Source organism: Pseudomonas sp. B21-023 (assembly GCF_024749165.1).
GTDB lineage: Bacteria > Pseudomonadota > Gammaproteobacteria > Pseudomonadales > Pseudomonadaceae > Aquipseudomonas.
In genome coordinates, this window is sequence record NZ_CP087190.1 from 389,753 (window position 1) to 447,423 (window position 57,671).

Consider the following 57,671-nt stretch of genomic DNA (forward strand, 5'->3'; position numbering starts at 1 on the left):
TTTTTGTTGGGCCTGGGTTATTGCGGGGCAGGCCTGCTCACGCGGAGTTCAATGTCATCCCTTTCAAGGCGATCGCGTCAGGGCTTGCTGGTGCTCGCCGACAGTCTTGCAGCGCCTACCAGATCGAGCGCCGCGCGGGCGGCGCTCGATCTTGAGAGCGCTGCAAGGTTTTCGGCGAGCACCTGGCGGCCCTCACCAAAAACCTTCAAAGGTTGCCCTTTAGAACAGATCCATCGGCGCTGCTTCATCTGCCGGCAGCGGGCTGCCCGGTGCTGCGCCGTTGCCCAGTTCGTCCGCCGACGGTGGCGAGTCCTCGGCCTTGAACAGTTCGAAGTAGGCGTTCGGCGTGCTCGGTGTAGCGGCGCGGCCGCTGATTGGGTCGACGCGCAGGCTGAGGATGCCTTCGGGTTCGGCAGGTGGGTGCTCGGGCATGCCCTTGAGCGCGGCGCCCATGAAGCTCATCCAGATCGGCAGGGCCACGGTGCCGCCGTATTCGCGGCGCCCCAGGGTTTCCGGCTGGTCGAAGCCGACCCACACGGTAGTGACATAGTCAGCGTTGTAGCCGGAGAACCAGGCGTCCTTGGACTCGTTGGTGGTGCCGGTCTTGCCCGCCAGGTCCGAGCGGCCAAGGGCCAGGGCTCGGCGGCCGGTACCGCGCTTGATCACGTCCTGCAGCATGGTGGTGAGAATGTACGAGGTGCGGCCATCGATGATCTGCTCGGCAACGGCGGGCGCCTGGGGCACTTGGGGGGACGGGGTGAGCTGCCCTGCGGCCGGCAGCGCCTCGCCTGGCATCGGGGCGGTGCTGATGGGTGCCTCAGGTGCGGCGAGGCCGACCTGGTCCTGGGTGCCCTGCGGCACGCGTGGCGGGTTGGCGGTGAACAGGGTTTCGCCGTTGCGGCTCTCGACACGCTCGATCAGGTACGGGCTGATCTTGTAGCCGCCGTTGGCGAAGGTGCTCCAGCCGGTGGCGATCTCCATCGGCGTGAGTGTCGCGGTGCCCAGTGCCAGCGACAGGTTGCGCGGCAGGTCCTGTTTGTTGAAGCCGAACTTGGCGATGTAGTCGATGGTGCGATCCACGCCCATCGCCTGCAACAGGCGGATCGATACGAGGTTGCGCGACTTGTACAGCGCTTCGCGCATGCGGATCGGGCCGAGGAAGGTATTGGTGTCGTTCTTCGGGCGCCAGACCTTGTCCAGGTACTCGTCGACGAACACGATCGGAGCATCGTTGACCAGGCTGGCGGCGGTGTAGCCGTTGTCCAGGGCGGCGCTATAGACGAAAGGCTTGAAGCTCGAGCCTGGCTGGCGCTTGGCCTGCATGGCGCGGTTGTAGTTGCTCTGCTCGAAGGAGAAACCGCCGACCAGCGCACGGATGGCGCCGTTGTAAGGGTCGAGGGTGACCAGCGCGCTCTGGGCGGCAGGAACCTGGCTGAACTTGAGCTTGCCATCCTCCTGGCGTTGCAGGCGCACCAGGTCGCCGACCTGGGCCACGTCGGCTGCTGATTGCGGCGAGCGCCCCTGCGAGTTGCTGTTGAGGTAAGGGCGGGCCCATTTCATGGTGTCCCAGGCGACGTTTTCCTCCAGGCCGCCACGGGTCATCACCTTCAACCCGGTCTTCTCGACCTGGGTGACGATGGCGGGCTCCAGGCCACCCAGGGTGCGTTGCTTGCTCAGCTCCTGCAGCCAGGCCGCACGCGTCTTGCCAGGGAAGCGCGCCTCGGGGCCGCGGTAGCCGTGGCGTTCGTCGTACTCGCTGAGGCCGTTGAGGACCGCGCTGTTGGCCATCTGCTGCATGTCGCTCGGCACCGTGGTGGTGACCCGGAAGCCTTCGGTATAGGCGTCGCTGCCGTAGCGACCGACCATCTCGGCCCGGGCCATCTCGGCGACGTACGGCGCATTCACTTCCGGGGTCGGTACGTGGTAGCTGGCATTCAGCGGTTCAGCCAGGGCGGCCTGGTAGCTGGCTTCATCGATCTTGCCGAGTTTGTACATGCGCCCGAGGATCCAGTCGCGGCGCTCCTTGGCGCGTACCGGGTTGGCCAGCGGGTTGAAGCGCGAGGGTGCCTTGGGCAGGCCGGCGATCATGGCCATCTGCGCCAGGCTGACGTCGCGAATCGACTTGCCGTAGTACACCTGTGCCGCGGCGTCGATGCCGTAGGCACGGTTGCCCAGGTAGATCTTGTTGACGTACAGCTCGAGAATTTCGTCCTTGGTCAATTCCCGCTCGATCTGCAGGGCCAGGAGAATCTCGTTGGTCTTGCGCGAGAAGCTGCGTTCGCTGGTGAGGAAGAAGTTCTTCGCCACCTGCATGGTGATGGTGCTGCCGCCGCTCTGGATGTGCCCGGACTTGACCAACTGCGAGGCCGCGCGCATCAGGCTGCTAGGGTCGACGCCATAGTGGTTGAGGAAATTGTCGTCCTCAGCGGACAGAAGCGCCTGGATGAACTGTGGGGGAATTTCCTGGAACTTGATCGGCGAGCGCCGCATCTCGCCGAACTCGGCGATCAGCTTGCCGTCGCTGCTGTAGACCCTCAGGGGGATTTGCAACTGGACGCTTCTGAGCGCGTCGACCGAGGGCAGGTTGGGACTAAGATACAGAAACGCACCGCTCACACCGAGAACGAGCGCGCAGATGACGGCGACGAGAGACCACCAGAAGAACTTCAGCAGGCGTATCAAGGCTTTTGGGTGTCCAGATTGAGAGTGGATTGCGCGCAGGGCCGGCGGGCAGGAAAACGCTGGCCATTATAAGCATTTTTCGCCCCGTCGGGTGACCGCCCGGGGAGAGGGACGACCGCCTGCGCCGCAAGGGGGCAGGCAGCCAATGACCAGGAAGGAACAGCCATGCTTGGACGCTTTGGCAGGGACGCCGGTTCACTGCTGGGGGTGGAAATCGCCTCCGACGCCGTACGGATGCTGCACCTGCGCCGCCAGCGTGGCGGTTGTCGGGTGATGGGTTGGGCGCAAGAGCGCCTTGGTGACGCGCCAGGTAGTTCATTGGGGCGTGACGAGGTGGAGTGCCTGGTCGCGGGGCTGCGACAGGCACATGCCAGGTGTCGGACTTCGCAGTCCCGGGTCGCCCTGGCGTTGCCTGCATCGCAGGTCATCTGCAAGGTTTGCCGCCTGCCTGCAGGGTTGCCCGGCCATGGCGTCGAAGCCGCCTTGCTTGCACAGGCCGAGCAGCTGTTTCCCTTTCCTGTGGAAGACCTTGCCCTGGATTTCCAGGTGTATGGCCCATGCGCGGAGGATGCCGGGCAGGTCGAGGTGTTGGTGGTGGCCTGTAGGCAAAGTCAGCTCGACCCACTGGAGCGCGTGTTCGCGCAAGCCAGCCTGCAGTTGGTAGCTGTGGAGGTGGACAGCTTTGCGTTGCGCCGGGCATTGGTGGCCGAGGCGCAGGCAAGCGTCACGGCGCTGCTGCAGTTGGAGCGGGACGAGGTAGTCCTGCATCGTTGGCAGGGAGGCCACATACCGCATCGGCAGCGCTGTGTCGTGCCCTCTGTGGCGCGTTGGGCCGAGGCTGTCGAGGGGCTCTGGCAGTCGGGTGCCCAGGGCGCGTTGGAGCAAGTTGTGTTGTTCGGGGCCACCGCCGATGAGGTTCGGGCAGCAGAGCTGTCCGAGCGTCTGGGCGTGAAATGCCATGTCGGCCGCCCGGGGCCTCTGGCCGGCGAATTCGATGAAGCCAGCGTGCCCGCTGCCGCCATGGCCTTGGTCTGTGGCTTGGCAATGGGAGGCCTGGCATGAAAGGACGACTGAATCTGATGCCCTGGCGCGAACAGCGCCGGGCAAGCGTTGTGCGGCGATTCCAGATCACCCTGGTCGCCACGCTGGTGGTGGCGCTGTGCGGGGTCATGTTGCTCGATCGAACGGCGCGGTCGCGTCTGGCCAGACAGGCGCAGGTTGTCGCCACGCAGCAGGTGGCCGTTGAGCGGTTGGACGCTTCGCTGCGGCAGATCGATCAGTTGCGTGAAACACGGGATGCGTTGTCGGCCGAGCAAGCGGCGGTGTCTGCGCTGGACGCAGCGCGAGCGCAGTTGCCTGGGCTGTTTCTCGCATTGGAGCAGGCAATGCCCGAAGGCGCGCGCTTGACCGAGGTGGGTGTGGAGGACGGACATTTGCGCCTTGCCGGATTGGCAGCCTCTGCTTCAGTGGTGGCCCGGCTTATGCGCGGCTTGGAGCAGGTAGCGATGGTACGGGACCTGCAGCTTGTTCACTTGCGGCGTCATGGCCAGGGCGATGAATTCCTGCTGGCGGCGCGCTTGTTGGCGGGTGAGTCATGAACCGCCTGTGGGCCCAGGATTGGCAGGGCCTGGCGGCCCGGTCCCGGTTGTTCCGGTGGATGGTGGCAGCAGGGTTGCTGTTTCTGGTGACTTTTGTGGGTTATTTCGCCCGCCTGCGTGAGCCGCTCAATAGGCATGCCGAGGCAGTCCAGAGACAGTTGCAGCTACAGGGCGTCTTGGAGGATGGGGCGGGAAAACTTGTCGAGCTGGAGCGAGCGCAGGAGGCTCTGGAACAAGCCAGGATGGGGCTGCAAGCGTTGCGATGGCGACTGGCTGCGGGCGAGGGCATGAGTGAACTGCTTGACCAGTTGGCCTTGTCGGGCCATGAGCATGGCCTGTCGTTCGAACGCATCGAGGTAAACGAAGCGCTGCAGGCAGCAGGGTACCGTCTGCAGCCTCTGGATATAAGCGTGCACGGGCGCTACCCGGCGTTGCGCTTATGGCTTGAGCAGTGGCTACAGCAGTTGCGTTTGCTGAACGTGCCCCATCTCAGGTTGGCCTTGCAGGAAGAGGGCACAGGGGTGGTTGGCGCAAGGTTGCTGATACATGCCTATCACCCAGGGGAAGAGCTTCCCGTGCCGGCTGCCTTGGCGGATGAGCCTGCCCAGGCTGCTCAGTCGAAGACCACGTTCGATCCATTTCAGGCCTGGTTGCCCGCCACGCACGGTAAAGAGCTGCGGCATATTCCCTTGGCGCGATTGGAAATGGTCGGAAGCCTGTCCCAGTCAGGGCGTCGCCAGGCGTTGTTGCGTTCGGCGGGGCACGTGTATCGGGTCGGTCAAGGCGACCGGCTCGGGTTGGATGAGGGGGTCGTGGTGGCAATCGATGCCGATCGGCTGGAGGTCCGCGAGCAGATCTACCTTGGCGGGCGTTGGCAGGCGCGTTCCAGGTATCTGGTGCTTGTAGAACGTGAGCAAGGAGAGGTCAGGGATGAGGCCGAGACGATGGTTGAGCGGCGTGGGGTTGATGTTGAGCATCCTGGCGGTGCAGGCAGCGGAGCTTCAGGGTGAGCCGATGTCGCTCAACTTCCAGGATGTCGAGCTGCGCTCGGTGCTTAAGGTCATGGCCGAGCACGCCGGCGTCAACCTGGTTGCCAGTGATTCGGTGCAGGGGCGGATAACCCTGCGCCTGGAGGACGTGCCCTGGGGGCAGGCGCTCGACCTGGTGCTGCGCAGCAAGGGGCTGGGTAGGCGCCAGGAGGGTAATGTGCTGCTGATCGCCCCCGTTGCGGAACTGGCCGGGCAGGCCCGGGGTATGGGCGAGGAGGTGTTGCTGGAGCCCTTGCGGCGTGAACTGATCCCGGTCTTTCATGCCAAGGCCGCCGAGCTGGCGGAGCTGTTGCTGGCGAGCCTGGCCGATGACGGCATTCTGACGGGGCGCGGCAGCCTCAGTGTGGATGCGCGGACCAACACGCTGGTGGTCACTCAGCCTGGCGAACGGCTTGCCGAGCTGCGCAGGCTGGTGACGCAACTGGATGTGCCGGTGCGCCAGGTCATGATCGAGGCGCGTATCGTCGAGGCCAGCGTCGATTACGAGAAGGTGCTGGGCGTGCGATGGGGTGGCCCGTTGTATGGGGGGGACAGTCGCCTGGGTAGCGACCTGTTCGTCGATCTCGGGGTCGAGCGGGCCAATGCCGGGCTCGGCGTGGGGTTGCTGCGCAGCGACATTCTGCTGGACCTGGAGCTCAGCGCCATGGAGAAGAGCGGCAATGGCGAGGTCATCTCCCAGCCCAAGGTGGTCACGGCCGACAAGGAGACTGCGCGCATACTCAAGGGCACCGAAGTGCCGTATCAGGAGACCACCCGCAGTGGCGCCACCTCGATTTCCTTTCGCGAGGCCTCCCTGTCGCTGGAGGTGACGCCGCAGATCACCCCGGATGGCAAGGTAGTGATGGATGTGCGTGTGACCAAGGACGAGCCCGACTTCATCAATGCGCTGAACGATGTGCCGCCGATCCGCAAGAATGAGGTCACGGCGAAGGTCCGGGTGGCCGATGGGCAGACCATTGTGATTGGTGGCGTGTACTCGACGTCGCAGAACAAAGTGGTCGACAAGGTGCCATTTTTCGGTGATCTGCCGTATGTTGGGCGGCTGTTTCGACGCGATGCATTACAAGAGAAAAAATCCGAGCTGCTGGTCTTCCTGACTCCGCGTATCATGAGTGACCAGGCGATTGCTGTGAGTCGTTGATTCTGTGCGAAATTTGATACTTGTAGGGCCCATGGGCGCTGGAAAAAGCACCATCGGGCGCCTGTTGGCCAAAGAGCTGCGCCTGCTGTTCAAGGATTCCGACAAGGAAATCGAGCTGCGAACCGGCGCCAACATACCGTGGATCTTCGACAAGGAAGGCGAGCCGGGCTTTCGCGACCGCGAGCAGGCGATGATCGCCGAACTCTGCGCGCTTGATGGTGTGGTTCTGGCGACCGGTGGCGGCGCAGTGATGCGCGACGCCAACCGTGCCGCGCTGCATGCCGGTGGCCGGGTGATCTACCTGCATGCCTCGGTGGAGCAGCAAGTGGGGCGCACCTCCCGTGACCGCAACCGACCGCTGTTGCGCACCGCCAACCCGGAAGCCACCTTGCGTGCCCTGCTTGAAACACGCGACCCGCTTTATCGCGAGATTGCCGACCTGGTGGTGGAAACCGACGAACGGCCACCGCGCATGGTCGTGCTCGACATTCTCGAGCGTCTGCAGAAGTTGCCGCCCCGCTGAGCGGGGTCTATCCTCGGCGACCAACGCCGAGACGGGGTTGAACGTCACCGCGTGGGGCCACAGCGCCACCGCGCCCAAGTACATTGTGGGGATACATGCAGACACTTAAGGTCGACCTGGGCGAGCGTAGCTACCCGATCTACATTGGCGAAGGCCTGCTTGACCAGCCCGAGCTGCTGGCGCCGCATATTGCCGGCCGGCAGGTCGCCATCGTCTCCAACGAGACCGTCGCACCCCTGTACCTCGAACGCCTGAGCAAGACCCTGGGTGCCTACTCGGTGCTGCCGGTGGTGTTGCCCGACGGCGAGGCCCACAAGAATTGGGAAACCCTGCAACTGATCTTCGATGCCCTGCTGACCGCGCGTCATGACCGGCGCACCACCGTGGTCGCCCTCGGTGGCGGGGTGATCGGTGACATGGCCGGCTTTGCCGCGGCCTGCTACCAGCGTGGGGTCGACTTCATCCAGGTGCCCACCACGCTGCTGTCCCAGGTGGACTCCTCGGTGGGCGGCAAGACCGGCATCAACCACCCGCTGGGCAAGAACATGGTCGGTGCCTTCTACCAGCCCAACGCAGTGCTGATCGACACTACCAGCCTGAAAACCTTGCCTGCGCGTGAGTTGTCCGCCGGTCTCGCCGAAGTCATCAAGTACGGCCTGATCTGCGACAAGCCATTCCTCGCCTGGCTCGAGGACAATATGCAGGCGCTACGTGCCCTGGACTCCGTCGCCCTGACCGAGGCCATCCGTCGCTCCTGCGCGGCCAAGGCCGCCGTGGTTGGTGCTGATGAGCGCGAATCGGGCGTGCGTGCCACGCTCAACCTTGGCCACACCTTCGGCCATGCCATCGAAACACACATGGGTTATGGCGTCTGGCTGCACGGCGAAGCCGTGGCGGCCGGCACGGTCATGGCCCTGGAAATGTCCATGCGCCTGGGCTGGATCGACCAGCCGGCGCGTGATCGCGGAATTCGCCTGCTGCAGGACGCAGGATTGCCGGTGGTGCCACCACAGGAAATGACCCCGGCGCATTTCATGGAGCACATGGCGGTCGACAAGAAAGTGCTCGACGGGCGCCTGCGCCTGGTGCTGCTGCGCCAGCTGGGCGAGGCCGTCGTCACCGACGACTATTCGACAGAGATTCTTCAGGCCACGCTGGCGGCGGATTACCGCGCGATCGTGGCCCAGCTTTGAGGTTGTGACAACGCAATGACCAGTCTGCATGCCGATGAGGCGTTTCTCGATCATTACCAGCTGAGCCACGATCCGTTCGCACCCCGGGTGCCCGGTTTCAAGTTCTTTCCCGCCCAGCGCAAGCCAGTGCTTGGCCAGCTGCACCACCTGGCGCGTTACAGCCAGTTGATGCTGGCGGTCACCGGCCCTGTGGGCAGCGGCAAGACTTTGCTGCGCCAGGCGCTGGTGGCCAGCACCAACAAGCAGTCGGTGCAAAGCGTGGTGGTATCCGCCCGTGGCGCCAGCGACGCGGCCAGCGTGCTCGGCCAGGTGGCACAGTCGCTGGGCGTGGCGCAGCCGGAAGTGCAGGCGATCCTGTCGCAGGTGGTGCAACTGGCGCTGACCGGCCAGGAAGTCTATCTGCTGGTGGACGATGCGGAACAACTTGACGAGTCGGCACTCCAAGCGTTGCTGGAGTTGGCGGCAGGCGTAGCTGAAGGGCGTCCGCACGTGTTCCTGTTCGGCGAGCCTTCGCTGATCGCCGGGTTGGACGAGCTCAATGCCGATGGCGAGCGATTCCACGTCATTGAACTGGCCCCGTACAGCGAGGAAGAAACCCGCGAGTACCTGGAGCAGCGCCTGGAGGGTGCTGGCCGGGGCATCGAGGTGTTCACCGCCGAGCAGATCGTCGACATCCACGAAAACGCCGACGGCTGGCCTGGGAACATCAACCAGGTCGCCCGCGATACCTTGATCGAAGCCATGATCGCCAGCCGTACCACGGTCAAGCGACCAACCATGGGGTTCAAAATGCCTAAGAAACACGTGCTCGCGTTGTCCGCAGTGGTCGTGGTCGCCGTTGGCGCGGCGGTCCTGATGCCCAAGAAAGGCGACAAGGCCCCGGCCGACGCGCCCCCCGCTGCCCAGGCCCAACTGCCCCTGGGTGACGGCGGCAACGGCGGCGCGCCCGCCATCGAGTTCTCCGGCTCCTCGCAGCCCATGCCGTTGCCGCTGGTCGGCCAGTCGCAGCCGGTAATGCGCGAACCGCTGGCCCAGGCCGCTGGCATGGGTGAAGGTGAAGACGGCGGGCCGGCCGACAACACTGCACTGCAGCCAGCCACGCCATCGGCTGCCGTGCCGCCGACCGTGACCACCATCGCGCCGCCGCAAGGTGCCACCGCCAGTCCTGCGCCGGCCCCGGCCCAGCCGGTGACCAGCGCTCCGGTACAGCCGGTTGCGCCTGCGACGAAGCCGGTAGCAACCCAGTCGGTAAAGCCGGTTGCACCTGCCAAGCCGGCCCCGGCCCCGACCCAGGTCGCGAGCGCCAAGCCTGCAGCCAAACCTGCCGAAAAACCGGCTGCTGGCGGGGCCGGCAACAGCAGCTGGTACGCTGGCCAGAAGCCCGGTAATTACGTGGTACAGATCTTCGGCACCAGCTCCGAGGCGTCGGCGCAGTCGTTCGTCAAGGCGCAGGGTGGCGACTATCGCTACTTCAGGAAAAACCTGCAGGGCAAGCCGCTCTACGTGGTGACCTACGGCAACTTCGCCAACCGCGATGCCGCCGCTGCGGCAATCAAGAACTTGCCAGCCAAGGTCCAGGCTGGTAAACCTTGGCCACGTACCGTGGGCAGCGTCCAACAAGAGCTGGCCACGGCCCGCTGATACCTTCCGGGCGGCATCACCCCGCCGCCCAGTTGCTGAGCGACTTCTAGCTTTCAACTAGCCTGCTGCGCCCAAGCGCGGCAGGCTTTTCTGTCCCAGACTGCCGGCCACAAGCCCTTTCTTGCAGTCCTGGCTGAAACGCTTCAGACTCCAGTCAAGCCGCTATCACGGTGAACGACTTAAAAACATTCAAAATTGCGACATAAATTTTCAATGGTGAGACATGAAAATTTGTGGGCGTCGCTGTCGCTGTGCAACAATGGTTTTCCATGGCCACCGCAAAAAAGCTGGCGTTTGATCGGCGTGGATGGTAAGTGGTTGTTAAAAAAGAGATTTGCCTCCGGTTGAGAGGTAAACCTGGTGAGAAAGTGTCTATGAAAACAGGTCTGTACCATCCCGAAGAATTCAAGGACAACTGTGGTTTCGGCCTGATCGCCCATATGACGGGCGAGCCGAGTCACCACCTTCTGCAAACCGCCATGCAGGCGCTGACCTGCATGACCCACCGCGGCGGCATCAACGCCGACGGCAAGACCGGCGACGGTTGCGGTCTGCTCATGCAGAAGCCCGATCAATTCCTGCGCGCCGTGGCACAGGAGCACTTCGCCGTCGAGCTGCCCAGGCAGTACGCCGTCGGCATGGTGTTCTTCAACCAGGACCCGGTCAAAGCCGAAGCCGCCCGCGCCAACATGGATCGCGAGATCGTCAACGCCGGCCTCAAGCTGGTGGGTTGGCGCAAGGTGCCGATCGATACCAGCGTCCTTGGCCGCCTGGCCCTGGAGCGCCTGCCGCAGATCGAACAGGTGTTCATCGGCGGCGAAGGCCTGAGCGATCAGGAATTCGCCATCAAGCTGTTCAGTGCCCGTCGCCGTTCGTCCGTGGCCAACGCCCACGACGCCGACCACTACATCTGCAGCTTCTCGCACAAGACCATCATCTACAAAGGCCTGATGATGCCGCGCGATCTCGCGGCGTTCTATCCGGACCTCGGTGACGAGCGCCTGCAGACCGCAATCTGCGTGTTCCACCAGCGCTTCTCCACCAACACCCTGCCGAAGTGGCCGCTGGCGCAGCCCTTCCGCTTCCTCGCCCACAACGGCGAGATCAACACCATCACCGGCAACCGCAACTGGGCCATGGCCCGTCGCACCAAGTTCGCCAACGACCTGATCCCCGACCTCGAAGAGCTCGGTCCGCTGGTCAACCGCGTCGGTTCCGACTCATCCAGCATGGACAATATGCTCGAGCTGATGGTCACTGGCGGCATCGACTTGTTCCGCGGCGTGCGCATGCTGGTACCGCCAGCCTGGCAGAACGTCGAGACCATGGACGCCGACCTGCGCGCCTTCTACGAATACAACTCCATGCACATGGAACCGTGGGATGGCCCGGCCGGTATCGTCATGACCGAAGGCCGCCACGCGGTGTGCCTGCTCGACCGCAACGGCCTGCGCCCGGCGCGTTGGGTCACCACCACCAACGGCTATATCACCATCGCGTCGGAGATCGGCGTATGGGGTTACCAGCCTGAAGATGTCGTCGCCAAGGGCCGTGTCGGCCCAGGCCAGATCCTTGCCGTCGATACCGAGACCGGCCAGATCCTCGACACCGACGCCATCGACAACCGCCTGAAGTCGCGCCATCCGTACAAGCGCTGGTTGCGCCAGCACGCCACGCGCATCCAGGCGACCCTGAGCGACGACCAGGGCGTGGCCAGCTACGACGCTGACCAGCTCAAGCAGTACATGAAGATGTTCCAGGTCACCTTCGAGGAGCGTGACCAAGTCCTGCGCCCGCTCGGCGAGCAGGGCCAGGAAGCGGTCGGCTCGATGGGTGACGACACGCCGATGGCCGTGCTGTCCCAGCGCGTGCGTTCGCCGTACGATTTCTTCCGTCAGCAGTTCGCCCAGGTGACCAACCCGCCGATCGACCCGCTGCGCGAAGCGATCGTCATGTCCCTGGAAATCTGCCTGGGCGCCGAGCGCAACATCTTCCAGGAGTCCCCCGAGCACGCCTCGCGGGTGATCCTCAGCTCGCCGGTCATCTCGCCCGCCAAGTGGCGTTCGCTGATGAACCTGGAGCGCGAAGGTTTCGACCGCCAGCTGATCGACCTCAACTATGAGGAAAGCCTCGGCCTTGAAGCGGCCATCCGCAATATCGCCGACCAGGCCGAAGAAGCAGTGCGCGGCGGCAAGACCCAGCTGGTGCTCAGCGACCGCTACATTGCCCCGGGCAAACTGCCGGTACACGCCTCGCTGGCCGTAGGCGCAGTACACCATCGCCTGACCGAACAAGGGCTGCGTTGCGACAGCAACATCCTGGTCGAGACCGCCACTGCTCGCGACCCGCACCACTTCGCCGTGCTGCTGGGCTTCGGTGCCTCGGCTGTCTATCCGTACCTGGCCTACGAAGTACTGGCCGACCTGATCCGCACCGGCGAAGTGCTGGGTGATCTGGACGAAGTGTTCAAGTACTACCGCAAAGGCATCTCCAAGGGTCTGCTGAAGATCCTGTCGAAGATGGGCATCTCCACCATCACTTCGTACCGTGGTGCCCAGCTGTTTGAAGCCATCGGCCTGTCCGAGGAAGTGGTTGGCCTGAGCTTCAAGGGCGTGTCGAGCCGCATCAAGGGGGCGCGTTTCGAAGACCTGGAGAGCGACCAGAAGCTGCTCGCCGCCGAAGCCTGGAGCGCGCGCAGGCCGATCCAGCAAGGTGGGCTGCTCAAGTTCGTCCATGGTGGCGAATACCATGCCTACAACCCGGACGTGGTCAACACCCTGCAGGCCGCCGTGCAACAGGGCGACTACGCCAAGTTCAAGGAATACACCACGTTGGTCGACCAGCGTCCGGTGTCGATGATCCGCGACCTGCTGAAAGTGAAAGTGGCCGACCAGGCCCTGCCGTTGGATGAAATCGAGCCGCTGGACGCGATCCTCAAGCGCTTCGACTCCGCCGGCATCTCGCTGGGTGCGCTGTCGCCAGAGGCGCACGAAGCCCTGGCTGAGGCGATGAACCGCCTGGGGGCGCGCTCCAACTCCGGTGAGGGCGGTGAAGACCCGGCCCGCTACGGCACCATCAAAAGCTCGAAGATCAAGCAGGTGGCCACCGGCCGCTTTGGCGTGACCCCGGAATACCTGGTCAACGCCGAAGTGCTGCAGATCAAGGTCGCCCAGGGCGCCAAACCCGGCGAGGGCGGCCAGCTGCCAGGTGGCAAGGTCAACGGCCTGATTGCCAGGCTTCGCTACGCGGTACCGGGCGTGACCCTGATCTCGCCACCGCCGCACCACGACATCTATTCGATCGAAGACTTGGCCCAGCTGATCTACGATCTCAAGCAGGTGAACCCACAGGCCCTGGTTTCGGTCAAGCTGGTCGCCGAGGCCGGCGTAGGTACCATTGCCGCCGGCGTGGCCAAGGCCTATGCCGACCTGATCACCATTTCCGGCTACGACGGCGGCACCGGCGCTTCGCCGCTGACCTCGATCAAGTACGCCGGCGCCCCGTGGGAACTGGGCCTGGCTGAAACCCACCAGACCCTGCGCGGCAACGACCTGCGCGGCAAGGTGCGGGTGCAGACCGACGGCGGCCTGAAAACCGGCCTCGACGTGATCAAGGCCGCGATCCTCGGTGCCGAGAGCTTCGGCTTCGGCACCGCGCCGATGATCGCCCTGGGCTGCAAGTACCTGCGCATCTGCCACCTGAACAACTGCGCCACCGGCGTGGCCACCCAGAACGACAAACTGCGCAAGGACCACTACATCGGCACCGTCGACATGGTGATCAACTTCTTCACCTTCGTCGCCGAAGAGACCCGCGAGTGGCTGGCCAAGCTGGGCGTGCGCAGCCTGGGCGAGCTGATCGGCCGTACCGACTTGCTCGATGTGCTGCCGGGCGACACCGAGCGCCAGGGCCACCTCGACCTGTCACCGCTGCTGGGCAGCTCGCACATCCCGGCCGACAAGCCGCAGTTCTGCCAAGTGGACAAGAACCCGCCGTTCGACCAGGGCGAACTGGCCGAGAAGATGGTCGCCATGGCCCTGCCGGCGATCCGCGACATGGCTGGTGGCGAATTCGCCATGGACATCTGCAACTGCGACCGTTCCATCGGTGCGCGCATCTCTGGCGAAATCGCCAGGCTGCACGGCAACCAGGGCATGGCCGCGGCGCCGATCACCTTCCGCTTCAAGGGCACCGCGGGCCAGAGCTTCGGCGTGTGGAACGCCGGCGGTTTGAACCTGCACCTGGAAGGCGACGCCAACGACTACGTCGGCAAGGGCATGACCGGGGGCAAGGTGACCATCGTGCCACCGGCCGGCAGCCCGTTCGAAACCCAGCACAGCGCAATCGTCGGCAACACCTGCCTGTATGGCGCCACCGGCGGCAAGCTGTTCGCCGCAGGCACCGCGGGCGAGCGCTTCGCTGTACGTAACTCCGGCGCCCACGCTGTGGTCGAGGGCACCGGCGATCACTGCTGTGAATACATGACCGGTGGCTTTGTCTGCGTCCTGGGCAAGACCGGTTACAACTTCGGTTCTGGCATGACTGGCGGTTTCGCCTACGTGCTCGACATGGACAACAGCTTCTTCGACAAACTCAACCACGAGCTGGTGGAAATCCAGCGTATCAGTGGTGAGGCGATGGAAGCCTACCGCAGCCACCTGGCACGGGTCCTGGGCGAGTACGTGGAAGAGACCGGCAGCGAGTGGGGGCGTGAGCTCTCGGAGAACCTGGACGACTATGTGCGGCGCTTCTGGCTGGTCAAGCCGAAGGCGGCCAACCTCAAGCACCTGTTGTCCAGCACCCGTGCCAACCCGCAGTAAGAACAGCTGCAAGTGGCGAGCCCCGTGTGCGGGGTTCGTCGGGCTTACGTGATCGTCTTGCAGCTTGCAGCGTGTAGCTGGCAACTGCGGTAAAGAGGTTTTGAAAAATGGCTGAACGTCTGAGCAACGACTTCCAGTTCATCGAAGTGGGGCGCAAAGACCCCAAGAAAAAGCTGCTGCGCCAGCGCAAGAAGGAGTTCGTCGAGATCTACGAACCCTTCAAGCCGCAGCAGTCCGTGGAGCAGGCGCACCGCTGCCTGGGCTGCGGCAACCCGTATTGCGAGTGGAAATGCCCGGTGCACAACTTCATCCCCAACTGGTTGAAGCTGGTTTCCGAGGGCAACATCCTGGCGGCAGCCGAGCTGTCGCACCAGACCAACACCCTGCCGGAAGTCTGTGGCCGTGTGTGCCCGCAGGACCGCCTGTGCGAGGGTGCCTGCACCTTGAACGACGGCTTCGGCGCGGTCACCATCGGTTCGGTGGAGAAGTACATCACCGACACCGCGTTCGCCATGGGCTGGCGCCCGGACATGTCCAAGGTCAAGCCGACCGGCAAGCGTGTCGCCATCATCGGCGCCGGCCCGGCCGGCCTGGGCTGTGCAGACGTGCTGGTACGTGCCGGCGTAACCCCGGTGGTATTCGACCGCAACCCCGAGATTGGTGGCCTGCTGACTTTCGGCATCCCCGAGTTCAAGCTGGAAAAGACCGTGCTGAGCAATCGCCGCGAAGTCTTCACCGGCATGGGCATCGAGTTCCGCCTGAACACCGAGGTGGGCCGCGACATCACCATGGAGCAACTGCTCGCCGAGTACGATGCAGTGTTCATGGGCATGGGCACCTACACCTACATGAAGGGCGGCTTCCCCGGCGAGGACTTGCCGGGCGTGCACGACGCGCTGGACTTCCTGATCGCCAACGTCAACCGCAACCTCGGTTTCGAGAAGTCGCCGGAAGACTTCGTCGACATGCAGGGCAAGAAGGTCGTGGTGCTTGGCGGTGGCGACACTGCGATGGACTGCAACCGTACCTCAATCCGCCAGGGCGCCAAGTCGGTGACCTGTGCCTATCGCCGTGACGAGGCCAACATGCCGGGTTCGCGCAAAGAGGTGAAGAACGCCAAGGAAGAGGGCGTGAAGTTCCTCTACAACCGCCAGCCCATCGCCATCGTCGGCGAGGACAAGGTCGAGGGCGTGAAGGTGGTCGAGACCCGTCTCGGCGAGCCGGATGCCCGTGGTCGCCGCAGCCCCGAGCCGATCCCGGGCTCCGAGGAGATCCTGCCGGCCGACGCCGTGGTGATTGCCTTCGGCTTCCGCCCGAGCCCGGCGCCGTGGTTCGAGCAGTTCGGTATCCAGATGGACAGCCAGGGCCGCGTGGTGGCTCCGGAGAAGGGCAAGTTCAAGCACCAGACCAGCAACCCGAAAGTGTTTGCCGGTGGTGACATGGTGCGGGGTTCGGATCTGGTGGTGACGGCGATCTTCGAAGGGCGTACCGCAGCCGAAGGCATTCTGGATTACCTCGAAGTCTGATGTTGCCTGAACCGGCCTCATCGCCGGCAAGCCGGCTCCCACAAAGGCAGTGCCTTACCCTGTGGGAGCCGGCTTGCCGGCGATGAGGCCATCAGATGCAACCCCAGGACCTCGTTTTGTATACAAAAATGCTTGATCCATGGCACCTGATAGACAAAACGCATGGCCATGGCCGTGCCTTTTGCGTCCGCGTCTGAGAAAATGCCCGCACTTTTTTTCCGGATGCCGACATGACTGCCCTGAAGAACGATCGTTTCCTGCGTGCACTGCTCAAGCAACCCGTAGATGTCACCCCGGTATGGATGATGCGCCAGGCCGGCCGCTACCTCCCGGAGTATCGCGCCAGCCGCGCCAAGGCCGGTGACTTCATGAGCCTGTGCATGAACCCGCAGTTCGCCTGCGAGGTCACCCTGCAGCCGCTGGACCGCTACCCGCTGGACGCGGCGATCCTGTTCTCGGACATCCTCACCATCCCCGACGCCATGGGCCAGGGCCTGTACTTCGAGACCGGCGAAGGCCCGCGCTTCAAGAAAGTCATCAGCAGCCTGGCCGACATCGAAGCGTTGCCGATCCCCGACCCGCAGCAGGACCTGGGCTACGTGATGGACGCGGTCAGCACCATCCGCCGCGAGCTCAACGGTCGCGTCCCGCTGATCGGCTTCTCCGGCAGCCCGTGGACCCTCGCCACCTACATGGTGGAAGGTGGTTCGTCCAAGGACTTCCGCAAGATCAAGGCCATGGCCTATGACAACCCGCAGGCCCTGCACCTGCTGCTGGACAAGCTGGCGCAGTCGGTCACCAGCTACCTCAACGGGCAGATCCAGGCGGGCGCCCAGGCGGTGCAGATCTTCGATACCTGGGGTGGCAACCTGTCGGCGGCGGCCTACCAGGAATTCTCCCTGGCCTACATGCGCAAGATCGTCAGCGGCCTGATCCGCGAGCACGAAGGGCGCAAGGTGCCCGTGATCCTGTTCACCAAGAACGGCGGCCTGTGGCTGGAAAGCATCGCCGATGCAGGTGCTGACGCGCTGGGCCTGGACTGGACCTGCGAGATCGGCGATGCCCGCCGCCGCGTCGGGGACAAGGTTGCGTTGCAGGGCAACATGGACCCGACCGTGCTGTACGCCAACCCCGAGGCGATTCGCAAGGAAGTGGCGCGCATCCTGGCCAGCTACGGCAAGGGCAGCGGCCACGTGTTCAACCTGGGCCATGGCATCACCCCGGAAGTCGACCCGGAGCACGCCGGCGTATTCATCAACGCCGTGCATGAGCTTTCGGCGCAGTACCACCAGTAACCGGTGTGCAACGCAAAAAGCCCGGCGAAGTGCCGGGCTTTTTGTTGTATTAAGTTTAAATTCAGCGATCATCGGTAATCTGGGGCCATCAAAACGCAAACAGGACCCGATCATCATGAAAGCCCGTTACCTGCCCCTGATTCTCGCCCCACTGTTCAGCACCGCCGCCCTGGCCGCCGGCTACACAGGCCCCGGTGCCCAGTCCGTGACCACGGTGGCTGCCGCCAACGATGCCGCCGACGACACCCCGGTGGTACTGCAAGGCTACGTGACCAAGAAGATCAACAACGACGACAAGTACGAGTTCAAGGACAACACCGGCACCATCACCGTCGAGATCGACGACGAAGACCTGCCAGCGACGCCGTTCAACGACAAGACCAAGGTCAAGCTGACCGGCGAGGTGGAAAAGCACCTGATGAGCCGTGAGGTGGATGTGGATATCGTCGAGATCATCAACTGATCCAAGGACCTCATCGCCGGCAAGCCGGCTCCCAAAAGGTTGTGGGAGCCGGCTTGTCGTGGCGACGAACCGCGGCGATTGGGCTGCAAAGCAGCCCCACTCAGGCAGTCTTCGGCGCCAACCTGCTCAAATGCAACGCCACCAGCAACGCCACCGCCAACAGGCTGCCGATGAACAGCCCGATACCGTTCCAGCCCCACTGGTGCCAGAACACCCCGCCCGCCGTCCCGGCGACACTCGACCCCGCGTAATAGCTGAACAGGTACAGCGAAGAAGCTTGCCCCTTGGCCCTCAGCGCCCGGCGGCCGATCCAGCTGCTGGCCACCGAATGCGCGCCAAAGAAGCCGAAGGTGAACACCAGCATGCCGAGAATGATCATGGCCAGCGGGTTGGCCAATGTCATGAGCAGGCCGCCGGCCATGACCACGATACTGGCCCAGAACACCTTGCGCCGCCCGAGCTTGTCGGCCAGCGCGCCGACCTGCGCAGAGCTGTAGATCCCCGACAGGTACACCACCGACAGCAGGCCGACCAGCGCCTGGTTCATATGGTAGGGGCCGGCGAGCAAGCGATAGCCAATGTAGTTGAACAAGGTGACGAAGGCGCCCATCAGCAGGAAGGCCTCGAGGAACAGCCAGGGTAGCCCGGCATCCTTGAAGTGCATGACGAAACCGTCCAGCAGGCTGCGGGGTTTCAATGATTGAGCCCGGAAGTTGCGCGATTCGGGCAGCACCTTCCAGAACACCACGGCCGCCACAAGGGCCAGGCCGCCGATCACCAGCATCGCCGTGTGCCAGCTGACGAAGTCGATCAGTACGCCGGTGATCAGCCGCCCGCTCATGCCGCCGATGGCATTGCCGCCGATATACAGCCCCATGGCCAGGCCAATGTGCTGCGGGTGGATCTCTTCGCTCAGGTAGGTCATCGCCACCGCGGCCAGGCCGCTCAGTGCCAGGCCCACCAGCGCGCGGCTGGCCAGCACCAGCTCCCAGCTTGGCATCACCGCGCTGGCCAGGGTCGCCAAAGCCGCGCACAGCAAGGCGAAGACCATCACCGGCTTGCGGCCGATACGGTCGGAAATGGGGCCGGTGATCAGCAGGCCGATGGCGAGCATGGCGGTGGACACCGACAGCACCAGGCTGCTCTGCGCGGCGTTGATGGCGAACTCCTGCGACAGCAGCGGCATCATGGGCTGCACGCAGTACAGCAGGGCGAAGGTGGCAAAGCCGCCGCTGAACAGCGCCAGCACGGTCTTCATGAAGGCGGGTGTGCCTTTCTCGATCCAGATGTCGTTGACGACAGGGTCGGGCTCGATGGGCAGGGGGGCGACGGCGGATCTCACAGGAGCGGTACCTCGGGGCGTTGCGATGGAAAAATCATATAGCTGGCTAATGATTAGATCCAATATATTGTTCGACCTGTTTAAGACGTTTAACGACCTGTTCGGAGCCGACCATGGAGCTGCGTCACCTGCGTTATTTCATCGCTGTGGCCGAAGAGCTGCACTTCGGCCGCGCCGCCCAGCAACTGGGCATCTCGCAACCGCCGCTGAGCCAGCAGATCCAGGCCCTGGAACAGGAGCTGGGCGCACGACTGTTCGAGCGCACCAACCGTCGGGTCGAGCTCAGCGAGGCCGGGCGGTTGTTCCTCGAAGAGGCCCGGCAAGTCCTGGCCCAGGTGGAAAAGGCCGCCGACGTGGCCCGGCGTGCGCAATTGGGCGAGTTGGGCGAGATGAAGATCGGCTTCACCTCGTCGGCGCCTTTCACCTCGCGGATTCCCAAGGCTATTCACGCCTTTCGCCAGCGTTTTCCATCGGTGCATCTGAATCTGGAAGAAATGAGCAGCCGTGAAGTGGTGGAGGCGGTGTTCGACGAGTCCATCGAGGTGGGCCTGATGCGGCCGATGCCTCTGCCGGACGGGATCGTTTGTACCGAACTGTTCCGCGAACCCCTGGTGGCCGTGCTCAACGCATCGCACCCGCTGGCCAGCGGCAGCGAGCAGGGGCTGTACATGCAGGCCCTGGCCCACGAGCCCTTCGTGTTCTTTCCGCGCAGCTATGGCAGCGGCTTGCATGCCCAATTGCTGAGCCTGGCGCGCCAGGCGGGTTTCAGCCCACATTTTGCCCAGGAGGCCGGGGAGGCGATGACTATCATCGGCCTGGTCTCGGCGGGGCTGGGTGTGTCAGTGCTGCCAGCGTCGTTCCAGCGCATGCGCATCGAGGGTGTGGTGTATCGCACACTGCTCGACGAGCAGGCCATGACCGCCGTGTGGCTGGTGCGCCGCGAAGCGTCTGGCTCGGCCATGGCCAATGCCTTCGTCGCGTTGCTGGCCGGGCTTGAGCAGCCCGAAGGTGCTGGCTAAACCGCCGCGCTGGCCACATACTCGGGCATTCGTTGATACACGGAGGTCTGACATGCGGCGCGTGGTGTTCAATCAGAAAGGTGGCGTGGGCAAGTCGAGCATTGCCTGCAATCTAGCGGCGGTCAGTGCCAGTGAAGGCTACCGGACCTTGCTGATCGACCTGGATGCCCAGGCCAACTCGACCCAGTACCTCACCGGCCTGACCGGCGACGACATCCCCATGGGTATCGCCGACTTTTTCAAGCAGTCGCTGTCCAGCGGGCCGTTCGCCAAGAAGAACAAGGTCGATATCTACGAAACCCCCTTCGACAACCTCCACGTGGTGACTGCCACCCCCGAGCTGGCCGACCTGCAGCCCAAGCTCGAGGCCAAGCACAAGATCAACAAGCTGCGCAAACTGCTCGATGAGCTGGACGAGGATTACGAGCGGATCTATATCGATACCCCTCCAGCACTCAACTTTTACGCGGTTTCCGCATTGATCGCGGCAGATCGCGTGCTGATCCCCTTCGACTGCGACAGCTTCTCGCGCCAGGCCCTGTATGGCCTGCTGGCCGAGATCGATGAGCTCAAGGAAGACCACAACGACGACCTGATGGTTGAGGGTATCGTGGTCAACCAATTCCAGTCCCGCGCCAGCCTGCCCCAGCAGATGCTCGACGAACTGCTGGCCGAGGGCCTGCCGGTGCTACCGGTTTACCTCGGCAGTTCGGTGAAGATGCGTGAGTCGCACCACGCCAGCCTGCCGCTGATCCACCTGGAGCCACGGCACAAGCTGACCCAGCAGTTCGTCGAGCTGCATGATCTGCTGGAGCGTAGCGCCTAGATACCTTGGCTGCGCAGCCACTCCAGCAATGACTGGAGTGGAAACGCGCCGGCCTGGCGGGTCACTTCGCGGCCGTTCCTGAACAGGATCAGGCTGGGGATCGAGCGGATACCCAACTGGCCGGCCAGGTTGCGGTTTGCCTCGCTGTCGAGCTTGGCCAGGCGGCAGCGGCCCGACAGCTGGCGCGCGGCTTGTTCGAAGGTCGGGGCGAAGCTCTTGCACGGGCCGCACCAGTCGGCCCAGACATCCAGCAGCAGCGGCAGGTCGCCTTTGATCTGGGCGGCGTAGTTGCCTTCGGTCAGCTCGAACGAGGTGCTCAGCAGCACGTTCTGTTTGCAGCGGCCGCATTTCGGGGTGTCGCCCAGGCGCTCGGCGGGGATGCGGTTGAGGCCGTTGCAGTAGGGGCAGGGGATTACCAGCGGATTGGACATTGGGGTCTCCAGTCGAAAGATGCGTCGGCGAACCGCAGCTTCCACAGGGTTGGCGCGCTCATTGTGGGAGCCGGCTTGCCGGCGATTGAGGGGGGAAGCCGTCGCAGAGTTTCACGCGCAGCAATGGAAATCAGGATGAACAGCTGATCTCCAGGTGCTTGCCCCACTCTGGCGGCCGCTCGGCATACGCTTGCATCCCGGGCTGTTCCTCGAACGGTTTGCTCAGCACCTGATGCAGCCGACGCACTTCACTGTAGTCAGCGGCCTCTGCCGCTTCGATAGCCTTCTGCGCCAGATAATTGCGCAGTATGTACAGCGGGTTGACCGCATGCATCCGCTCACGGCGACCTTCGGCATTACCCGGCTCACGCTCGCAGCGTGCCAGGTAGTCCGCACCCCAGGCATCGAAACCGGCCAGGTCGACGAAATCGTCGCGCACCATTTGCAGGGCCTCGGCCACCGGTTGCTCGCCCAGGCGGCGGAAGAACAGCGTGTAGTCCACACCGCCGCTCTGCATGCGTTGCAGCAGGCGTTCGACCAGGGCCATGTCGTCGTCCTCGGCGGTGGTCAGGCCCAGGCGGCGGCGCATCAGGTCCAGATAGTGGGCCTGGTACAGCGGCAGGAACAGCGCCAGCGTCTGCTTCAGCGGCTCGACCTCGATCACTGTGGTCAGGGCCTGGGCCAGGGCGCTGAGGTTCCAATGGGCGATCGGCACTTGGTTGGCGTAGCTGTAGCGGCCGCGGTCGTCGGAGTGGTTGCAGATGAAGTTGGCGTCGAAGTCGTCGAGGAAGGCGTAGGGGCCGAAGTCGAAGGTGATGCCGAGGATCGACATGTTGTCGGTGTTCATCACCCCGTGACAGAAGCCGTAGGCCTGCCAGCGAGCGATCAGCTCGGCATTGCGCTCGACAATGGTGCGGAACATGGCCAGGTAGGGCTGCTCGGCGCTGCGGCATTCGGGATAGTGCTGCTCCAGCACATGGTCGATGAGCACACGCTGCTGCTCGGGCTGTTTCGTGTAGTAGAAATACTCGAAATGGCCGAAGCGCACATGGCTCTGTGCCAGGCGCAGCAGCATCGCGGCGCTTTCGCGGGTTTCCCGCCACACTGCGGTGCTCGAGCCGATCACGCACAGCGCCCGGCTGCTGGGGATGCCCAGGGCGCTCAGGGCTTCGGAGGCGAGGAACTCGCGAATGGACGAGCGCAGTACGGCACGGCCATCACCCATGCGTGAGTAGGGCGTCTGGCCGGCGCCCTTGAGGTGCAGGTCCCAGTGTTCGCCGGCCTCGTTGAGGATCTCGCCCAGCAGCAGGCCACGGCCATCCCCCAGGCGCGGGTTGTAGGAGCCGAACTGGTGGCCGGAATAGACCATCGCGCGCGGGTCTGCTTCTTCCCAGAGCTTGTGGCCGCTGAACAGCTCGGCGAACACCGGCAGTTCGGCCTGGGCGGGGTCCAGGTTGAGCAGGGCCATCGCCGATTTGCTGGCAACGACCAGGCGGGGGTCGGCAATCGGGTCGGGCAGGACCTGGGTGGAGAAGGCATCGCCGAGTTGGGCGAAGCGGTTGTCGAAGGTGAGTTGGTCGAGGGACTTCACGGGGCCTGCTCCTGAATTCGGTGCCATTGGGGCCGCTGTGCGGCCCTTTCGCCGGCGAGCCGGCTCCCACAGGGCAAGGCATGCCATCTTGTGGGAGCCGGCTTGCCGGCGATCGAGGGCAAAGCCCTCGCCTGCATTCTGGAGGGCATGCCTGTCGCAGTCCACTCAGCTCGGCGGCGTGCTGTCCGGTTTGCTGTCCATCGGGATCAACTGCTGCTTGCCGTTCTTCGCATCCATGAGGAACACCTCCACCTGGCGCACCGAGATCTTGATGTTGTGCGCCTTGAACTCACGGTTGATATAGCGGTTGAGCTCGTCCAGCGTCGGGTTGCGGTCGCCGAGGTCGCGCACGTGCATGCGCAGTTCGTGGTCCAGCGAGCTTTCGCCGAAGTTGAGGAAGTACACCAGCGGCTCCGGGTCCTTGAGCACCCGCGGGTTCTCGTGGGCGCCCTTGAGCAGCAGGTCGCGCACCAAGTCCAGGTCCGAGCCGTAGTCGATGCCCAGCTTCAGCGTCACCCGGGTGACGGTGTCGGTCAGCGACCAGTTGATCAGCTGGCCGGTGATGAAGGTCTTGTTGGGGACGATGATGTCCTTGCGGTCGAAGTCGGTAATGGTGGTGGCGCGGATGCGGATCTTGCTCACCGTGCCGGACAGGTTGCCGATGGTGATGGTGTCACCGATGCGCACCGGGCGTTCGAACAGGATCATGATGCCGGAGATGAAGTTGGCGAAGATCTCCTGCATGCCGAAACCCAGGCCCAGCGACAACGCCGCCACCAGCCACTGCAGCTTGTCCCAGCTGACCCCGAGGGTGGCCAGGGTGCTGACGATACCTACCCCGGCGATTACATAGGACAACAGCGTGGTAATAGCGTATGCGCTGCCCTGGGCCAGGTTCAGTCGTGACAGCACCAGCACTTCGAGCAGGCCTGGCAGGTTGCTGGCCAGGGCCACGGCGATACCGGCGATGACCATGGCGCCGAGCAGGTCGCCGAGGCTGATCGGTACCATGCTGGCAGCTGCGCCGGTGCCGCTGCTGTACTCGTACAGGGTGATGTTGTTGAGGTAGGCGAACACGGTGATCAGGTCCGCCCAGACCCAGTACAACCCGCCGATGAAACCGCCCAGCAGGGCCAGGCGAATCAGGCGCAGCGACTGCTGGTTGACCTGCTCGATGTCCAGGGTCGGCTCCTCGACCACCACCTCGCCATCCAGCCCTTCCTTGGCGGCCTGGCGTTTGCTCAGGGCGCGCTGGTAGGCCAGGCGCCGCGCCGCCACCGACAGGCCACGCACGAACGCGGCCTCGATCACCAGCCAGAACAGCAGCAGGTAGAGCGTGTAGATCAGCCGGTCGGTGAGCTTGAGGGCGGTGTAGTAGTAGCCGAAGCACACCGCCACGAACAGGGCGATGGGCAGGGCGGTGAAGGCCACCCCGACCGCTTTGCGGAACAGCGAGGTGTTCTGGTGCGCGGGGCTGCTCAGCAGCAGTCGGCTGAGCAGCCAGGCCATCAGCGCATAGCAAGTCAGCACCACGCCGATGCCCAGCACGTCGTCGGCCAATGCCGAGGGCTGGTGTTCGGCCACCGCCACCACGCCCACCAGTGCCAGTACCACGGTACCGAGGCGACGTACCCAACCCCGCAGGAACTCGACCTGGGGCTTGTGCCAGCGGAAGTGAATTTCGGCGACGCCGCCCGGGGCAAGGATGCGGTAGGCGGTGTAGAACACCAGCCAGGCCTGGGCGATCTGCCACAACGCGGCGCCAAGGTTGGCGTTCTGTCCGCGGGCATCAAGCTGCAGGGCGTAGCTACCGAGAGTAAGCGCCAGGGCCACCGGCAGTGCCAGCAGGATGTTGATCAGGATCGCCTGGGGCGTGTGCCACTGGCTGTCACGCTTGAAGTGGCCGATGTCCTGGTGGACCTTGCCCAGGCGCCGGTACAGGGCCTTGCGCCGCCACAGCAGGGCGCCGATCACCAGGATCAGCGGCAGGAACAGCAGTGGCTGCTGCACCAGGCCGTCGCCCAGCTCCTTGATACCCGCGCCCCAAGGCAGGCTGGCCACCTGGTAGGCCAGGCCCTCGGGCACTTGGCGCAGCCACTGCCAGTCCAGCGGTTTGTTGCTGGGGATCCAGAACATCTGCTCTTCCAGCGTAGTGCGCAGGTTCTGGGCAGTGCTCAGCAGTTGTTTCTGGTTCAGTTGCAGGGTGATGCATTCGTTGAGCAGCGCCGACAGCTCGCGGTTCAACCGCTCGAGCAGGTCGCCCCGGGTGATCGCCACTTCCAGCAGGGCCTTGCGCAGCTGCGGGGTGACGTCTTCCTCGGGCTGGCTGGCCAGCAGCTTGTCCACGTAAGCGGACGGGCTGCTCATCTGTTCGCGTTCCTGGTTGATCTCGAACTGGTACAGGCGGATATCGGCGATCTGGTCGGCCAGGTTGCGGTCGAGCTTCAGGTGCGGCAAGGCCTGCTTCTGCTTGTACAGGATCTTCGACAGCAGCAAGCTGCCCTTGAGTACGTTGATCTGCTCGTCGAGGGCCTGGTCGGCCTGGGTGAGGCTGTCGAGCTGCTGCTTGGTGCGCAGGTTCTGCTGGGTCACCTCGTTGAGGCGGTCGGTGCTGCGCAGCAGGTAATCGGACAACTGCAGGTTGGCGGTGCTCTCGGTGGCCAGCAGGTTGCTGCCGCCGGCCTTCTGCGCCTCGATCGACTGGCGGGTGACGGCCTGTTGCGACTGCGCCAGGCGCTTTTCGTTGATCAACGTCTGCAGGTCCTGAATTTCCTGTTCCAGCCTTGTGGCGCGTTCGATCAGCAGGTCATGGCGGGCGTTGCCCAGGTCCTGCAGCACGCTGTTGCCGGCCAGTTCCTGGCGGCGCAGCAGGGTCAGGGCGTTGAGCGAGGCCAGCTCGGCGTTGAGCTGGTTGCGCTGGTCGGCATTGATCGACTTGCCGTTGTCCTTGCCGCTCTTGAGGCTGTTGTTGATCTGCTGGGCACGCATCTGGTTGCCGCTGATCTCGGCCTGGGCGCGCTCGGGGCGGGTCTGGGAGTTGATGATCAGGCTGTTGGCTTCGGACAGCGCCTTCTGCAGGTCGCCCTGCTGAGTGCTGCGCTCGCTGAGCATCTGTTCGAGCTGCGGCACCGTCAGGCTGGCGTAGCGCTGCGCCACCGGCACGACGCTGGAGGCCTTGAGCTTGATCAGTTCGCGCTGGCTGTCGCGGATCTCCTGGGGGGCATTGGCCAACTGCTGCTTGAGGGCTTCGAGCTTCTTTTCGCTGTCGTCGCGGGCGTTGAGCAGCGCCAGTGTCTGCTCCAGCACCTGCTGCACGGCTTTCTGCTCGGTTTCCGGCAGTTTGCGCTCGGCGATCTTGCTCAGGCTGCTCTGGATGCCCGGAGTGGTCGGGATTTCCACCGCGCCAGCGGCGAACGAGAGGGTCAGGCACAGCCCCAGCAGGGCTGCGCGGCAATGGTCACGCAGGGACATAGGCAGAGTTCTTGTGATACGCGGCAAATCGGAGTTTAGAGGAACAGCCCGGGGCCGGGGCGGGTACCTTCGGGGAATCTGACGCCCACTTTCTGGATCTTGTTCCCGTCCATGACCGCGACGGTCCAGATCGTGCCGTGCCATTCGATCTGGTCGCCTACTACTGGAGCGCCTCCGACCTTCTGTCGGATGAACTGCGCCAGCGGCATCTTCGCGTCCAGGCCATCGAGTTTCAGGCCGTAAAGCGCCGCCACCGCACCCAGCTCGGCATCGCCTTCGAGCACGAAATCGCCGAAGAAGCGCAGGTCGAGGCCGCGTTGCGGCGCCTGGCTGAACAGCTTGCCCAGCGCCGGCAGGTTATGTTCGTGGCCGATCACGCAGAGCATGTCGCCGACCTCCAGCACGGTGCTGCCCGACGGGTGCAGCAGCTGCTCGCCACGGAACAAGGCGGCGATCCGCGTGCCTTCGGGCATCTTCAGCTCGCGCAGGGCGGCGCCGATGCACCATTTTTCGGCGCCCAGGCGGTAGACGAACAGCTCCCATTCGCTGGTGACGTGCACCTCCAGCGCGGAGCGCGAAATCGGCGCCGGGTCCGGCGGTACCGTGACCTTCAGCAGCTTGGCCATCCACGGCAGGCTGGTGCCTTGCACCAGCAGCGACACCAGCACGATGAAAAACGCCAGGTTGAAGAACAGCTGGGCCTGGGGCAGGCCGGCCATCAACGGGAACACCGCCAGAATGATCGGCACCGCGCCGCGCAGGCCGACCCAGCTGATGAAGCCTTTCTCGCGGCCATGGAAGGCCTTGAACGGTAGCAGTGCGGCGACCACCGACAGTGGCCGGGCGACCAGGATCATCCACAATGCCAGGCCCAGGGCGGGCAGGGCGATGGGCAGCAGGTCGTGGGGCGTGACCAGCAGGCCCAGTACCAGGAACATGCCGATCTGGGCCAGCCAGGCCATGCCGTCGAGCATGTGCAGGATGCCGTGGCGACTGCGGATCGGCTTGTTGCCCAGCACCAGCCCGCACAGGTAAACCGCGAGGAAACCGCTGCCGTGCAGGGCGTTGGTCAGGGAGAACACCACCAGGCCGCCGGCCACTACCAGGATCGGGTACAGGCCGCCGGCCAGGTTGATGCGGTTGACCAATTGCAGCATCAGCCAGCCGCCGCCCAGGCCTATCAGACCGCCGATGCCGAACTCGCGCAGCAGGTGGGTGAGCAGGTTCCAGTGCAGGCCGGTCTGGCCGCTGGCGATCATGTCGATCAGGGTCACGGTGAGGAACACCGCCATCGGGTCGTTGCTGCCCGACTCGATCTCCAGGGTGGCGGTGACTCGTTCGTTGAGGCCCTTGCCGCCGAGCAGCGAGAACACCGCCGCCGCGTCCGTGGAGCCGACGATGGCGCCAATCAGCAGGCCCTGGATGAGGCTCAGGTCGAACAGCCAGGCGGCGACCATGCCGGTCAGTCCAGTGGTGATCAACACGCCCACCGTGGCCAGCGACAGCGCCGGCCACAGCGCCACGCGGAAGCTCGCCACCCGGGTGCGCAGGCCGCCGTCGAGCAGGATGACCGCGAGCGCCAGGTTGCCCACCAGGTAGGCGGTCGGGTAGTTGTTGAAAATGATGCCGCCACCGTCTACGCCAGCGACCATGCCGACCGCGAGGATGATGACCAGGATGGGGATGCCCAGGCGCGATGACAGCGAGCTGACCAGGATACTTGCACCCACCAGCAATGCGCCGATCAGGAACAGGCTGTTGATGGTGCTTGCATCCAAAGGCAGGTACTCCGGGACAGCGGGGGAAAAGGGACGTGCAACTATGAACTAGCAGGTCGCGTGCCAATCGATTCTAACCTGATGAATTGGCAGCCTGTAAAGCGTTTCTGCAGATGTAGAAAAGGCACCTCGAAAGGTGCCTTTTCTTGTGTTGCCTGTTACGGCCTCATCGCTGGCAAGCCAGCTCCCACAGGGTCGTCACAGCCCTTGAGTACGGGGTGCTAGCTGTGGGAGCCGGCTTGCCGGCGATGAAGCCAAGCAGGTCAGGCCTGCTTCACTTCACGCATCGGCTTGCCCTTCACCGGTGCATCGCCCGCCACGTAGTACTTGGCGGTGCTGCGCGGCAGCGGCTTGCGGCCACGGATCTTGTCCGAGATCTTCTCGGCGATCATGATCGTGGTGGCGTTGAGGTTGCCGGTGATGATCAGCGGCATGATCGACGCATCGACGACGCGCAGGCCCTGCATGCCGTGCACGCGACCCTCGCCATCGACTACGGCCATGTCGTCGGTGCCCATCTTGCACGAGCAGGACGGGTGGAAGGCGGTTTCGGCGTGCTCGCGGATGAATTTGTCCAGCTCTTCATCGGTCTGCACGTGGGCGCCCGGGCTGATCTCGCGGCCGCGGTACGGGTCCAGCGCCGGCTGGGCCATGATTTCGCGGGTCAGGCGGATGCCGTCGCGGAATTCCTGCCAGTCCTGCTCGGTGGACATGTAGTTGAACAGGATGCTCGGGTGCTGGCGCGGGTCTTTCGACTTGGCCTGGATGCGACCACGGGCTGGCGAGCGCATGGAGCCCATGTGTGCCTGGAAGCCGTGCTCTTTCACACCGTTCGAGCCGTTGTAGTTAATCGCTACCGGCAGGAAGTGGTACTGGATGTTCGGCCACTTGAATTCAGGGCGGGTGCGGATGAAACCACCGGCCTCGAACTGGTTGCTGGCGCCGATGCCGGTGCCGTTGAACAGCCACTCGGCACCGATGGCCGGCTGGTTCCACCACAGCAGCGACGGGTACAGCGACACCGGCTGGGTGCAGGCGTACTGCAGGTACAGCTCGAGGTGGTCCTGCAGGTTCTCGCCGACGCCCGGCAGGTCGTGGACCACTGGAATGTCGAGGCTTTCCAGCAGGGCGCGCGGGCCGACGCCGGAGCGCTGCAGCAGTTGCGGCGAGGCGATGGCGCCGGAGGAAACGATGACTTCCTTGCGGGCGCGCGCTTCGACGCGCTCTTCGCTGTCACCGACCAGGTAAGTCACGCCAACAGCGCGCTTGTTGTCGAACAGCACGCGGTCGCTCAAGGCGTGGGTGACGATGGTCAGGTTCGGACGCTTCTTGGCCTGGTCCAGATAGCCACGGGCGGTGCTGGAACGACGACCATTCTTGGTGACCGAACGGTCCATCGGGCCGAAGCCTTCCTGCTGGTAGCCGTTGAGGTCTTCGGTGCGCGGGTAGCCGGCTTGCACGCCGGCCTCGACCATGGCGTGGAACAGCGGGTTGTTGCCGGCTTTCGGCGTGGCCACGCTGACCGGGCCTTCGCCGCCGTGGTAGTCGTTCGGGCCGATGTCGCGGGTTTCGGCCTTACGGAAGTACGGCAGGCAGTCCAGGTAGGTCCAGTCCTCAAGGCCTGGCAGTTCAGCCCAGCCGTCGAAGTCCATGGCGTTGCCGCGGATGTAGCACATGCCGTTGATCAGCGACGAACCGCCCAGGCCCTTGCCGCGGCCACATTCCATGCGGCGACCGTCCATGTGCGGCTCCGGGTCGGTCTCGTAGGCCCAGTTGTAGCGGCGACCTTGCAGCGGGAAGGCCAGGGCGGCCGGCATCTGGGTGCGGAAGTCGAAGCGGTAGTCCGGGCCACCGGCTTCCAGCAGCAGCACGGTGACGCTGGCGTCTTCGGTCAGGCGGGTGGCCAGGGTGTTACCGGCGGAGCCGGCACCGACGATGATGTAATCGAATTCTTGGGACATTGAAGTACCCTCGTTGGCAGTTGTCAGGGAGCGGAAACGCCCGCGCTCAAGGGCGCGGGCGTGGCGGGACCAGGTTTAGAAAACCGAGTTGTAGCCGCCCAGCTCGACCTGAACCGACTTGATGCGAGTGTATTGAGCCAGCGAGCTGACACCGTTTTCACGGCCGACGCCCGACTGCTTGTAACCGCCAACCGGCATTTCGGCCGGCGACTCGCCCCAGGCGTTGATCCAGCAGATACCGGCTTCGAGCTTGTGGATGATGCGGTGGGCGCGGCTGATGTCGTTGGTGCAGACACCTGCGGCAAGGCCGTATTCGGTGTCGTTGGCGCGACGGATGACTTCTTCCTCGGTCTCGTAGCTGAGGATGCTCATCACCGGGCCGAAGATCTCTTCCTTGACGATGGTCATGTCGTCGGTGCAGTCGGTGAACACGGTCGGGGCGACGAACGCGCCCTTGGCGAAGTCGCCGTCCAGCAGACGCTCACCGCCGCACAGGACGCGGGCGCCTTCTTCTTTACCCTTGGCGATGTAGGACAGCACGCTTTCCATGTGCTGGAAGCTGACCAGCGGGCCGAAGTTGGTGTTCTCGTCTTCCGGGTTGCCGGCACGGATGCGGGCGACGCGCTCGGCGATCTTGGCTTCGAAGGCGGCTTTCATCGCGGCAGGGATGAACACGCGGGTGCCGTTGGTGCAGACCTGACCGGAGCTGTAGAAGTTGGCCATCATGGCGATGTCGGCGGCCTTGTCCAGGTCGGCGTCGTCGCAGATGATCAGCGGCGACTTGCCGCCCAGTTCCATGGTGACTTCCTTGAGCGACGAGCTCGAGGCGCTGGCCATGACTTTCTTGCCGGTGGTGGTGCCGCCGGTGAAGGAGACCTTCTCGATGCGTGGGTGCTCGGTCAGCCAGGTGCCGACTTCGCGGCCGCTGCCGGTCAGCACGTTGAACACGCCGTTCGGCAGGCCGGCTTCGGTGAAGATCTCGGCCAGTTTCAGGGTGGTCAGCGAGGTGACTTCCGACGGCTTGAAGATCATCGCGTTGCCGGCGGCCAGGGCCGGGGCGGATTTCCACAGGGCGATCTGGATCGGGTAGTTCCAGGCGCCGATACCAACGGTCACGCCCAGCGGCTCGCGGCGGGTGTAGACGAAGGACGATTCGCGCAGCGGAATCTGCTCGCCTTCGATGGCCGGCACCAGGCCTGCGTAGTATTCCAGCACGTCGGCGCCGGTGACGATGTCGACGTAGCGAGTCTCGGAGTACGACTTTCCGGTGTCCAGGGTTTCCAGCATGGCCAGCTCGTCGTTGCGCTCGCGCAGGATGTCGACGGCGCGGCGCAGGATGCGCGAACGCTGCATGGCGGTCATGGCGGCCCAGACTTTCTGGCCACGCTCGGCGCTTTCGACGGCCTTCTCGACGTCAGCTTGAGTTGCGCGCTGCACGTGGGCGAGGACTTCGCCGGTAGCCGGGTTGATGGCTTCGAAGGTGGCATCGCTGCCAGCGTCTACGTAAGCGCCATCGATGTAGAGTTTTTGCGTTCCGAAACGGGCCATAGTGTCCTCGCAAGTGCAGTGTGTGGTTGGCTGCCGCGTCACGCTCCTGCCGGTTGGCTGGTCGCTGCGCGCGGCTGTTCAGAGGCCTGGTTGTTTGTATCCAGGGACTGCTGTTTAGCCAGTTGTAGATCCATGTATTCGTAAGCGATGCGTATTGCCTGCTCGGTGTCGAATGCGTCACCCGAGAGGGCGCCACGCAACCACAGGCCGTCGATCAGGGCCGCCAGCCCGCGGGCGGCCTTGCGCGCATGGTAGAGCGGCAGGACACGGCGGAACTGGCAGCACAGGTTGGAGTACAGGCGGTGGTCGTTGATCCGCTGCAACCTGTGCAAAGACGGCTGGTGCATGCTGGAAGCCCAGAAGGCCAGCCAGGTTTTCATTGCCGGGCCATTCACCTGGCTCGCATCGAAATTGCCTTCGATGATCACCTTCAGGTGGGCACGCGGGCTGTCGTCCGTGAGGGCCTGACGACGCGCGATCACACCCTCGTTGAGCATGTTCATGATGTAGCGCATCGTCGCTGCGATCAGGCCATTCTTGTCCTGAAAGTAGTGACTGATGATGCCGTTCGACACGCCGGCCAAACGGGCAATCAGCGCAATGCTGGCATCTCCCAGTCCGACCTGATCGACCGCCTGCAAGGTGGCTTCGATCAACTGCTGGCGGCGGATGGGTTGCATACCGACCTTGGGCATCTTGCTATCTCCTCAGGCCTGCGGGCAGACGACAAGCGGCTACCTCGGCGAAGGCCAGTCTATTTTGTTTTGATTGAACGTTCAATCAATAAAGAATAAGCTCTGCGACAATTTGTGCCATTGACAGTTTTTGGGACGGTCACAGGGGCACGAATCGACACCCCAGGAAATCGCGTAACCCCCGGAATACAAGGCGTTGACGGGCATGAGCGATGCGAAAGACAGATTCTGCCGAGTGGCCACAGGCCGCGCGGCCGGCCCTTTGGAGCGGGCCAGGTGTCTGTGGCTAATGCGCGCACCCAGCGATGGCGTGCGCAAGAAGCGACAGGCGACCGGTCTGGTTTTTTGCAACGTTTCGATTCGGGATCACGGTTTCCAGGGTGCCTTTTATAACACCTTGCGCAGTAGGGCTATTGCACCAATTGCGTGGGACATAACTGTTTAGCCTCCACTGCCGCACTGCCCGGAGCATTCGTGCAATGAGTTCTGCTTCCCTGACAAAGCCCCCCGCCGAGCGGGTACGGGTCAACCACGTGGTGTTTTTCACCTCGGCGCTGATGATCCTTGTTCTGACTGCCTTGCTGATCGCTGTACCCGATATCGCCGGCCAGGTGCTTGGCGTCGCCCAGAAGTGGCTGACGCGCACCTTTGGCTGGTACTACATGCTGGTGATCTGCGGTTACCTGCTGTTCGTCGTCTACCTGGCATTTTCCGACTTCGGCAAGCTCAAGCTGGGCGGCAAGGACGACACCCCGGACTTCAGCTACGGCGCCTGGGCCGGCATGCTGTTCTCCTCCGGTATCGGTATCTCGCTGCTGTACTTCGGCGCTTCCGAGCCGCTGGACCACTACTTCAACCCACCGGAAGGTACGCCTGCCAGCCTCGAGGCCGCGCGCCAGGGCCTGCAACTGACCTTCCTGCACTGGGGCCTGCACGGCTGGGCGATCTACGCCCTGGTCGGCCTGGCCGTGGGTTACTTCGCCTACCGTCACAACCAGCCGCTGGCACTGCGCTCGGCGCTCTACCCGCTGGTCGGTGAGCGTTGGGTCAAGGGTGGCGCGGGCCATGCCGTGGACATCTTCGGCATGTTCGTCACCCTGCTGGGCCTGGTGACCAATCTGGGCATCGGCTCGATGCAGGTGGCCTCGGGCCTGGAATACCTGTTTGGCATGGACCACAGCAAGACCAACCTGCTGGTGGTGATCCTGGTCATGGCCGGCGTGGCCACCGTGGCCGCGGTGTCGGGCGTGGAGAACGGCATCCGCCGCCTGTCCAACCTGAACATCCTGCTGTTCAGCGGCCTGTTGATCTTCGTGCTGCTGGCCGGCAATACCCTGCACCTGCTAAACGGCTTCGTGCAGAACGTCGGCGACTACCTCAACGGTGTCGTGCTGAAGACCTTCGACCTCTATGTCTATGAAGGCGACAACGACAAGTCCGAGCGCTGGCTGGGCCTGTGGACCGTGTTCTACTGGGCCTGGTGGATCTCCTGGGGCCCGTTCGTCGGCATGTTCATCGCCCGTATCTCCAAGGGCCGGACCGTGCGCCAGCTGGTCAGCGGCGTGCTGCTGATCCCGTTGGGCTTCACCTTGGCGTGGCTGTCGATCTTCGGCAACACTGCGCTGGACCTGGTGATCAACCAGGGCGCCGTGGAGCTGGGCAAGACCGCGCTGGAACAGCCGTCGATGTCGATCTACCAGCTGCTCGAGTACTTCCCAGCGGCGAAGATCGTCATCGGTGTGGCGGTGTTCGTCGGCTTCGTGCTGTTCCTCACTCCGGCCGACTCCGGCGCGGTGATGATGGCCAACCTGTCGTGCAAAGGTGGCAAGGTCGACGAAGACGCCCCACACTGGATGGTGGTGTTCTGGTCGGTGGTGATCACCCTGGTGACCATCGGCCTGCTGTTCGCCGGTAACTTCGAAGCCATGCAGACCATGGTGGTACTGGCCGGCCTGCCGTTCTCGGTGGTTCTGGTACTGTTCATGTTCGGCCTGATGAAGGCCATGAAGCAGGACGTTGCGGTCGAGAGCGAGCGCGCCGAACTGGCCGCCCGTGGCCGTCGCGGTTTCAGCGAGCGCCTCAGTCAGCTGGACCTGCAGCCGACTCAGGCCGTGGTGCAGCGGTTCATGGACAAGCAGGTCAGTCCAGCGCTGAAAGAGGCCGCCGAGCAGCTGCGTACCCTGGGCTTCGAGGTCGAGACCCGGGTAGGTCAGTCGCGCAACATGATGGGCCTGCGAGTGATGATGGAAGAGGGTAATCCCTTCGTCTACGAAGCTAGCCTGGATGGCTACCTGGCCGCGCCGAGCGAGGCGCCGGTCGAAGGGGAGCCGGAAGTGCAGCAGCGCTTCTACCGCGCCGAGGTCTACCTGCACGACGGCAGCCAGGAGTACGACCTGATGGGCTTCACCCGTGAGCAGATCGTGCGTGACGTGCTGGATCAGTTCGAAAGCCACCGCCAGCTGTTGGGGCGTGTGTACAGCTAATCCGGACCGCGCATGAACGAGGGCCCCGATCGAAAGACCGGGGCCCTCGTCGTTTCAGTCGTCGAGTGCGTTCAGGATGTCGCTGCGTGGTGTCGATTTCTTGCCGTCCACATCAACGGCAATGCCGCACAACTTGAGGGGCAGTTGTGATTTCAGAATGATGTGGCTGTCAAACATCAGTGGTCGATAACGCATTGGCAGATTGCAGTCCAATTTCTCGATCGGGCCGAACTTGATCAGGTAGCGTTTGAGATTGGGCTGGTCGTGCTGCCATTGGATCCTGACATGCCCGTCAGTCGTGCGTTCGCTTGAGTAACTCACCTGCGACACCTGCGCTGGAAGCACTTCGATCGGCAGGCTCCAGGCGTTGTTCATCAATGCGTGTGAAGGCCTTTGCTGTTGCGACCCGACGCCAATCACGCATAGGAAGTACCTGCCTGGTGCGGTGCCGATCGGGTCATCGATCCGATTGCTTCCTGATAGGACTGCGCCACTGTAATTCACAGGATCTTCACAGGCCCGCGCATCCTGCGTCGGCTTGTAGCGGTAGTAGCGAGTGTCGATGGTGAAGCCCACGCCCCATGTGGGGGAAAGCGTAGTCCCGTCATCGTTCGTCGCTAGCCTGCGCCAACGGCTTCCGGGCTTGTCCTGCTTGAGTTCGAACCCGGGCAGCAGGTCGCAGTTTTGCTGTTCCAGATCGACCTGTCCTGCGCGAAAGCATGCCTTCACTCGCTCCACCGGCATGGCGAAATTGACGGGCCCATTACCCAGCTGATCGTCCTGATGGTCAGCGCAGGGGTTGTGCAGGCTGCACGGTAGGCTGTCTGATCTATTCTGGCGGCCACTGTTCACTACGCTGACAACCTGGCCATTGCTGCTGTCGATCACTGGGCTGCCCGAGGCACCCTCGTGCATGCCTGGGCAGTCATTGCTCCGGGTATTGCGCCATACCCAGGGATACTCGATGACAACCTCGACAGCCTGTTCCGTGCAGCTACTCAGGCGTAGCCCTTGGTCGGGACGACTGGGTTCGCCGATCACCTGCACGTGGCTGCCTGTTGCCGGGCTTGGGCCGAGACGTAGAGGCTGGATGCCCTCGGCCATGACCTGCTGCAGGCGGGCGTCGAGTTCGATCAGGGCCAGGTCGCTACCTTGCATGCTGCTCCAGACAATGCGCTTGAATGGAAAGGTCTTGCGCTTTGCAGCGGTGTCCACGAAGTAGTTGAAGCTGATCGAGCCTTCCAGTGCCTTGTCCTGGACGATAGTGCCGTTACGTTGGTCGACACAGTGTCCGCTGGTGATGACATATGCCGGACCGCTCGACGGCGTCGAAGGATCACGGCTGTCGACAAGCGTACCGATGCACTGCGTGCTATCGGGCAAGGACAGCCGCCCGATTCCGCTCCAGCGCGCATTCTCGCCTTGGGCGTTATTGAGCGTCTCGGGTGTGGACGATGGGATAACGGGCTGGCTGGCGAGCGCCTGGAGGGAAAGACCGGCCATGAGCACGGCAGGCCAATGGAGGGGGAGTATGGGCATTGAATTCTCCTTGTCGAATTGCCGGCTCTAATTTGGCCGGTCGCGAACAGGAGAAAGCGGTACTTAAGTTAGCCTGGCTCGAACTGCCTTTCGCTCCAGTTACCCAGGAAGTTGAGCGCATGCTTGCCAGCACAAGCACGCCCAGGACCTGACGGTTTCAGCGATTACTGTAGCGGCCCTGCCGGCCATGGGCGGGCATGGCCTGGTTGCCACGTTCGCCGATCATCTGGTGCAAACCGATCAGCTCTATGCCCTGTCGCGTCAGCTGGGGTATTTCCCTTTGCAGTACCTCCAGGGTCTGCGGGTAGGGATGGCCGATGAGTACCGCCGAGCCCTGTCGGCGGGCCAGGGCGATACCTTGCTGCAGCTGCGTGTTGATTGCCTCGACGGTGCGCACGTCATCAAGGAACACATCCCGGGAGACATGGGCCAGGCCGGTAGCCTGCGCCTCTGCCGCCGCCACCGTCGCCGCACTGGTGCGGCTGTCGACGAAGAACAGATGGCGGCGTTGCAGCTCACCCATCAACCAGGTCATGGGCTCGCGCTGGGCGGTCATGCGGCTACCCATGTGGTTGTTGATGCCGGCGGCGTAGGGCACTTTGGCCAGGGCGGCATCCAGGCGCCGGGCCAGCTCTTCGATGGCGATGCCCGGGTGCCAGGCGTAAGGCCCGGCAGCCGGGTCCATGGGCATGTGCAGGATCACCGTGCGTCCGGCCTTGTGGGCCTGGCGGGCGAAGTCGGTGGCATGCGGGGTGTCGGGCATGATCGCCATGGTCACAGGGCCGGGCAGGGCGAGCGTGCGGCTGTCGCGCTCGCTGCTTTGGCCGAGGTCGTCGATGATGATGCTCATGTAGGCCTTGCCGGCGGGCGCCGCGTGCGCGACGACGGCCAGCAGGCAGAACAGCAGGGACAGCAGATAACGCATGGGGGGCTTCAGTCACCCTTGGTGATGTTCAGGCCTTTGAGCAGGCTGAGTGCCTGGCTGAGCTGGAAGTCGTTGTCCTGCGGGCGATCCTTGCGCTTGGCGCTGCCGGTCGGTCGGTCGGCGCCGCCGTTGCCGTTGCCCAGGTGGCCTTGCAGGTCGGCTTCCTTGAAGTTGTCGTTGTCGGCTTCGGCGGTGAGCTTGGCTGGGCGCACTTCGATGTCCGGGACGATGCCCTGGGCCTGGATCGACCGGCCATTGGGGGTGAAGTACAGCGCGGTGGTGAGTTTCAGCGCTCGGTCGTTGGCCAATGGCAGCACGGTCTGTACCGAGCCCTTGCCGAAGCTGTCGGTGCCCATCAGCACGGCACGCTTCTGGTCCTGCAGGGCGCCGGCGACGATCTCCGAGGCCGAGGCGCTGCCGCCGTTGATCAACACCACCAGTGGCACGCCTTCGCTGGCATCGGCCGGGTCGGCGGAGTAGCGCAGCTCGGAGTTGGCGATGCGGCCCTTGGTGTAGACGATCAGGCCTTTGGTGAGGAAGTGGTCGGCCACTTCGACCGCCGACTGCAGCACGCCGCCGGGGTTGTTGCGCAGGTCGAGAACCACGCCGCGCAGCTTCTTGCCGTTGTCCTTGCGCAGCTTGGCCAGGGCCTTGCCCACCTCGTCGCCGGTCTTGACCTGGAACTGGGTGATGCGGATGTAGCCGTAGTCGTTCTCCAGCAGCTGGCTCTTGACGCTCTTGACCTGGATCACCGCGCGGGCCAGCGTCACGTCGAACGGCGTGCCGCCGTCGCGCACCAGTGTGAGGGTGATTTTCTCGCCAATCTTGCCGCGCATCTTGTCCACGGCCTCGGTCATGGTCTGACCGCGGGTTGGCGCGCCATTGATCTTGACGATCAGGTCACCGGCCTCGATGCCGGCGCGGGAGGCCGGGGTGTCGTCGATGGGGGAGACCACCTTGACGAAGCCGTCCTCCATGCCGACCTCTATCCCCAGGCCGCCAAACTCGCCGCTGGTGCTTTCCTGCAGCTCCTGGAAGTCTTCGGGGCCAAGGTAGGCCGAGTGCGGGTCGAGGTTGCTGAGCATGCCTTTGATGGCGTTTTCCAGCAGGGTCTTGTCGTCGACCGGTTCAACATAGGCCGCCTTAATGCGGTCCATGACCTCTGCGAAGGTGCGCAGCTCCTCCAGCGGCAGCGGCGCCTTGGCGGTCACCTCGGTGGCCGGCACCGCGGCCTGCCTGGCCACTGGCTTGGCCGGTTCGGCGGCAATGGCCAAGGGCGCGCCGATGACCAGGGCGATGGTCAGGGCCAGCTGGGTGAGGCGAGGCGAGTGCAGCATGTCGAACGAACTCCTGATCCTGTTGGTGCTCCTGCTGGGAGCATCGGCGCCGCCGTTTCGTGGGCGGCGCCGTAAAAGTAGCATTATCTAGCCTCGGCACCATTGCGCGGGGTCGGTGGGCTGGCCCTGCTGGCGAATCGCGAAGTACAGGCCGGCGCTGTCCTGGCCGCCACTGTCGCCGACAGTGGAGATGGCTTCGCCGGCCTTGACGATGTCGCCGGCGTTCTTGAGCAGGCTCTGGTTGTGGCCGTACAAGCTCAGGTAGCCATTGCCATGGTCGAGAATGACCAGAAGTCCAGCACCGCGCAACCAGTCGGCGAACACCACCCGCCCGCCGTGCACGGCGCGCACCTGGGTCCCGGCACTGGCGCTTATCATTACCCCGTCCCACTTGGCCCGCGCGTCACCGCCGCGGGTATCACCGAAGCGTGCCAGCAATCGACCGTTGACCGGCCATGGAAGTTTTCCCCGAGCGGAAGAAAATGCGCCGCCGTAGCTGGCTGTGTCGCTGGACACCACCGGGCCAAGGGTCGTCCGGGCCTTCTTCGGGATTTCCTCGGGTTCCCGGCTGCGGGCCTCGGCGGCCAAGGCCTGCGCCTTCCGGCGCTGCTCTTCTTCCTGCTTGGCCAGCAGGGCGCGTTGGCGGGCCTCCTCGGCCTCGCGCGCCTGGCGGGCGAGGGTTTCCTCGATGGTCTTGAGCACCTTGCCCAGGTCGGCCTGGTCCTGCTCGCGGCTCTGCAGTTTCTGGTCGCGCTCCTTCATGTCGCTGCTGAGCTTGGCCAGCACCTGCTGGCGCTTGTCGCGTTCGGCGACGAGGGCCTGGCGCTGAGTGTCGAGCTCGGCACGTTGTGCCAGCAACTGTTGCTGGTGGCCGGCGATGTCCTGCTCGACGTTGGCCAACTGGCGCAAGGTCTCGTTGAAGGTGCGCAACTGGTCCATGCGCGCTTTGCTGAGATAGTCGTAATAGGTGAGGGTACGGGCGAATTTCTCGGGATTCTGCTGGTTCAGCAGCAGCTTGAGGTATTCCTCGCGACCATTGTTCTGGTACGCGGAACGGGCCTGGATGGCAATCAGGCGTTGCTGTTCAACGCGGGCGCTCTGGAGTTTTTTTTTCTCGTGGTCAAGGCGCTCCAGCTCGCCCTCGGTCTTTTTTAGTTCTTGCTGCAGTGCCTCCACCTGTTTTTCGAGGTTGCCGATATCGGTCTCGGTGGCCTTGAGGTCTTTCTGCACGCCGGACTTTTCCTCCTGGAGCTTGCCCAGCATCTTTTTCAGCTCGGCGATGTCCTGGCGGGTGGCGTCCAGCTGTTGTTGGGTCTGCGCGCGCTCATCGGCAGCGAAGGCCGGGGCAAGCAGACATGACAGGGCGAGTAGGAACAGGGCGCGGAGCATGGGGTTGGGCGTACCAGGGATGGAGACTGGCCTAGTATGCCCGCGCAGGCGTGCAAAAAAAACGCCCAGCGGCGTGTGCGGCGGGGCGTTGGTCTGGAATTCATGTGTATTGGGGCTGCTGTGCAGCCCTTTTCGCCGGCAAGCCGGCTCCCACAGGAGTAAGTGCCTGACTCAAACGTGTGGGAGCTGGCTTGCCAGCGAAAGGGCCGCAAAGCGGCCCCAGTACACCGATCAAGCGTCGATCAGGATCGAGGTACCGGTCATCTCCGCCGGTTTTTCCAGCCCCAGCAGCTCGAGCATGGTCGGCGCCACGTCCGCCAGCACGCCGCCGTTACGGACTTTCACGTGGCGCTTGCCGACGTAGATGAACGGCACCGGCTCGGTGGTGTGGGCGGTGTGCGCCTGGCCGGTGCATTCGTCTTCCATCTGCTCGACGTTGCCGTGGTCGGCGGTGATCAGGGCTTCGCCGCCGACCTTGTCCAGCGCCTCGACGATGCGGCCGACGCAGCCGTCCAGCGCCTCCACGGCCTTGACCGCGGCATCGAACACCCCGGTGTGGCCGACCATGTCGCCGTTGGCGTAGTTGACCACGATCACGTCATAACGTTGCTGCTCGATGGCCTCGACGATACGGTCGGTGACCTCAGGGGCGCTCATTTCCGGCTGCAGGTCGTAGGTGGCGACCTTCGGCGACGGGATCAGGATGCGCTCTTCGCCTTCGAACGGCTCTTCGCGCCCGCCCGAGAAGAAGAACGTGACGTGGGCGTACTTCTCGGTTTCGGCGATGCGCAGCTGGGTCTTGCCATTCTTCGCCAGGTACTCGCCGAGCACGTTGTTCAGGCTGGCCGGGGCGAAAGCCGCTGGGGCCGGGATCTTCGCCGAGTACTGGGTCAGGCCGATGTAGGCCGCCAGCTTGGGCAGGCGTGCACGCGGGAATTCGTTGAAATCGGGCTCGACGAACACGCGGGACAGCTCGCGGGCGCGGTCGGCACGGAAGTTCATGAAGATCACCGCGTCGCCGTCTTCGACCTTGACCGCCTCGCCAATGCGCGTGGCCTTGACGAACTCGTCGCTCTCGTCGCGGGCATAGGCGGCTTCAAGGCCGGCCACGGCGGTCGCTGCGGTGTATTCGGCGGCGCTGTCGACGATCAGGTTGTAGGCGGCGCTGACGCGGTCCCAGCGGTTGTCGCGATCCATCGCGTAGTAGCGGCCGATCAGGCTGGCGATGCGGCCCTTGCCGAGTTTGGCGAAGGTGGCGTCGAGCAGCTCGATGGACGACTGCGCGCTGCGCGGCGGTGTGTCGCGGCCATCGAGGAAGGCATGCAGGTAGATCTTCTCGGCGCCACGCCGCGCGGCCAGTTCGGCCATGGCGATCAGGTGGTCCTGGTGGCTGTGCACGCCGCCGTCGGAGAGCAGGCCGAGGATATGCACGGCCTTGCCGGCGCTGGCGGCTTTTTCCACGGCACCGACGAGCACCGGGTTTTCGAAGAACTCGCCGTCACGGATGGCCTTGGTCACCCGGGTGAAGTCCTGGTACACCACGCGGCCGGCGCCGAGGTTCATGTGACCGACTTCCGAGTTGCCCATCTGCCCGTCGGGCAGCCCCACGTCCATGCCGGAGCCGGAGATCAGACCGTGCGGCTGGGTGGCGCGCAGGCGGTCGTAGACCGGCGTGTTGGCAGCAAAGATGGCGTTGTATTCGGGGCTTTCGCTGTGACCGAAGCCATCCAGGATGATCAGGACCAGAGGTTTAGGCGTACTCGTCATCAATCAAACTCACGGTTGTTCAAAGATGATAAAGACACGCATTTTAGGGCAAATCCGCCAGCGACGGCGAATATTCCTCCCATTGCCCGACCAGCGCGGTCAGGCATGCAACATGAAGGCGCGTTTGCCGCCAGCCCGGTGGGCTTTGGCGGTCATGGGGGGCTGTGTATACTGGCCGCCATTTTCAATCGCCTGGAACACCCCTGATGGTTGCTCACCTGATTCAATTCGCGACAGATCACTTCATCCTGGTGGCCATTTTCGTCGTCCTGCTGGTCCTGCTGCTGGTCAATGAAGTCCGCCGTGGCGGCCAGAGCCTGAGCAACGGCCAGCTGACTGCCCTGGTCAACGCCGACAAGGCCGTGGTGATCGATATCCGCACTGCCAAGGAATACTCGGCCGGGCATATCGTCGGTGCGCTGAGCATGCCGCAGGATAAAGTGGCCGGCCGTATGACCGAGCTGGAAAAACACAAAGACAAGACCCTGATCGTCGTCGACGCGATGGGCCAGCAGTCCGGTACCCTGTGCCGCGAACTGCTCAAGGCTGGTTACACCGCCGCCAAGCTCAGCGGTGGCGTTTCCAGCTGGAAAGCCGATAACCTGCCCCTGGTGAAGTGATATGAAGCCCGTCATCGTCTATTCCAGCGACTACTGCCCCTACTGCATGCGCGCCAAGTACCTGCTCGAGAGCAAGGGCGTGGCGTTCGAGGAGATCAAGGTCGACGGCAAACCCCAGGTTCGCGCCGAAATGAGCCAGAAGGCCGGCCGTACCTCGGTGCCGCAGATCTGGATCGGCAGCACGCATGTCGGTGGATGCGATGACCTCTATGCCCTGGAGCGCGCGGGCAAGCTCGACGCGCTGCTGGCGGCCTGATTCGCACTGCATTCAAGAACATTAGGAAAAGGATCTGCCATGACTGACCAACAGAACAACGGCGCTGGTGCTGAAGAAACCGCACCACAATTCTCCCTGCAGCGCATCTACGTGCGCGATCTGTCGTTCGAGGCTCCGAAAAGCCCGCAGATCTTCCGCCAGCAGTGGGAGCCGAGCGTATCGCTGGACCTGAACACCCGTCAGAAAGCCCTGGAAGGCGACTTCCACGAAGTGGTGCTGACCCTGTCGGTGACCGTCAAGAACGGTGACGAAGTGGCGTTCATCGCCGAAGTGCAACAGGCCGGCATCTTCCTGATCGCCAACCTCGATGCCGCTTCGATGAGCCACACCCTCGGTGCGTTCTGCCCGAACATCCTGTTCCCGTACGCCCGCGAGACCCTGGACAGCCTGGTGACCCGTGGCTCGTTCCCGGCGCTGATGCTGTCGCCGGTCAACTTCGACGCCCTGTACGCGCAAGAAATGCAGCGCATGCAGGAAGCCGGTGAAGTGCCGACCGTTCAGTAATTGCTGCAACGAGAAAGGGCGACTTCGGTCGCCCTTTTTTATTCGTCGTGTCAGGCATCGCGGGGCAAGCCCGCTCCCACGAAACCTCCTCAGGTGTGGGAGCGGGCTTGCCCCGCGATAGGCCCTTTCAGGCAAACCCCTGCTGCCGCCACGCCTCATACACCGTCACCGCCACGGTATTGGACAGGTTCAGGCTCCGGCACCCCGGCCGCATCGGCAGGCGCAAGCGCTGCTCGGGTGGCAGGCTGTCCAGCACCTCGGCCGGCAGGCCACGGCTTTCAGGCCCGAACAGGAAGGCGTCACCGGGCTGGTACTCGACCTCGTGGAACGGGTGCGAGCCTTTGGTGGTGAACGCGAACAGCCGAGGCTGATTCAGGCTTTCCAGGCATTCGGCCAGGCTTTGGTGGCGCTGTAGCGTGGCATACTCGTGGTAGTCCAGCCCCGCGCGGCGCAGGCGCTTGTCGTCCAGTTCGAAGCTGATGGGCTCGATCAGGTGCAGGTCGCAGCCGCTGTTGGCGCACAGGCGGATGATGTTGCCGGTATTCGGCGGAATTTCTGGTTGAAAAAGGATGACGTGAAACATGCACGGCTCCAAGCGTGAAGATGACGAGCATTCTACCCCCGAACCCGACCCGCGTTCGAAGGCCTGGCCGCGGGTGCTGCTGTCGCTGGCGATCTTCGGCATGCTCGTGGGCCTGATGATCGGCCGGCTGACGGCGCCCGAGGAGCGGGTGCTGGAGCAGGTCGAGGTGGTGCAGGGCGGGCTGGACCTGTGGTTCAACGAAGAGCCGCAACTGCATGGCGAGAATGTCGAGGGTACCGTGGCCGTGGTGTTCCAGGCCGAGGGCAAGGCCGCGCGGGGCCAGTTGATGTTGCAGGGCAAGCCGGTGGGCTGGCGCTTGCAGAAGAGCGAGGAAGGCTTGCTGTTGACGCTGGTCGCTGCGCGCCCCCTGCGCGGCGAATGGGCTGGCGCGCAGGAGGCGGGACGTTGGCGGGTGCATGTGAGGCTGCACGAATAAAAGAGGGGATATCCCGGCCTGCCTGTACCGAGGTCCCCGAAACTGGAGGTACTGGTTACTTAGCAGGGAGCGTGCCAGGTTTTGCAGGCCCGGAAACATGCTGTTCCGGCCCTTTCCAAAGGGTCATGAGGACTAATCTGCGTTCTGCTGGTGCACATGGCACAGCAACGGTGCAGAGGGGCGCTATTCGCTAGAAGGAGAGAATGGGCGCGGGAGGCCTCTACCGGGACCTGATAATTTTGCCAGTATCGGACACCGATTAGCCTCGGTTAGCTTTCGGCTCATGATTTCATAGTCCTGCGGGAGTGACCGTTCATGAGCCTGTATTTGCCGATGCTCGATCGCCAGCGCTCACCATTCGGGGGGGGTAACTTCTCCAGAGCATATACACCTTACGGTGCCATTATAGATGCAGGGGGGCCGGCCACCGGCTTCTGTGGACAGCTTCGCGACAGGGTGACTGGTAGCTATCCGCTGGGTAATGGCAATCGTTTTTACTCCCCGGAGATAATGCGTTTTCAGTCCCCTGATCGGTTGAGTCCGTTTGCTGCGGGCGGGATCAATGCTTATAGCTACTGTGCTGGTAACCCAGTAGACAATTGGGATCCCAGTGGGGGGACGAAGCGTTTGTTGTCGGACCCTATAGACATGATAGCCCCGGGTATTTCAACTGTAGTAGGTGCTGCTACAACTGGGATTCTGATAGCTGATACTTGGAGCAGCTTCAAGAGTAGAGCTCAGGTAGCGGAATTGAAGAAGCACTCGAATGATCCCGACGTGCTCAATATGGAGGAGGTCACCAGAACGCGACTTGTTCAGAAAGTAGTTGCAACCACCGCTGCTGGAGGATCGACTCTAGCTAGTGCAGCAGGAGTGGTCGGTGCTCCGGTTGCCGTGCCGGTCCAGATTACTCTCGCCGGACTGAGTGCCGCTGCACTTGGGCTTGACCAGATTTCGAGCAGGCGCGAGGCTAAGCACCGTGCGGACCCGCTCAACTTCATGAAGCGCTCCGCCGGAACATATGAAAACAAGATTATTGCCGGGCAAAAGTTATTGAATCGAGAATTGCAAAAAAATGAAAAGCAATCAGCACTGAGTCCGGCCGATTACGAATCCCGATTAGAGCAGGACAAGAGAGTTGAACGTCAGTTCAATGATGCGTTTAATGGGCTATTGATTTCAATTCGGTCTTTAAGCGATTGGTAATGAGTTTTATCAGTCAAAATATTCTTGGCTTTAAAGTTAAATTTATATGAAATTTCTGTTCTGCGGCCTTTGGATGTGAGGGCTAAAGATAGCCCTCATTATTTTGCGTTGCTCAACGATCAGTGCTCTTCCCCCTCATCATCATCCCCCCCATCTACCTTCATCCCCAACTCCTTGATCTTGCGCGTCAAGGTGTTGCGCCCCCACCCCAGCAACAATGCCGCATCACGACGACGCCCGGCGGTGTGCTTGAGCGCGGTTTCGATCATGATCCGCTCGAAACTGGGCACGGCGCTGTCCAGCAGGTTGGTCTGGCCGCGGGCAAGGGCCTGGTCGGCCCACTGACGCAAGGCCTGCTCCCAGTTGGTCACCGGCGCGGCGTCCTGGGGCAGGTTGAGCAGCTCTGGCGGCAGGTCGCCGACCAGCACTTCGCGGCTGGAAGCCATCACGGTGATCCAGCGGCAGGTGTTCTCCAGCTGGCGTACGTTGCCCGGCCACGGTAGGTTGCGGATGAATTCCTCGGTCTCGGGCTTGAGCAGCTTGGGCTCCACTGCCAGCTCCTGGGCGGCGCGGCCGAGGAAGTGGCGGGCCAGCGCCGGGATGTCCTCGCGCCGGTCGGCCAGGCGCGGGATATGAATGCGGATCACGTTGAGACGGTGGAACAGGTCTTCACGAAACTTGCCGGCCTGCACCAGGGACTCGAGGTTCTGGTGAGTGGCGGCGATGATGCGCACATCCACCTTGACTGGCACATGGCCGCCAACCCGGTAGAACTCGCCATCAGCGAGCACTCGCAGCAGGCGGGTCTGGGTATCGGCGGGCATGTCGCCGATCTCGTCGAGGAACAGCGTGCCGCCGTCGGCCTGCTCGAAGCGCCCACGACGCAGGTTGGCGGCGCCGGTAAAGGCGCCCTTTTCATGGCCGAACAGCTCGGACTCCATCAGGTCCTTTGGGATCGCCGCCATGTTCAGGGCAATGAACGGCGATGCCGCCCGTGGGCTATGGCGGTGCAGGGCATGGGCCACCAGCTCTTTGCCGGTACCAGACTCACCATTGATCAGCACAGTGATGTTGGAGTGGCTGAGTCGGCCGATGGCACGGAACACCTCTTGCATCGCCGGCGCCTCGCCGATGATCTCGGGGGTGCGGGCCAGCGCCTGGGGCACCTCCAGCGCCTGCTGCTCCTGGGCGTGCTGGTTGGCGCGCTTGACCAGCGACACCGCTTCGTCGACATCGAACGGCTTGGGCAGGTACTCGAAGGCGCCGCCCTGGTACGATGCCACGGCGCTGTCCAGGTCGGAATGGGCGGTCATGATGATCACCGGCAGCCCCGGGTGCTGTTCGCGGATCTGGGCGAGCAGGTCGAGGCCGCTGGCGCCGGGCATGCGGATATCCGAGATGATCACGTCAGGTTGCTGGCGGGCCAGGCGGCCCATCACGCCGTCGGCGCTGTCGAAGCTCTGGGTGGTCATGCCTTCCTGCTGCAGGGCCTTTTCCAGGACCCAGCGGATGGAGCGATCATCATCGACGATCCAGACGGTTTCACTTCGGCTCATGGGGTGATGGCTCCTTGTTCCAGGGGCAGGTAGATCGAGAAGGTGGTGTGGCCGGCGTGGCTTTCACATTCGATCAGGCCCTGGTGCTGGCTGATGATGTTCTGGGTGATGGCCAGGCCCAGCCCGGTGCCGTCCGGGCGGCCGCTGACCATGGGGTAGAAGAGTGTGTCCTGCAGTTCCGCGGGGATGCCGGGGCCGTTGTCGATGATCTCGATCCGCGCCACCAGGCGGTGGCGGACGTGGCCGATGGTGAACTGGCGCACGGCCCGACTGCGCAGGGTGATGCGGCCCAGGCGCAGTTCGTTCTGCGCGCCGATGGCCTGCATGGCGTTGCGCACGATGTTGAGCACGGCCTGGATCATCTGCTCGCGGTCGATCAGCACGTCCGGCAGGCTCGGGTCGTAGTCGCGCACCAGGGTGATGCCGCCCTGGCTCTCGGCATCGACCAGGCTGCACACCCGTTCGAGCACTTCGTGGATATTGGTCATGGACAGCGACGGCAGCTTGTTCGAGCCGAGCATGCGGTCGACCAGGTTGCGCAGGCGGTCGGCCTCTTCGATGATCACATTGGTGTAGTCACGCAGGCCGTCCTCGGGCAGCTCGCGGGCCAGCAGTTGCGCCGCGCCGCGAATGCCGCCGAGGGGGTTCTTGATTTCGTGGGCGAGGCCGCGCACCAGCATCTTGGTGGTTTCCTGCTTGCTTAGCTGGGCCTCCTCCTTGGTGATGCGCAGCAGGCGGTCACGCGGGTGCACCTCAAGCAGCAGCAGGGTCTGGCCCTGATGCAGGATGGGCGTGACGGCGTAGTCGACAGTGATGCTCTGGCCGGTCAGCGAGGTCAGCTGGGCTTCGCGCTTGGTGAACGGGTGCGCCTGCTCCACCGCCTGGCGCAGCGAGTTGAGTGCCTCGGCCGATTCGGTGAACAGCTCGCTGATGAACTGGCCATGGCTGCGTTGGCCACTGACAGCCAGGAGCATTTCCGCGGCTGGATTCATGTACTCCAGGCGCAGTTCGGCATTGAGCAGGAGCGTGGCCGTGGTCAGGTTGTCCAGAAGCAGACGGTGCTGTGCATCGCTGATGGTCATAAGGCGTCGTTGACCTCTATTGGCACTCTTTTGGCGCCCCTCTCAGGCCTGGGGCGCGCATGGATGACGTGCTGGATGCGTTGAAAATGCAAGAACCAAACCAAGGCTCCGAAAAGAAGCGGAAATTCCGGATAAAGTCCTGTGTGCGCGCAAAATCGGCACATAAAGCCCTGGTTAAACGATTCTTGTGACCCAAAGTGGGGTGCATGTCGGGGCGCAAGGCCTATTCATGCACCAATATGGAGCATAGTGAGCTCACGCGCTTTTGCACAGCTGTCCGGTGGCGCGGACCAGGGCAAGGTGCCGCGCCGCTTCGCGCCTGCGCTGGTGCAGTGCGTTGGCCAGTTGGCCGGGGCAGTTGATCGTGATTGTCTGGTCGAATTGGGCGAGGGCAACGAGCAGTTGTGCCTGAAGGTGGTCCAATGCCGGGCGTACATCCTGGCCAAGATCCTGTCGAGGCAGGTCGGGTGCCTGCCGTGCGCGGTGCCAGCTGTCCAGCAGGTGGTACTGGAGCAGTTTGCTCGCCTCGATCTGGTCCGCGAAGAACGCTTCGGCGCGTGCCGGGTCCAGCTGGTAGGCGGTCGCGGCCTGGCGTGCGCTGGCCAGTACCTGTTGCTCGCGGTCAAAGGCCTGCACTGGTTGCCCTCGGTCCCATTTGTGCAGGGCGACCGCTTCGGCAAGGTCAAGACGGCGCTCGATGGCGTCAAGCAGGTTCTCGAGGTTGGAATGGGGCGGCGGCGAGGTGTTGCAGCCGGACAATACGAGGCAGCAGGTGAGTGCGAGGTGTCTGGTACGCATGGTGATCTCCTTGGATTGATGGAGAACCGAGTGTCGCAGTGCCGCCAGATACGGCTGTAGGGCTAGTCCGATGATGCCGATGCAAAAATGGAAACGGCCTCCCGAGGGAGGCCGTCCTGATGTCACCGGCGCGAGGCGCCAGATAGATCAGCAGCTGTAGTACAGCTCGTATTCCAGCGGGTGCACGAAGGTGCGTACCTTGATTTCTTCTTCGCTCTTCAGCTCGATGAAGGCATCGATGAAGTCGTCGGAGAATACGCCGCCCTTGGTCAGGAACGCACGGCCTTTATCCAGCTCTTCCAGAGCTTCTTTCAGGCTGCCACAGACTTGCGGGATTTCCTTGGCCTCTTCAGGCGGCAGGTCGTACAGGTTCTTATCGGCGGCATCGCCTGGGTGGATCTTGTTCTGGATGCCGTCCAGGCCCGCCATCAGCAGGGCCGCGAAGGCCAGGTACGGGTTGGCCGATGGGTCCGGGAAGCGTGCTTCGATACGGCGGGCTTTCGGGCTGCCGACGTAAGGAATGCGGATCGAGGCAGAACGGTTGCGCGCCGAGTAGGCCAGCATCACCGGGGCCTCGAAACCTGGGACCAGACGCTTGTACGAGTTGGTCGACGGGTTGGTGAAGCCGTTCAGGGCCTTGCCGTGCTTGATGATGCCGCCGATGAAGTACAGGGCGGTATCGGACAGGCCGGCATAGCCTTCGCCAGAGAAGGTGTTCTTGCCGTCTTTCCAGATCGACATGTGCACGTGCATGCCCGAGCCGTTGTCGCCGTACAGAGGCTTGGGCATGAAGGTGGCGGTACGGCCATAGGCGTCGGCAACGTTGTGCACGACGTATTTCAGGGCCTGTACTTCGTCAGCTTTCTTCACCAGGGTGTTGAACTTGACGCCGATTTCGTTCTGGCCGGCAGTCGCCACTTCGTGGTGGTGAACTTCGACGGTCTGGCCCATTTCTTCCAGGGCATTGCACATGGCGGTGCGGATTTCGTGGTCGTGGTCGAACGGAGGCACCGGGAAGTAGCCGCCTTTCACGCCCGGACGGTGGCCTTTGTTGCCGCCTTCCACGTCAGCGCCGGTCATCCACGAGCCTTGCTCGGAGAAGATCTTGAACATCGAGCCGGAGATGTCCGAGTGGAACTTCACTTCGTCGAAGATGAAGAACTCGGGCTCTGGGCCTGCGAACACGGTGTCACCGATGCCGGTGCTCTTCAGGTACTCTTCGGCGCGCTTGGCGATGCCGCGCGGGTCACGATCGTAGCCCTGCATGCTCGACGGGTCGACGATGTCGCAGGTGATGATCAGGGTCGGTTCTTCGGTGAACGGGTCCAGCACGGCGGTTTCGTCAACCGGCATCAGGATCATGTCGGAGGCTTCGATGCCTTTCCAGCCAGCGATGGAGGAGCCGTCGAACATCTTGCCGACTTCGAAGAAGTCTTCGTCCAGGCCATCGCGCGCCGGCATGGTCACGTGATGCTGAATGCCCTTGGTGTCCGTGAAACGCAGATCAATCCACTTGACGTCATGATCTTTGATGAGTTGAACCGACTTCGACATGTTGTCCTCCGGATGGTCTAGGGCGCAGTTGGCCGCTGCCCTGGAAATAAGGGTGTCGCTGGGCGCGGATAGTCGGCCAAGCTTACCTGCCTCACAAGGGAGCAAATTGCATGCCAGTGCCCGAAAATGGCCTGCACGCGATAAAAGGAGGCGTTGCTGGGCATTTGCTGATGATCTGGATGGCTGCTGTGCACTCATGTGATGCGTTTTTTAACTTTGTCGCACCGCTATGGTGCGCTCTGTGCGTGCAGGGCTACATCGCGGGGCAGGCAACATAAATCCAACCTTCTGGACAAAAGTTGGTCAAAAGCTGAGCAATTTCCGCTATAATTCGCGCCCCTCATTTTCGGTAGGCCCTGGGCGCGCTGTTAAACCAATGAAACTTATCGTCAAAGTCTTCCCAGAAATCACCATCAAGAGCCGGCCGGTGCGCAAGCGCTTCATCCGCCAGCTCGCCAAGAACATCCGCAACGTGCTCAAGGACCTTGATCCCGAGCTCGCGGTTGATGGTGTCTGGGACAATCTCGAGGTGGTCACCCGCGTCGAGGACGAAAAGCTCCAGCGCGAAATGATCGAGCGCCTCACCTGCACGCCGGGTATCACCCACTTCCTGCAGGTCGAGGAGTATGCACTGGGCGATTTCGACGACATCGTCGCCAAGTGCAAGCACCACTTTGGCCACCTGCTGGCCGGCAAGCGCTTCTCGGTACGCTGCAAGCGCGGCGGCCACCACGATTTCACCTCGATGGACGTCGACCGCTACGTCGGCAGCCAGCTGCGCCAGCAGTGCGGCGCCGCCGGCATCGACCTGAAGACCCCAGAAGTCGTGGTGCGCATGGAGATCCGCGACCAGCGCCTGTACGTGATTCACAATCAGCACAACGGCATTGGCGGCTACCCGCTGGGCGCACTGGAACAGACCCTGGTGCTGATGTCCGGTGGCTTCGACTCCACCGTCGCGGCCTACCAGATGATGCGCCGCGGACTGATGACCCATTTCTGCTTCTTCAACCTCGGTGGCCGTGCCCACGAGCTGGGCGTGATGGAAGTGGCCCACTACCTGTGGAAGAAGTACGGCAGCAGCCAGCGCGTACTGTTCATCAGCGTGCCGTTCGAGGAAGTGGTCGGCGAGATCCTCAACAAGGTCGACAACAGCTACATGGGCGTCACCCTCAAGCGCATGATGCTGCGCGGCGCCGCGCACATGGCCGACCGTCTGCAGATCGACGCGCTGGTCACCGGCGAGGCGATCTCCCAGGTGTCGAGCCAGACCTTGCCGAACCTGTCGATCATCGACTCGGCCACCGACAAGCTGGTGCTGCGCCCGCTGCTGGCCAGCCACAAGCAGGACATCATCGACCAGGCCACCGAGATCGGCACCGCCGACTTCGCCAAGCATATGCCCGAGTATTGCGGCGTGATCTCGGTGAACCCGACTACCCATGCCAAGCGTCACCGCATGGAGCACGAAGAAAAGCAGTTCGACATGGCCGTGCTGGAGCGCGCCCTGGAGCGCGCCAAGTTCATCTCCATCGACCATGTGATCGACGAGCTGGGCAAGGACATCGAAATCGAGGAAGTGGCCGAGGCACTGCCAGGCCAGATCGTCATCGACATTCGTCACCCCGACGCCCAGGAAGACGAACCTCTGGTGCTGGAAGGCATCGAAGTCCAGGCCATGCCGTTCTACGCCATCAACAGCAAGTTCAAGCACCTGGACCCCACGCGCCAGTACTTGCTGTATTGCGACAAGGGTGTGATGAGCCGTCTGCACGCACACCACCTGCTCAGTGAGGGACATGCCAATGTGCGTGTTTATCGTCCGACATAAGACGCCAGGGCTGTATGGCGGCAGCATCCGCCATCGCCCTCCCGACCATCGGGCCCGCTGAGCCGTAAACCGTACATATTGGCCGCCTACACTGGCGGCAACCGAATCCTCTGATCGAGATACAGTTGTGATCGAAAATCTGCGTAACATCGCCATCATCGCCCACGTTGACCATGGTAAAACCACCCTGGTCGACAAACTCCTGCGCCAGTCCGGCACCCTGGAGCGTAACGAGCTCAACGACGAGCGCGTCATGGACTCCAACGACCAGGAAAAAGAGCGCGGCATTACCATTCTGGCGAAAAACACCGCCATCAACTGGAACGGCTACCACATCAACATCGTCGACACCCCCGGCCACGCCGACTTCGGTGGCGAGGTTGAGCGTGTAATGTCGATGGTCGACTCCGTGCTGCTGCTGGTCGACGCCCAGGACGGCCCGATGCCGCAAACCCGCTTCGTGACCAAGAAGGCCTTCGAAGCTGGCCTGAAGCCAATCGTCGTGATCAACAAGGTCGACCGTCCAGGCGCGCGTCCTGACTGGGTTCTGGACCAGATCTTCGACCTGTTCGACAACCTCGGCGCCACCGACGAACAGCTGGACTTCAAAGTCGTCTACGCCTCGGCCCTGAACGGCATCGCCGGTCTGGACCACACCGCCATGGGCGAAGACATGACCGCCCTGTACCAGTCGATCATCGACAACGTACCGGCGCCGGACGTTGACCGTGAAGGCTCGTTCCAGATGCAGATCTCGGCACTGGACTACAACAGCTTCCTGGGTGTTATCGGCGTTGGCCGTATCGCCCGTGGCCGCATCAAGCCGAACACCCCGGTTGTTGCCATCGATGTCGACGGCAAGAAGCGTAACGGCCGTATTCTGAAGCTGATGGGCCACCACGGCCTGCACCGCGTCGACGTCGAAGAAGCCCAGGCTGGCGACATCGTCTGCATCAGCGGTTTCGACGAGCTGTTCATCTCCGACACCCTGTGCGCCCCGGACGCGGTAGAAGCGATGAAGCCGCTGACCGTCGACGAGCCAACCGTTTCGATGACCTTCCAGGTCAACGACTCGCCGTTCTGCGGCAAGGAAGGCAAGTTCGTCACCAGCCGTAACATCAAGGACCGTCTGGACAAGGAGCTGCTGTACAACGTTGCCCTGCGCGTCCAGGAAACCGATTCCCCTGACAAGTTCAAGGTATCGGGCCGTGGCGAGCTGCACCTGTCCGTTCTGATCGAAACCATGCGCCGTGAAGGCTTCGAGATGGCCGTAGGCCGTCCTGAAGTGATCATCCGCGAAGTCGACGGCGTCAAGCAGGAACCGTTCGAGAACGTCACCATCGACATCCCTGAAGAATCCCAGGGCAAGGTCATGGAAGAAATGGGTCTGCGTAAAGGCGACCTGACCAACATGGTGCCGGATGGCAAGGGCCGTGTTCGCCTGGAATACAACATTCCGGCCCGTGGTCTGATCGGTTTCCGTAACCAGTTCCTGACCCTGACCAACGGTGCAGGCATCCTGACCTCGATCTTCGATCGCTACGACACCATGAAGTCGGGCCAGATGTCCGGCCGTCTGAACGGCGTACTGGTTTCGGTCGAGACCGGCAAGGCACTGACCTACTCGCTGGAAACCCTGCAGGCGCGCGGCAAGCTGTTCGTCGAGCACGGCCAGGAGATCTACAACGGTCAGATCATCGGCCTGAACAGCCGCGACAACGACCTGGGCGTGAACCCGACCAAAGGCAAGAAGCTCGACAACATGCGTGCTTCGGGCAAGGACGAAGTCATCGCCCTGGTACCGCCGGTTCGCCACACCCTGGAACAGGCCCTGGAGTTCATCCAGGACGACGAGCTGTGCGAAGTCACGCCGAAGTCGATCCGTCTGCGCAAGAAGATCCTGGACGAAGGCGAGCGTACCCGCGCTGCCAAGAAAGCCAAGAACTGAGTTAGCTCAGGCTGAATGAAAACGCCCCCGGTCGAAAGGCCGGGGGCGTTTTTGTTTGCCTTCAGAAATACGGGCCGCTTTGCAGCCCAGCATTTCAGGCGTGGCGCAGTCTCAGCGCCCGACCACCTTGGGCTTGTACGCGCAATACCCCGGTCGCGGCCCGACCTTGGGGTGGTTGCGGCAGGTATCCGGGCGCTTGTCGTAGATGGTGCACAGGCGGCTCTTGCGATCCAGGTACATGCAGTCATCGTTGCTCATCCGGGTCAGGGTGAAGATCCCCGATTTCTGGTTGAAGCGCTCGATGATGCCTTCCTTCTGCAGGCGTTTGGCCACGTTCTTCGGCGGTTCGTCTTTCTCGAATTCATCCACCACGCCAATGCGGATCAGATCCTTGATCTTCACCTCCACCGGCAGGGTGCAGCAGGTCGAGTGGCAGCCACCGCACATATGGCTGGCATAGCGCTGCCAGGTCTCCAGGCGGTCGACTTCGGCGGCGGCGATCAGGGTCGTTTTCATGGTTATGGGGTGAATCACGGTCTTGGGGCGCGCGATCATACCGGAGTTGTTCAATTTGTGAACAACCTTTTGCCCGATTCCACTGGCAGTTGATGAAAACCGCGAACGCTCGCTGTCGCTGTGTGTCAGAGCGTCTAGGCTGAACACTCTCCCTGCGCTTTCGCCTACTTGCCCGAGGATGCCGCATGTCCCAGGAAAACAAGGCCCGTGAGGCCAAAGCTCATCCCGATGAGGTGGCCGCGTTCCGCGCCGCCGTGCTGGCCAAGCTGACCTACGCCGTTGGCAAGGACCCGGAACACGCCTTTGATCACGACTGGTTCGAGGCCATTGCCCTGGCTGCCCGCGACCATATGGTCGACCACTGGATGGATCACACTCGCCAGGCCTACCGCCGTAGCCAGAAGCGGGTGTACTACCTCTCTCTCGAGTTTCTCATCGGCCGCCTGCTGTACGACAGCCTGAGCAACCTCGGTTACCTGGAGATCGCCCGCGAGGCGCTCGAAGGCCTGGATGTCGACCTGGAGCGCATCCGTCTGCTCGAGCCCGATGCGGCGCTCGGCAACGGTGGCCTCGGGCGCCTGGCGGCGTGCTTCATGGAGAGCATGTCGACCCTGGGTATTGCCGCCCATGGCTATGGCATCCGCTACGAGCATGGGTTGTTCCGCCAGGCGGTGGTCGATGGCTGGCAGCAGGAGCAGACCGAGAACTGGCTGGACTTTGGTAACCCCTGGGAGTTCGAGCGGGCCGAGGTGATCTACCCGATCAGTTTCGGCGGCAGCGTCGAGACCGTGCAGGAAGGCAATGGCCAGCAACGTCAGGTCTGGTGGCCGGGCGAGACGGTGCGGGCGGTGGCCTACGACACGCCGGTGGTCGGCTGGCGCGGCTCCAGCGTCAATACCCTGCGCCTGTGGCGTGCCCGGGCGCTGGAGGAGCTGCACCTGGAGCGCTTCAATGCCGGTGATCACCTGGGCGCGGTGGCCGAGGTGGCCCGCGCCGAAAGCATCTCGCGAGTGTTGTACCCGGCCGACAGCACTGAGGCTGGCCAGGAGTTGCGCCTGCGCCAGGAGTACTTCTTCGTTTCGGCCTCGCTGCAGGACCTGCTGCGACGCCACCTGAACATGCACAAGGACCTGCTCAACCTGCCGGATGCCGCGGCCATCCAGCTCAACGACACCCACCCGTCGATTGCCGTGGCCGAGCTGATGCGCCTGCTGGTCGACCAGCACGAAATCCCCTGGGACAAAGCGTGGGCGCTGACCGTCGGCACCCTGGCCTACACCAACCACACCTTGTTGCCCGAAGCCCTGGAAACCTGGCCGGTGGCATTGATGGAGCGCATGCTGCCGCGGCACATGCAGATCATCTACCTGATCAACGCCTACCATATCGACGCACTGCGGGCCAAAGGCCTGCACGACTTCGACGTGCTGCGCGCGGTGTCGCTGATCGAGGAGGACAATGGCCGCCGGGTGCGCATGGGCAACCTCGCGTTCCTTGGCTCGCACAGCGTCAACGGCGTGTCGGCGCTGCACAGCAAGCTGATGAAAAGCACGGTGTTCGCCGAGCTGCACAAGCTCTACCCGCAGCGAATCAACAACAAGACCAATGGCATCACCTTCCGCCGTTGGCTGTACCAGGCCAACCCGCCGCTCACGGCGATGCTGATCGAGGCGCTGGGGCCGGAGGTGCTGGATGACCCGGAAGGCAAGCTCAAGGCACTGGCGCCCTTCGCCGACAAGGCCACCTTCCGCAAGCAGTTCGCCGCCCAGCGCCTGCACAGCAAGCGCGCCCTGGCCAGCATCATCCAGGACCGGATCGGCGTGACGGTCAACCCGGAGGCGCTGTTCGATGTGCAGGTCAAGCGCATCCACGAGTACAAGCGCCAGTTGCTCAATCTGCTGCACACGGTGGCGCTGTACCAGGCCATCCGCAACGACCCCGGCACCGACTGGGTGCCGCGGGTGAAGATTTTCGCCGGCAAGGCGGCGGCCAGCTACCACCAGGCCAAGCTGATCATCAAGCTGGCCAACGACATCGCCCGGGTGGTCAACAACGACCCCACGGTGCGCGGCCTGCTCAAGGTGGTGTTCCTGCCCAACTACAACGTCAGCCTGGCCGAGAGCATCATCCCGGCGGCTGACCTGTCCGAGCAGATTTCCACGGCCGGCTACGAGGCCTCCGGCACCAGCAACATGAAGTTCGGCCTCAATGGCGCGCTGACCATCGGCACCCTCGATGGCGCCAACGTCGAGATGTGCGAGCAGGTGGGGGCGGAGAACATGTTCATCTTCGGCCTGACCGCGCAGCAGGTGGAGGCACGCAAGCGCAGCGGCGACTTTGGCGCCGCGTCGGCGATCGCTGCCTCCCATCGTCTGGGCGACGTGCTGCAGGCGATTCGCAGCGGGGTGTTCTCGCCTGATGATCCGGCGCGCTATGCCGGATTGGTGGACGGGCTGATCGCCTACGACCGCTTCCTGGTGTGCGCCGACTTCGATGCCTACTGGGACGCCCAGCGGCGAGTCGAGGAGTTGTGGCACGCGCCGCAGGACTGGTGGCGCGTGGCAGTGCTGAACACGGCGCGGATGGGCTGGTTCTCGTCGGACCGGACCATTCGCGAGTATGCGACCGAGATCTGGAAGGCCTTGGATTAGCACACCGGGGCCGCTTTGCGGCCCATCGCCGGCAAGCCGGCTCCCACAAAGATCCACAGCACCGCCAAACTCTGTG

The 57,671-nt window shown here is 63.4% G+C and carries 42 protein-coding genes; 22 read left to right on the plus strand and 20 right to left on the minus strand.

What is annotated here, in order from left to right:
• Window positions 1–219 precede the first annotated feature (219 nt).
• Entirely contained in the window at window positions 220–2,679 is a 2,460-nt protein-coding gene (locus tag LOY42_RS01890) for a penicillin-binding protein 1A (protein ID WP_408981074.1), read from the minus strand.
• 168 nt (window positions 2,680–2,847) lie between these two features.
• Here LOY42_RS01890 and pilM point away from each other — a divergent pair, with 168 nt between their 5' ends.
• The 11 genes from pilM to LOY42_RS01945 all read left to right on the plus strand — a co-directional run bounded on the left by pilM (window position 2,848) and on the right by LOY42_RS01945 (window position 17,931).
• Entirely contained in the window at window positions 2,848–3,744 is an 897-nt protein-coding gene (gene pilM / locus LOY42_RS01895) for a type IV pilus biogenesis protein PilM (RefSeq protein ID WP_102681774.1), read from the plus strand.
• Window positions 3,741–4,280, plus strand: coding sequence for a PilN domain-containing protein (locus LOY42_RS01900; protein ID WP_139674159.1), 540 nt, complete (start codon window positions 3,741–3,743; stop codon window positions 4,278–4,280). Before pilM ends, LOY42_RS01900 begins: the two co-directional genes overlap by 4 nt.
• A complete protein-coding gene (locus LOY42_RS01905) occupies window positions 4,277–5,290 on the plus strand; it encodes a pilus assembly protein PilP (protein ID WP_139674153.1) in 1,014 nt (337 codons plus the stop codon). The genes LOY42_RS01900 and LOY42_RS01905 overlap by 4 nt, the downstream gene beginning before the upstream one ends.
• Window positions 5,247–6,470: a type IV pilus secretin PilQ gene (locus LOY42_RS01910; protein ID WP_102681771.1), complete on the plus strand. Its 1,224-nt coding sequence runs from the start codon at window positions 5,247–5,249 to the stop codon at window positions 6,468–6,470. The genes LOY42_RS01905 and LOY42_RS01910 overlap by 44 nt, the downstream gene beginning before the upstream one ends.
• 4 nt (window positions 6,471–6,474) lie before the next feature.
• Entirely contained in the window at window positions 6,475–6,993 is a 519-nt protein-coding gene (gene aroK / locus LOY42_RS01915) for a shikimate kinase AroK (RefSeq protein WP_038706967.1), read from the plus strand.
• Between the two features lie 95 nt (window positions 6,994–7,088).
• Window positions 7,089–8,186 carry a 3-dehydroquinate synthase gene (aroB, locus tag LOY42_RS01920; protein WP_023631794.1) on the plus strand — a complete coding sequence of 366 codons (1,098 nt, stop codon included), beginning with the start codon at window positions 7,089–7,091 and terminating at the stop codon, window positions 8,184–8,186.
• A 15-nt stretch (window positions 8,187–8,201) separates the two neighbouring features.
• Entirely contained in the window at window positions 8,202–9,827 is a 1,626-nt protein-coding gene (locus LOY42_RS01925; protein WP_258599724.1) for an AAA family ATPase, read from the plus strand.
• Window positions 9,828–10,201: 374 nt separating this feature from the next.
• Window positions 10,202–14,647 (plus strand): glutamate synthase large subunit, encoded by a 4,446-nt coding sequence (gene gltB / locus LOY42_RS01930; protein ID WP_258599725.1) that lies wholly within the window; start codon window positions 10,202–10,204, stop codon window positions 14,645–14,647.
• 107 nt (window positions 14,648–14,754) lie between these two features.
• Entirely contained in the window at window positions 14,755–16,173 is a 1,419-nt protein-coding gene (locus LOY42_RS01935; RefSeq protein WP_046853848.1) for an FAD-dependent oxidoreductase, read from the plus strand.
• Window positions 16,174–16,403: 230 nt separating this feature from the next.
• Complete coding sequence (hemE, locus tag LOY42_RS01940) at window positions 16,404–17,468, plus strand: uroporphyrinogen decarboxylase (protein WP_139674130.1); 1,065 nt, start codon at window positions 16,404–16,406, stop codon at window positions 17,466–17,468.
• 115 nt (window positions 17,469–17,583) lie between these two features.
• The gene (locus LOY42_RS01945) at window positions 17,584–17,931 is read left to right on the plus strand and encodes a YgiW/YdeI family stress tolerance OB fold protein (protein WP_046853850.1); all 348 of its coding nucleotides are present in this window, start codon (window positions 17,584–17,586) and stop codon (window positions 17,929–17,931) included.
• 100 nt (window positions 17,932–18,031) lie between these two features.
• Here the strand turns inward: LOY42_RS01945 and LOY42_RS01950 are convergent, their stop codons facing one another.
• The gene (locus LOY42_RS01950) at window positions 18,032–19,189 is read right to left on the minus strand and encodes an MFS transporter (protein ID WP_232968023.1); all 1,158 of its coding nucleotides are present in this window, start codon (window positions 19,187–19,189) and stop codon (window positions 18,032–18,034) included.
• 197 nt (window positions 19,190–19,386) lie between these two features.
• Here LOY42_RS01950 and LOY42_RS01955 point away from each other — a divergent pair, with 197 nt between their 5' ends.
• Window positions 19,387–20,292, plus strand: a complete 906-nt coding sequence (locus LOY42_RS01955; protein WP_102681766.1) for a LysR family transcriptional regulator — start codon at window positions 19,387–19,389, stop codon at window positions 20,290–20,292.
• Between the two features lie 52 nt (window positions 20,293–20,344).
• Window positions 20,345–21,118, plus strand: a complete 774-nt coding sequence (locus LOY42_RS01960) for a ParA family protein (protein ID WP_094011035.1) — start codon at window positions 20,345–20,347, stop codon at window positions 21,116–21,118.
• Here LOY42_RS01960 and trxC read toward each other — a convergent pair.
• The 7 genes from trxC to betI all read right to left on the minus strand — a co-directional run bounded on the left by trxC (window position 21,115) and on the right by betI (window position 32,593).
• Window positions 21,115–21,549, minus strand: coding sequence for a thioredoxin TrxC (gene trxC / locus LOY42_RS01965; protein ID WP_139674122.1), 435 nt, complete (start codon window positions 21,547–21,549; stop codon window positions 21,115–21,117). The genes LOY42_RS01960 and trxC overlap by 4 nt on opposite strands.
• Before the next feature lie 130 nt (window positions 21,550–21,679).
• Window positions 21,680–23,140 carry a protein adenylyltransferase SelO gene (gene selO, locus LOY42_RS01970; RefSeq protein WP_258599726.1) on the minus strand — a complete coding sequence of 487 codons (1,461 nt, stop codon included), beginning with the start codon at window positions 23,138–23,140 and terminating at the stop codon, window positions 21,680–21,682.
• Window positions 23,141–23,305: 165 nt separating this feature from the next.
• A complete protein-coding gene (mscK, locus tag LOY42_RS01975; protein ID WP_139674116.1) occupies window positions 23,306–26,611 on the minus strand; it encodes a mechanosensitive channel MscK in 3,306 nt (1,101 codons plus the stop codon).
• Between the two features lie 35 nt (window positions 26,612–26,646).
• Complete coding sequence (locus LOY42_RS01980; protein WP_139674113.1) at window positions 26,647–28,389, minus strand: potassium/proton antiporter; 1,743 nt, start codon at window positions 28,387–28,389, stop codon at window positions 26,647–26,649.
• Between the two features lie 263 nt (window positions 28,390–28,652).
• Complete coding sequence (gene betA / locus LOY42_RS01985; protein WP_102681761.1) at window positions 28,653–30,350, minus strand: choline dehydrogenase; 1,698 nt, start codon at window positions 30,348–30,350, stop codon at window positions 28,653–28,655.
• Between the two features lie 75 nt (window positions 30,351–30,425).
• Entirely contained in the window at window positions 30,426–31,898 is a 1,473-nt protein-coding gene (gene betB / locus LOY42_RS01990) for a betaine-aldehyde dehydrogenase (protein ID WP_046853877.1), read from the minus strand.
• A gap of 38 nt (window positions 31,899–31,936) precedes the next feature.
• Window positions 31,937–32,593, minus strand: coding sequence for a transcriptional regulator BetI (gene betI, locus LOY42_RS01995; protein ID WP_102681759.1), 657 nt, complete (start codon window positions 32,591–32,593; stop codon window positions 31,937–31,939).
• 479 nt (window positions 32,594–33,072) lie between these two features.
• Between betI and LOY42_RS02000 the strand changes: the two genes are divergently transcribed.
• A complete protein-coding gene (locus tag LOY42_RS02000) occupies window positions 33,073–35,076 on the plus strand; it encodes a BCCT family transporter (RefSeq protein WP_102681758.1) in 2,004 nt (667 codons plus the stop codon).
• 54 nt (window positions 35,077–35,130) lie between these two features.
• On the opposite strand, the gene LOY42_RS02005 is transcribed toward LOY42_RS02000, so the two are convergent.
• From LOY42_RS02005 to gpmI, 5 genes are all read right to left on the minus strand, one after another.
• Window positions 35,131–36,615, minus strand: a complete 1,485-nt coding sequence (locus LOY42_RS02005; RefSeq protein ID WP_258599727.1) for a serine protease — start codon at window positions 36,613–36,615, stop codon at window positions 35,131–35,133.
• A 157-nt stretch (window positions 36,616–36,772) separates the two neighbouring features.
• Entirely contained in the window at window positions 36,773–37,540 is a 768-nt protein-coding gene (locus LOY42_RS02010) for a divergent polysaccharide deacetylase family protein (protein WP_139674108.1), read from the minus strand.
• 8 nt (window positions 37,541–37,548) lie between these two features.
• Window positions 37,549–38,877 carry a S41 family peptidase gene (locus tag LOY42_RS02015; protein WP_102681755.1) on the minus strand — a complete coding sequence of 443 codons (1,329 nt, stop codon included), beginning with the start codon at window positions 38,875–38,877 and terminating at the stop codon, window positions 37,549–37,551.
• An 87-nt stretch (window positions 38,878–38,964) separates the two neighbouring features.
• Entirely contained in the window at window positions 38,965–40,266 is a 1,302-nt protein-coding gene (locus LOY42_RS02020; protein WP_102681754.1) for a murein hydrolase activator EnvC, read from the minus strand.
• Between the two features lie 231 nt (window positions 40,267–40,497).
• Window positions 40,498–42,033, minus strand: coding sequence for a 2,3-bisphosphoglycerate-independent phosphoglycerate mutase (gene gpmI, locus LOY42_RS02025; RefSeq protein ID WP_139674105.1), 1,536 nt, complete (start codon window positions 42,031–42,033; stop codon window positions 40,498–40,500).
• A 206-nt stretch (window positions 42,034–42,239) separates the two neighbouring features.
• On the opposite strand from gpmI, the gene LOY42_RS02030 reads away from it, so the two are divergent.
• The 3 genes from LOY42_RS02030 to secB are packed head-to-tail and all read left to right on the plus strand — an operon-like array spanning window position 42,240 to window position 43,434.
• Window positions 42,240–42,653: a rhodanese-like domain-containing protein gene (locus LOY42_RS02030; RefSeq protein WP_023628822.1), complete on the plus strand. Its 414-nt coding sequence runs from the start codon at window positions 42,240–42,242 to the stop codon at window positions 42,651–42,653.
• Window position 42,654: 1 nt separating this feature from the next.
• Window positions 42,655–42,909: a glutaredoxin 3 gene (gene grxC, locus LOY42_RS02035; protein WP_003249204.1), complete on the plus strand. Its 255-nt coding sequence runs from the start codon at window positions 42,655–42,657 to the stop codon at window positions 42,907–42,909.
• 39 nt (window positions 42,910–42,948) lie between these two features.
• Window positions 42,949–43,434, plus strand: a complete 486-nt coding sequence (gene secB, locus LOY42_RS02040) for a protein-export chaperone SecB (RefSeq protein WP_023628821.1) — start codon at window positions 42,949–42,951, stop codon at window positions 43,432–43,434.
• Window positions 43,435–43,561: 127 nt separating this feature from the next.
• On the opposite strand, the gene trmL is transcribed toward secB, so the two are convergent.
• Window positions 43,562–44,017, minus strand: a complete 456-nt coding sequence (gene trmL, locus LOY42_RS02045) for a tRNA (uridine(34)/cytosine(34)/5-carboxymethylaminomethyluridine(34)-2'-O)-methyltransferase TrmL (RefSeq protein ID WP_258599728.1) — start codon at window positions 44,015–44,017, stop codon at window positions 43,562–43,564.
• Here trmL and LOY42_RS02050 point away from each other — a divergent pair.
• Both LOY42_RS02050 and LOY42_RS02055 read left to right on the plus strand, forming a co-directional pair.
• Window positions 44,016–44,453 (plus strand): hypothetical protein, encoded by a 438-nt coding sequence (locus LOY42_RS02050; protein WP_258599729.1) that lies wholly within the window; start codon window positions 44,016–44,018, stop codon window positions 44,451–44,453. The two genes, trmL and LOY42_RS02050, sit on opposite strands and share 2 nt — an antisense overlap.
• Window positions 44,454–44,768: 315 nt before the next feature.
• Window positions 44,769–45,659, plus strand: coding sequence for an RHS repeat-associated core domain-containing protein (locus tag LOY42_RS02055; RefSeq protein WP_139674094.1), 891 nt, complete (start codon window positions 44,769–44,771; stop codon window positions 45,657–45,659).
• Between the two features lie 119 nt (window positions 45,660–45,778).
• Here LOY42_RS02055 and ntrC read toward each other — a convergent pair whose 3' ends face one another.
• The 4 genes from ntrC to glnA all read right to left on the minus strand — a co-directional run bounded on the left by ntrC (window position 45,779) and on the right by glnA (window position 50,649).
• Entirely contained in the window at window positions 45,779–47,215 is a 1,437-nt protein-coding gene (gene ntrC, locus LOY42_RS02060) for a nitrogen regulation protein NR(I) (protein WP_139674092.1), read from the minus strand.
• Window positions 47,212–48,297, minus strand: coding sequence for a nitrogen regulation protein NR(II) (gene glnL / locus LOY42_RS02065; RefSeq protein WP_139674089.1), 1,086 nt, complete (start codon window positions 48,295–48,297; stop codon window positions 47,212–47,214). The genes ntrC and glnL overlap by 4 nt, the downstream gene beginning before the upstream one ends.
• Before the next feature lie 255 nt (window positions 48,298–48,552).
• The gene (locus LOY42_RS02070) at window positions 48,553–49,095 is read right to left on the minus strand and encodes a chorismate mutase (protein WP_139674086.1); all 543 of its coding nucleotides are present in this window, start codon (window positions 49,093–49,095) and stop codon (window positions 48,553–48,555) included.
• A gap of 147 nt (window positions 49,096–49,242) precedes the next feature.
• Window positions 49,243–50,649 (minus strand): type I glutamate--ammonia ligase, encoded by a 1,407-nt coding sequence (glnA, locus tag LOY42_RS02075; RefSeq protein ID WP_023628815.1) that lies wholly within the window; start codon window positions 50,647–50,649, stop codon window positions 49,243–49,245.
• A 376-nt stretch (window positions 50,650–51,025) separates the two neighbouring features.
• Between glnA and thiI the strand changes: the two genes are divergently transcribed.
• Complete coding sequence (thiI, locus tag LOY42_RS02080) at window positions 51,026–52,480, plus strand: tRNA uracil 4-sulfurtransferase ThiI (RefSeq protein WP_258599730.1); 1,455 nt, start codon at window positions 51,026–51,028, stop codon at window positions 52,478–52,480.
• Between the two features lie 127 nt (window positions 52,481–52,607).
• Window positions 52,608–54,428 (plus strand): translational GTPase TypA, encoded by a 1,821-nt coding sequence (gene typA / locus LOY42_RS02085; protein ID WP_139674083.1) that lies wholly within the window; start codon window positions 52,608–52,610, stop codon window positions 54,426–54,428.
• 111 nt (window positions 54,429–54,539) lie between these two features.
• On the opposite strand, the gene LOY42_RS02090 is transcribed toward typA, so the two are convergent.
• Window positions 54,540–54,944, minus strand: coding sequence for a YkgJ family cysteine cluster protein (locus LOY42_RS02090; RefSeq protein ID WP_016712459.1), 405 nt, complete (start codon window positions 54,942–54,944; stop codon window positions 54,540–54,542).
• Between the two features lie 185 nt (window positions 54,945–55,129).
• Here LOY42_RS02090 and LOY42_RS02095 point away from each other — a divergent pair, with 185 nt between their 5' ends.
• Window positions 55,130–57,595, plus strand: a complete 2,466-nt coding sequence (locus tag LOY42_RS02095; protein ID WP_139674080.1) for a glycogen/starch/alpha-glucan phosphorylase — start codon at window positions 55,130–55,132, stop codon at window positions 57,593–57,595.
• The last annotated feature ends 76 nt before the right edge of the window (window positions 57,596–57,671 follow it).

Coding starts and splice junctions, on each gene's coding strand:
- pilM (WP_102681774.1), top strand. CDS start 2,848: ATGCTTGGACGCTTTGGCAGGGACGCCGGTTCACTGCTGGGGGTGGAA.
- LOY42_RS01900 (WP_139674159.1), top strand. CDS start 3,741: ATGAAAGGACGACTGAATCTGATGCCCTGGCGCGAACAGCGCCGGGCA.
- LOY42_RS01905 (WP_139674153.1), top strand. CDS start 4,277: ATGAACCGCCTGTGGGCCCAGGATTGGCAGGGCCTGGCGGCCCGGTCC.
- LOY42_RS01910 (WP_102681771.1), top strand. CDS start 5,247: ATGTTGAGCATCCTGGCGGTGCAGGCAGCGGAGCTTCAGGGTGAGCCG.
- aroB (WP_023631794.1), top strand. CDS start 7,089: ATGCAGACACTTAAGGTCGACCTGGGCGAGCGTAGCTACCCGATCTAC.
- LOY42_RS01925 (WP_258599724.1), top strand. CDS start 8,202: ATGACCAGTCTGCATGCCGATGAGGCGTTTCTCGATCATTACCAGCTG.
- gltB (WP_258599725.1), top strand. CDS start 10,202: ATGAAAACAGGTCTGTACCATCCCGAAGAATTCAAGGACAACTGTGGT.
- LOY42_RS01935 (WP_046853848.1), top strand. CDS start 14,755: ATGGCTGAACGTCTGAGCAACGACTTCCAGTTCATCGAAGTGGGGCGC.
- hemE (WP_139674130.1), top strand. CDS start 16,404: ATGACTGCCCTGAAGAACGATCGTTTCCTGCGTGCACTGCTCAAGCAA.
- LOY42_RS01945 (WP_046853850.1), top strand. CDS start 17,584: ATGAAAGCCCGTTACCTGCCCCTGATTCTCGCCCCACTGTTCAGCACC.
- LOY42_RS01950 (WP_232968023.1), bottom strand. CDS start 19,189: ATGAAGACCGTGCTGGCGCTGTTCAGCGGCGGCTTTGCCACCTTCGCC.
- LOY42_RS01955 (WP_102681766.1), top strand. CDS start 19,387: ATGGAGCTGCGTCACCTGCGTTATTTCATCGCTGTGGCCGAAGAGCTG.
- LOY42_RS01960 (WP_094011035.1), top strand. CDS start 20,345: ATGCGGCGCGTGGTGTTCAATCAGAAAGGTGGCGTGGGCAAGTCGAGC.
- trxC (WP_139674122.1), bottom strand. CDS start 21,549: ATGTCCAATCCGCTGGTAATCCCCTGCCCCTACTGCAACGGCCTCAAC.
- mscK (WP_139674116.1), bottom strand. CDS start 26,611: ATGTCCCTGCGTGACCATTGCCGCGCAGCCCTGCTGGGGCTGTGCCTG.
- betA (WP_102681761.1), bottom strand. CDS start 30,350: ATGTCCCAAGAATTCGATTACATCATCGTCGGTGCCGGCTCCGCCGGT.
- betB (WP_046853877.1), bottom strand. CDS start 31,898: ATGGCCCGTTTCGGAACGCAAAAACTCTACATCGATGGCGCTTACGTA.
- betI (WP_102681759.1), bottom strand. CDS start 32,593: ATGCCCAAGGTCGGTATGCAACCCATCCGCCGCCAGCAGTTGATCGAA.
- LOY42_RS02000 (WP_102681758.1), top strand. CDS start 33,073: ATGAGTTCTGCTTCCCTGACAAAGCCCCCCGCCGAGCGGGTACGGGTC.
- LOY42_RS02005 (WP_258599727.1), bottom strand. CDS start 36,615: ATGCCCATACTCCCCCTCCATTGGCCTGCCGTGCTCATGGCCGGTCTT.
- LOY42_RS02010 (WP_139674108.1), bottom strand. CDS start 37,540: ATGCGTTATCTGCTGTCCCTGCTGTTCTGCCTGCTGGCCGTCGTCGCG.
- LOY42_RS02015 (WP_102681755.1), bottom strand. CDS start 38,877: ATGCTGCACTCGCCTCGCCTCACCCAGCTGGCCCTGACCATCGCCCTG.
- LOY42_RS02020 (WP_102681754.1), bottom strand. CDS start 40,266: ATGCTCCGCGCCCTGTTCCTACTCGCCCTGTCATGTCTGCTTGCCCCG.
- gpmI (WP_139674105.1), bottom strand. CDS start 42,033: ATGACGAGTACGCCTAAACCTCTGGTCCTGATCATCCTGGATGGCTTC.
- LOY42_RS02030 (WP_023628822.1), top strand. CDS start 42,240: ATGGTTGCTCACCTGATTCAATTCGCGACAGATCACTTCATCCTGGTG.
- grxC (WP_003249204.1), top strand. CDS start 42,655: ATGAAGCCCGTCATCGTCTATTCCAGCGACTACTGCCCCTACTGCATG.
- secB (WP_023628821.1), top strand. CDS start 42,949: ATGACTGACCAACAGAACAACGGCGCTGGTGCTGAAGAAACCGCACCA.
- LOY42_RS02050 (WP_258599729.1), top strand. CDS start 44,016: ATGCACGGCTCCAAGCGTGAAGATGACGAGCATTCTACCCCCGAACCC.
- trmL (WP_258599728.1), bottom strand. CDS start 44,017: ATGTTTCACGTCATCCTTTTTCAACCAGAAATTCCGCCGAATACCGGC.
- LOY42_RS02055 (WP_139674094.1), top strand. CDS start 44,769: ATGAGCCTGTATTTGCCGATGCTCGATCGCCAGCGCTCACCATTCGGG.
- ntrC (WP_139674092.1), bottom strand. CDS start 47,215: ATGAGCCGAAGTGAAACCGTCTGGATCGTCGATGATGATCGCTCCATC.
- glnL (WP_139674089.1), bottom strand. CDS start 48,297: ATGACCATCAGCGATGCACAGCACCGTCTGCTTCTGGACAACCTGACC.
- LOY42_RS02070 (WP_139674086.1), bottom strand. CDS start 49,095: ATGCGTACCAGACACCTCGCACTCACCTGCTGCCTCGTATTGTCCGGC.
- glnA (WP_023628815.1), bottom strand. CDS start 50,649: ATGTCGAAGTCGGTTCAACTCATCAAAGATCATGACGTCAAGTGGATT.
- thiI (WP_258599730.1), top strand. CDS start 51,026: ATGAAACTTATCGTCAAAGTCTTCCCAGAAATCACCATCAAGAGCCGG.
- LOY42_RS02090 (WP_016712459.1), bottom strand. CDS start 54,944: ATGAAAACGACCCTGATCGCCGCCGCCGAAGTCGACCGCCTGGAGACC.
- LOY42_RS02095 (WP_139674080.1), top strand. CDS start 55,130: ATGTCCCAGGAAAACAAGGCCCGTGAGGCCAAAGCTCATCCCGATGAG.